The sequence below is a fragment of the Pseudomonas sp. GW460-12-10-14-TSB1 genome (genome assembly GCF_017349775.1).
In the GTDB taxonomy this organism is placed as follows: domain Bacteria; phylum Pseudomonadota; class Gammaproteobacteria; order Pseudomonadales; family Pseudomonadaceae; genus Aquipseudomonas; species Aquipseudomonas piscium.
Genome location: NZ_JACNAC010000006.1, coordinates 115344 through 171563 on the forward strand (window position 1 = coordinate 115344; position 56220 = coordinate 171563).

A 56220-nucleotide genomic window follows, 5' to 3' on the forward strand; every position below is an offset into this window, starting at 1 on the left:
TGTCGATCAGCGTGTACTTCTCTTCGTTACGCTCGAAGGGAATGTAGATACTGTCGCGGGTGGTACCCGGCTGGTCGTAGACGATGACCCGATCTTCGCCGAGCATGCGGTTGACCAGGGTGGACTTGCCCACGTTCGGCCGGCCGATGATGGCGATCTTGATCCCGTCTTTTTCGCTCGGGCCCGGAATGCGCTTGGCTTCCTCGCCTTCGACAACGACTTCTTCCTCACCCTCTTCCGGCTCGTCTGCGTCGTCTTTCGGGAACTCGCGCAAGGCGATTTCCAGCATCTGCGTGATACCGCGGCCGTGAGCACCGGCGATCGGGATCGCGTCGCCCATGCCCAGCGGGGCGAACTCGGCACGCGCCATGTCAGGGTCGATATTGTCGACCTTGTTGGCAATCACGTAAGAGGTCTTGTTCCGTTTGCGCAGGTGCTCGCCGATCATCTGGTCGGCCGCGGTGAAACCGGCCTTGGCATCTACCAGGAACAGGACGACATCGGCTTCTTCGATGGCCAGCAGCGACTGCTCGGCCATCTTTTCGTCCATGCCATGCTCGTCACCGGAGATACCGCCGGTGTCGATCAGAATGTAGGTACGCCCTTGCCACTTGGCCTCACCGTATTGGCGATCACGGGTCAGACCGGACAGGTCGCCGACAATGGCGTCGCGAGTCCGAGTCAGGCGGTTGAACAAGGTGGACTTGCCGACGTTCGGTCGGCCCACCAGGGCGATTACGGGAACCATGCGGCTCTCCACTGCGTTAATTCAGAAAATACAAAAGCCGCTGCGAGGCAGCGGCTGGTGCTCGGGGCAGCACATCGCGTGCTGCGAACCTTGCCGGGGCAAGGCCGCTTGGGGATCAACCCCAAGCATAGTCAAACCATTACTTGATGGTCAGGGCTTCCAGTTTGCCGCTGTTGCCATACACATAAATCATGTTGCCCACCACCAGTGGACGCGCACGCAGACCATCGCTGTCGATACGCTCACGGCCAACGAAGCGACCGTCCACCTGGCTCAGCAGGTGCAGGTAACCTTCCAGGTCACCGACCGCCACGTAGCTGGAGAAGACTTCCGGGGCCGACAGTTGGCGGCGAGCCAGCGAGTCGTTGCTCCACAGTGCAGTGGTGGAACGCTCGTCGACGCTTTCGACCGTGCCGGAAGACAGGCTCACATAGACGCTGCCGAAACCTTGAGCGACACCCGCATAGCTGGAAGCATCGCGCTGCCAGAGCGGACGACCGCTTTCCAGGTCCAGCGCCGCTACGCGACCCTGGTAGCTGGCGACATACAGGGTGCCGCCGGACAACAGCAGGCCGCCGTCGATGTCGACTACACGATCCAGCTCGGAACGACCTTGCGGAATGGCCACGCGCTGTTCCCACACCGGCACGCCGTTGCGGATATCCAGGGCCACCACTTTACCGGTCGACAGACCGGCGACCGCCAGGCGGTTGGTGGTGATTGGCGCACTGGTGCCACGCAGGGTCAGTACTGCTGGGGTGCTGTCATAGACCCACATCTGGTTGCCGGTAGCGGCGTCGAGGCCGATCACACGGTCATCCTGGGTCTGGACCACAACCACATCCCCATTGGTGGACGGCGGAGCCAGTACTTCACTGGTCACCCGCGCGCGCCACTTCTCTTCGCCGCTCGAAGCGTCCAGGGCAACCACTTCGCCCTTGAGGGTACCGATCATGACCAGGCCGTAACCCACGCCAACGGCACCGGACACAGGCAACTCCAGGTCCTGTTTCCATTTGACGTCGCCGTTCATGCGATCCAGCGCTTCTACCACGCCAGTAACGTCGGCGGCATAGATGGTGCTGCCGTCGATCGCCGGAACCAGCATGTTGTAGGTTTCGCCCTGGCCGTCACCGACCGAACGGCTCCACTGTTTCTGCAGGACCACTTCTTCTTTGAAGTCGACCAGTTCGGCAGGTGGCAATTCTTTCTTGCTGTTGCTGCTGCAACCCGCGGCCAGAACGGCCAGAGCCAGCAATGCTGCATGTTTCCAACGGATCACGTCACGCATCCCCTTTGGCCAGGTCGTCCAGCTTGATTTGTAGGCCGCCGACTGCCGCTTCATCGGACAGCGCGGCCTTGGCTTTTTCGTACGCAGCATGGGCTTCGTCGGTACGACCCAATTGGACCAGCAGGTCGCCCTTGAGCTCTTCGCGAGTGGCCAGGAATGCCTTGTCGGCATCGCCTTCGAGCAGCTTCAGTGCTTCTTCGGCCTTGTTCTGCGCCGCCAGGACCTGGGCCAGACGCTGACGGGCGATCTCGCCCAGCGTCGGGTTGGCCGGCTTGTCGGCGATGGCTTTGAGCTCGGTAGCCGCGTCGTCCAGCTTGCCGGTGTCGACCGCCACCTTGGCGACGAACAGGCTGCCGTATTGCGCGTAGGCGGTACCGCCGAACTCGCTGTTGAGCTTGCCGGCCAGGTCTGCGACACGGGCTGCATCCGGCTTGCCGTCAGGCGTCAGCGTGGTCTCCAGCAATTGCTGATAGAGCATCGAGGCGCCTTGCGACTGATTGTTTTGATACTTGTGCCAGGCCTGCCAGCCGAACACGATGACCAGCGCCAACAGGCCACCGGTGACCAGGGGCTTGCCGTTGCGCTGCCACCAGTCCTTCAAATCCGCCAGCTGTTCATCTTCGGTACTCGACACCCCAATACTCCTTATTCGCTAAATCGGCTGTTTGACAGCTTCAACCCTGCACGACGCAGGTGGCCAGGTGTGCAGCGAGCGCATCCCAGGCAATGCTTTGTTGTTCGCCCTGGCCACGCAGGGGTTTGAAACCTACCACTTGCTGGGCCAGTTCGTCGTCACCGAGGATCAATGCGTACAACGCACCGCTCTTGTCGGCCTTCTTGAACTGGCTCTTGAAGCTACCGGCGCCGGCGTTGATCTGCAGGCGCAGGTTCGGCAATTGATCACGAACACGCTCACTCAGCGCCAGTGCGGCCAGTTCGGCAGCTTCCCCGAAGGCGCAGAGGTAAACGTCGACCTGACGCGAGATCTCTTCCGGGATCTGCTCCAGGGTTTCCAGCAGCAGCACCAGACGCTCGATCCCCATGGCGAAACCGACGCCCGGGGTCGGCTTACCGCCCATCTGCTCGACCAGGCCGTCGTAACGGCCGCCGGCACAGACGGTGCCCTGGGCGCCGAGCTTGTCGGTGACCCATTCGAAAACGGTCTTGCTGTAGTAATCCAGCCCGCGCACCAGCTTCGGGTTGATCACATAAGGGATACCGGCGGCATCCAGGCGAGCCTTGAGACCCTCGAAGTGCACGCGGGACTCTTCGTCCAGGTAGTCGGCCAGCTTGGGCGCGTCCACCAGCACGGCTTGAGTGTCCGGGTTCTTGGTGTCGAGCACGCGCAGCGGGTTGGTTTTCAGACGGCGCTGGCTGTCTTCGTCCAGGCTGTCCATGCGCGCCGAGAGGAAGGTCACCAGCGCATCGCGATAACGTGCACGGGCTTCGGCGGTCCCCAGGCTGTTCAGTTCGAGCTTGACCGCGTCACGGATACCCAGCTCGCCCCACAGGCGCCAGGTCAGCACGATCAGCTCGGCGTCGATGTCCGGACCGTCGAGGTTGAAGACCTCGCAACCGATCTGGTGGAACTGGCGATAACGGCCTTTCTGCGGACGCTCGTGGCGGAACATCGGGCCGATGTACCAGAGTTTCTGCACCTGGCCACCGCCGGTGATGCCATGCTCGAGTACCGCGCGCACGCAGGCCGCGGTGCCTTCCGGACGCAGGGTCAGGGAATCGCCGTTGCGGTCGTCGAAGGTGTACATCTCTTTTTCGACGATGTCAGTCACTTCACCGATGGAGCGTTTGAACAGCTCGGTGAACTCGACGATCGGCATACGGATCTGCTTGTAACCGTAGTTATCCAGCAAACGTGCAACGGTGCCCTCGAAATAGCGCCACAGGGGCGTCTGCTCGGGCAGGATGTCGTTCATGCCACGAATGGCTTGCAGAGACTTGCTCACAAAAAATCCTTAATTCGTTCGATTAGCCGCGCGCGATCAGCGCTGCGTCGGCTTCGACCTTTTCGGCCGCTTTCTCGCGGATCAGCTTTTCCAGTTGATCCACAAGATTGTCATTCGTCAGTTTCTGCGACGGCTTGCCGTCGATGTAAATCAGGTTCGGCGTCCCGCCGGTCAGGCCGATATGCGCCTCTTTGGCTTCGCCCGGACCGTTGACCACACAACCGATGACCGCCACGTCCAGCGGTACCAGCAGATCCTCAAGACGCCCTTCCAGTTCGTTCATGGTCTTGACCACATCGAAGTTCTGCCGCGAGCAGCTCGGGCAGGCGATGAAGTTGATGCCACGGGAACGCAGATGCAGGGACTTGAGAATGTCGTAGCCGACTTTCACTTCTTCGACCGGGTCGGCCGCCAACGAGATGCGAATAGTATCGCCAATCCCTTCGGCCAGCAGCATACCGAGGCCCACGGCGGATTTCACCGTGCCTGAACGCAAACCGCCCGCTTCGGTGATCCCCAGGTGCAGCGGCTGGATGATTTCCTTGGCCAGCAGGCGATAGGCTTCGACGGCCATGAACACGTCGGAGGCTTTCACGCTGACCTTGAAGTCCTTGAAGTTCAGGCGCTCGAGGTGCTCGACATGGCGCAGGGCAGACTCCACCAGCGCCGCCGGGGTTGGCTCGCCGTATTTCTTCTGCAGGTCCTTTTCCAGGGAGCCGGCGTTGACGCCGATACGGATCGGGATCCCGCGATCACGGGCCGCGTCCACCACGGCACGCACGCGGTCTTCACGACCGATGTTGCCGGGGTTGATCCGCAGGCAATCGACGCCCAGTTCGGCCACGCGCAAGGCGATCTTGTAGTCGAAGTGGATGTCGGCAACCAGTGGCACCTTGACCTGCTGCTTGATGCGGCCGAAGGCTTCGGCCGCGTCCATATCCGGTACGGAAACCCGCACGATATCGACGCCGGCGGCTTCCAGACGGTTGATCTGGGCCACAGTGGCCGCCACATCGTTGGTGTCGCTGTTGGTCATGCTCTGCACGGCAATGGGGGCATCGCCACCCACGGGTACCGAGCCGACCCAGATCTTACGGGACTCGCGACGTTTGATTGGAGATTCGCCGTGCATGACTTATTGACCTAACTTCAGGCGAGCAGTCTCGCCACTGGTGAACGGAGCTACATCGACCGCTTGTCCGTTGTAGCTGACCTGCGCACCACGGGCATAACCCAGGCGCACGGCAAATGGCGGTTTGCCGGAAACATCGGCAGTCTCGCCCTTGCGCTTCAGGCCACTCAACAGCACTTTGCCGCTGCCGTCGGTGATCTGGGTCCAGCAATCGGCTGTGAACTGGATCTGTACCTGACCAGCGCCGGCTACAGGCGCGGCGGCAGGTGCAGTTGGAGCTGCCGGGGCAGCCGGAATAGTCGCTGCCGCGACCACAGGCGCTACAGGGGCAGGCGCGGCCGGAGCGCTCGGCGCGGGTGCTGCCGGTGCCACGACCACTGGAGCAGGAGCAACCGGAGCAGCAGGTGCGGCAGCCGGAACGCTTGGCGCAGGGGTCGCGACATCCGCTGGGGTCTGGCCTGGAGCCGGGGTTTCAGGCAGGGCCAGGGCGGTTTCGCCTTCGGCCTGACCTTCCACGACCGCCTGGTCTTCCGGCTCGTCGATCGGATGAATCTGCGTGGTACCGTCGGCACCTTCGACTTCGACGTGCTCCTGATTGAGACCGACCAGCTCCTTGGTACGCACCGAGGTCTGATCCTGCCACCAGATAAAGCCACCGCCGATCACCGCGATCAGCAGCAACAGGCTGACGATACGCAAAATGGTGTGGGAAACCCGTACCGGCTCTTCGATACGGCCCAGGCTGTGCACATTGCTGCCCTGGGAATCGGTGCCCGTGTATTGGTCGAAGGCCTGGACCAGAACGGCCTGGTCCATCCCCAGCAACTTGGCATAGGCACGGATGTAGCCGCGGGCGAAGGTATGCCCCGGTAGCTTGTCGAAAGCGCCGGCTTCCAGGTTGCTCAACGAGCTGGCGGTCAGATTGAGCTTGAGGGCCACTTCAGCCAGCGACCAACCATTGCTTTCGCGGGCCTGACGCAGGGTCTCACCGGGGTTTACGCGAGTCGCTGCTAGAACTTCGGGATGCGCCGCTTTCATCATTGCTCCGACAGGTATTGCTGATATTCCGGCGTACCGGGATAGAGTCGTTTTAATTGCAGGCCGTAACTGGCGGCCTTGTCGCGATCTTCGAACACCGTTGCCAGCCGAACGCCGAGCAATAGACTACGTGCATTTTGCTCGCTGAGCAGGCTAAAACGATCGTAATAGTCGCGTGCGGGCACATAATGCCTGTCTTCGAAGGACAACTCAGCCATTTCCAGCAATGCACGAGGCTGCTGGCGGTTCAGACGCAGGGCTTTTTCCAGGTGCTGCCGGGCCAGATCACGCTCACCCAGCATCGCGGCGGTCATGCCAAGGTTCTCGAACACTCGGGATCGCTCGGGATACAGGGTATCAGCAGCCGCCTGTTCAAAGCGCTGATAAGCATCTTTGTAACGTTTTTCTTCAAAGAGAAAACTGCCGTAATTGTTCAGGATACGGGCATCGGAGGGACGCGAAGCCAGGGCCTTGCGGTAATGCTGGTCAGCCAGCTCGGGTTCCATTTCGGCCTGGAACACCAGCGCCAGGGCGGCATTGGCGTCAGCATCGGACTCGTCCAGTTCCAGGGCCTTTTTCAGTGGCACTTTCGCCCGTTCGGTCATGCCTTGCTGCAGATACCCCAGGCCCAGCTGCACATAGGCCTCACGCGCCTCGTCCCGCCCCTTGCTTGTCTTCATCGGGTTGAAATCCCCCGAAAGAACACAGCCAGCCGACAGGCTGGCAAAAAGCAGAAGCAGCGCGACGCGCAAGGTCATGGAGATCCTCTCTCAGGTACGATTCGCAGCGCTTTGCGGCATATCGGCGTCGGCGCTCAACTCGCGCACGGCGATATAACGTTCGCTGCGACGGGTGCGATCCAGCACCTGCCCGACCAGTTGTCCACAGGCCGCATCGATGTCTTCGCCGCGTGTGGTGCGCACGGTGACGTTGAAGCCTGCGTGATGCAGTTGATCCTGGAACCGGCGAATGGCGTTATTGCTAGGCCGCTCGTAACCGGAATGCGGGAACGGGTTGAACGGGATCAGGTTGATCTTGCAAGGAATGTCCTTGAGCAACGCGATCATTTCGACAGCGTGTTCAACCTTATCATTGACGTCCTTGAGCAGCGTGTACTCAATCGTCAGCACACGTTTCTCGCCCAGCGACGACATGTAGCGCTGGCAGGATTCGAGCAGCATCTTCAGCGGATACTTCTTGTTGATCGGTACCAGCTGGTTGCGCAGCGCATCGTTCGGTGCGTGCAGGGACAACGCCAGGGAGACGTCGATGTGCTTGGCCAGCTCATCGATCATCGGTACCACGCCGGAGGTCGACAGGGTCACGCGGCGCTTGGAGATGCCGTACCCCAGGTCGTCCATCATCAGGTGCATGGCCGAGATGACGTTGTCGAAGTTCAGCAGCGGCTCACCCATGCCCATCATCACCACGTTGGTGATGGCACGGTCGACGGTCGCCGGGACGCTGCCAAAGGATTTGTTGGCAATCCACACCTGGCCGATGACTTCGGCGGCGGTGAGGTTGCTATTGAAGCCTTGCTTGCCGGTGGAACAGAAACTGCAGTCCAGGGCACAGCCTGCCTGGGACGAAACGCACAAGGTGCCGCGCTTGCCCTGGGGAATGTAAACGGTCTCGACGCAGCTGCCGGACGCCACGCGCACCACCCATTTACGGGTGCCGTCGCTGGAGATGTCCTCGCTGACCACTTCCGGACCACGAATTTCGGCAACGGCCTTGAGCTTTTCGCGCAAGGCCTTGCCGACGTTCGTCATGGCGTCGAAATCATCGACGCCAAAGTGGTGAATCCATTTCATTACCTGACCGGCACGGAAACGCTTCTCCCCGATTGAGTCGAAGAATTTTTCCATTTCCGGTTGAGTCAGACCCAACAGGTTAGTTTTGCCAGTCGATGTAGTCATGGTTTCACCTTCACTCACGGGCCTTTGGCTTAGCGAGTGGTCACTTCGGTGGAAGCGAAGAAGTAAGCGATTTCGCGTGCAGCAGCGGCTTCGGAGTCCGAACCGTGAACGGCGTTGGCGTCGATGGATTCAGCGAAGTCAGCGCGGATGGTGCCGGCAGCAGCTTCTTTAGGGTTGGTAGCGCCCATCAGCTCACGGTTCAGAGCGATAGCGTTTTCGCCTTCCAGAACCTGAACGACAACCGGACCGGAAGTCATGAAGGCAACCAGCTCGCCGAAGAAGCCACGAGCGCTGTGCTCAGCGTAGAAGCCTTCAGCTTCGGCTTTCGACAGTTGCTTCATTTTCGAAGCTACAACGCGCAGGCCAGCTTTTTCGAAACGGGTAACGATCTCGCCGATGACGTTTTTTGCAACAGCGTCAGGCTTGATGATGGAGAAAGTACGTTGAACAGCCATGGTGTAACTCCAGAAACGGTGATTAAAGCGAAAAATTAAACCCGCGAATTATACGCGGGTTTATAGGGATTGCCTAACTGCGTACGGGACAGACTCAGTCTGCTTCTTCGATCCAGGCGGCCTGAATTGCTTCAAGAACCTTCTCGCCACCGCGAGCCGGATCGTCGCTGAATTCCGGCAGTGCCAGAACCCATTGGTGCAGATCGACAAAGTTTACGTACCGCGGATCCACATCCGGCTTGGACTCAGCCAGCTGGATCGCGATTTCCAGCACATCAACCCATTTCAGACTCATGATGATTCCTTGAATCAGTGCGGCGCTTCGGCCGCATGGTTGAGCGAGTATTTCGGAATTTCGACGGTCAGGTCTTCCTCGCCGACGATCGCCTGACAGGATAGACGCGATTGCGCCTCCAGGCCCCAGGCCTTGTCCAGCAGGTCTTCTTCCAGCTCGTCGGCTTCGTTCAGCGAGTCGAAACCCTCGCGAACGATGCAGTGGCAGGTGGTGCAGGCGCAGACGCCGCCGCAGGCGCTCTCGATCTCGATGTGGTTGTCATGGGCCACTTCGAGAATCGAGGTACCCGGTGCAGCCTCTACAACCAGGCCATCCGGGCAAAACACGGCGTGTGGCAGAAAAATGATCTGCGGCATCAGTTATTCCTCGATTTCATTCAGATTGCGCCCCGCCAGAGCGGCTTTCACCGTCGAGTCCAGGCGGCGGGCAGCAAAAGCATCGGTCACTTGCGACAGACGCTTGGTCTGCTGCTCGATGGCGTAACCATCGGTGCCACGCATCAATTCACTCAATTCCTGCATTTGCAGCTCGATGACCATGCGCTCTTCGGCATCCAGCAGACGCTCGCCGTCCGCCTCCAGAGCGCCCTGCACCGCCTCGATCAGGCGCTGGGCATCGACCTGCTGCTCGCGCAGCACGCGAGCGACCTTGTCGTCGCTGGCGTACTGGAAGGAATCCTTGAGCATCCTGGCGATTTCGCCGTCGGTCAGGCCGTAGGATGGCTTGACCTGAATGCTGGCTTCGACGCCCGAGCCCAGCTCGCGAGCGGACACGCTCAGCAGGCCATCGGCATCGACCTGGAAGGTCACGCGGATCTTCGCCGCACCGGCGACCATGGCCGGAATGCCGCGCAGCTCGAAACGCGCCAGGGAACGGCAGTCGCTGATCAGCTCGCGCTCGCCCTGCAGCACATGAATCATCATGGCCGACTGGCCATCTTTGTAAGTGGTGAAGTCCTGGGCACGGGCGACCGGGATGGTGGTGTTACGCGGAATCACCTTCTCCATCAGCCCGCCCATGGTTTCCAGCCCCAGGGACAGTGGAATCACATCAAGCAGCAGCAGCTCGCCACCATCGCGCTTGTTGCCGGCCAGGGTATCGGCCTGGATCGCAGCACCAATGGCCACCACCTGGTCCGGGTCGATCTCGGTCAGCGGCTGGCGACCGAACATTTCGGCGACAGCTTCGCGAACCCGTGGAACACGGGTCGAACCGCCGACCATGACCACCGCCTGGACATCTTCCAGCTCGACATTGGAATCACGCACGGCGCGACGGCAAGCCTTGAGACTGCGCGACACCATCGGCTCGATCAGGGCATCGAAGGCTGCGCGGGTCAGCGGTGCCGACCAGGCGCCATAGGTCACTTCGACCGATGGGGCATTGGTGAGCGCTTCCTTGGCGGCACAGGCGATTTGCAGCAGATTGCGCTGCTTACCCGGATCGAGATCGGCGGACAGGCCGGCGCTCTCGATGATCCAGCCAGCGATCGCATGATCGAAATCGTCGCCGCCCAGGGCACTGTCGCCACCGGTGGCCAGCACTTCGAAGACGCCGCCGGTCAGGCGCAGAATGGAAATATCGAAGGTCCCGCCACCCAGGTCATAAATGGCCACCACGCCTTCGGCGTCCTGGTCCAGACCATAGGCCACGGCCGCCGCGGTCGGTTCGTTGAGCAGACGCAACACGTTGAGACCGGCCAGCTTGGCCGCATCCTTGGTCGCTTGACGCTGCGCATCGTCGAAATAGGCCGGAACAGTGATCACCGCGCCCACCAACTCACCACCCAGGGTCGACTCGGCGCGCTGGCGCAGGACCTTGAGGATGTCGGCGGAGACTTCCACCGGGCTTTTCGGGCCCTGGATGGTGTCGATGAACGGCATGTGCGACTCGCCGTCGACAAAGCGGTACGGCAGCTGCTCGCCCAATTGCTTGACGTCGGACAGACCACGACCCATCAAGCGCTTGACCGACAACACAGTGTTCAGGGGGTCGGCAGACGCCGCCAGCCTGGCGGACTCGCCCACCTCGACATGGTCGGCGTGATAGCGCACGGCAGACGGCAGGATGACCTGCCCGTTGGCGTCGGCCAGCGGCTCGGAAAGACCACTGCGCAAAGCAGCGACCAGCGAATTGGTAGTGCCCAAGTCGATCCCCACAGCCAGGCGACGCTGGTGCGGTTGAGGACTTTGGCCGGGTTCGGCGATCTGCAGTAGGGCCATGTTTATCTGGACTTATCTGAATATCAGGCGTGCGACCGGAGCGGCACTGGGTTAATCGTCGAGGCGCTCTTCTAACTGGCGCACTTCGTAGGTGAGCTTGTCGAGGAACTGCATGCGCCGCATCAGGCGTTCGGCCTGTTCGCGTTGCGCAGCATCATCCCAACAGGCCGCGAAGCTTTCGTTCAATTCATCCTGGGCCACTTTCAGCCGGCGCTTGAAGGCTGCAATACCGGCGAGGTCGGCCTCGTCCTGCAGATCCTCGAGTTCTTCTCGCCACTGCATCTGCTGCAGAAGGAACTCCGGATCGTGCACCGTGACCTCCAGCGGCAGCTCATGGCCGCCCATGGCGAGCAGGTATCGCGCGCGCTTGGGAGGGCTCTTGAGGGTCTGGTAGGCCTCGTTGAGGCTGGCGGAATGCTCTAGCGCCAGCCGCTGCTCACGCTCGGAAGCGTCAGCGAAGCGGTCCGGATGAACGGCACGCGCCAACTCACGGTAGCGCGTAGCCAGCTGCTCGAGATCCAGGCGGAAGCTCGGTTGCAGCTCAAATAAAGCGAAATGACAAGGAGTACCCACGAGCAGCCTCAGATGTTGAAGCTTTCGCCGCAGCCACATTCACCGCGCACGTTGGGGTTGTTGAACTTGAAGCCCTCGTTCAACCCTTCCTTGACGAAGTCCAGTTCGGTGCCGTCCAGGTAGGTCAAGCTTTTCGGATCAATGATCACTTTCTCGCCATGACTCTCGAACACCTGATCGTCTTCACCGATCTCGTCGACGAACTCCAGGACATAGGCAAGGCCGGAACAGCCCGTGGTGCGAACACCCAGACGAATCCCATCACCTTTGCCGCGCCCGTTGAGGGAGCGTCGCACGTGTTGAGCAGCCGCTTCTGTCATGCTGATAGCCATCGTGACTCCTTACTTTTCGCTCAATCTGTGAAAGCTGATCCGCTAAATCAGATCAGGCCTTTCTTCTGCTTGTAGTCGCGAACGGCGGCCTTGATGGCGTCTTCGGCGAGTACCGAGCAGTGGATTTTCACTGGCGGCAGGGCCAGCTCTTCAGCCAGCTGAGTGTTCTTGATGGTCTCTGCTTCATCCAGAGTCTTGCCCTTCATCCACTCGGTAGCCAGGGAGCTGGAGGCGATAGCCGAACCGCAACCGTAGGTCTTGAACTTGGCGTCTTCGATGATGCCCTGCTCGTTGACCTTGATCTGCAGGCGCATCACGTCGCCGCACGCCGGAGCGCCGACCATGCCGGTGCCGACATCAGGGTCTTCCGCGTTCATCTTGCCGACGTTGCGCGGGTTCTCGTAGTGGTCGATGACCTTTTCGCTGTAAGCCATGATTCTTAATCCTCACTCATCAGGGCCGCTCTTGAGACCCTGTAGTTACGCCTGCGTCAGTCGCCGCGTCGCTACAGGAGCTGTACCTGGCGGCTTCTATATTTAGTGTGCCGCCCACTCGATCTTCGAGATATCGACGCCGTCTTTAAACATGTCCCACAGCGGCGACAGAGCGCGCAGCTTGGTCACGGCCTCGCAGACTTTCTGCGCGGCATAATCGATTTCTTCTTCGGTGGTGAAGCGGCCGAAGGTGAAGCGGATCGAGCTGTGTGCCAGTTCGTCGTTGCGGCCCAGGGCGCGCAGTACGTACGAAGGCTCCAGCGAAGCCGAGGTGCAGGCCGAGCCGGAGGAAACCGCCAGGTCCTTGAGCGCCATGATCAGCGACTCGCCTTCGACGTAGTTGAAGCTCAGGTTCAGGTTGTGCGGTACGCGGGCGGTCATGCTGCCGTTGATGTACAGCTCTTCCAGATGCTCGACCTGCTTGTAGAAGCGGTCGCTCAACGCCTTGATGCGCAGGTTTTCGGCAGCCATGTCTTCCTTGGCTACACGGAAGGCTTCGCCCATGCCGACGATCTGGTGGGTAGCCAGGGTACCGGAACGCATGCCGCGCTCGTGACCGCCGCCGTGCATGGTCGCCTCGAGGCGAACCCGCGGCTTGCGGCTGACGTACAGCGCGCCGATACCCTTGGGACCGTAGGTCTTGTGGGCGGAGAAGGACATCAGGTCGACTTTCAGCGCCTGCAGGTCGATGTCGACCTTGCCGGTGGACTGAGCGGCGTCGACGTGGAACAGAATGCCTTTGGAACGAGTCAGCTCGCCGATGGCGGCGATGTCGTTGATGGTGCCGATTTCGTTGTTCACGTGCATGATCGACACCAGAATGGTGTCGTCGCGCAGGGCGGCTTCGACCATGGCCGGAGTGATCAGACCGTCTTCGCCAGGCTCGATGTAGGTGACTTCGAAGCCTTCACGCTCGAGTTGGCGCATGGTGTCCAGGACAGCCTTGTGCTCGATCTTCGAGGTGATCAGGTGTTTGCCCTTGGTGTGGTAGAAATGCGCGACACCCTTGATTGCCAGGTTGTCGGACTCGGTGGCACCGGAGGTCCAGACAATTTCACGCGGGTCGGCGTTGACCAGGTCAGCCACTTGGCGACGGGCATTTTCCACCGACTCTTCGGCTTTCCAGCCGAACACGTGAGAGCGGGACGCCGGGTTACCGAAGTTTCCGTCGACCAGCAGGCATTCACTCATCTTTTGCGCGACACGCGGATCAACCGGGGTGGTCGCTGAGTAATCAAGGTAAATCGGCAATTTCATGGACTCTCTCCTAAATCAGGCTGGCTGGCGTGCCGCTAGCTCTTTGGCTGTCATTCGACGGCGGACGCTTCAATCTTGTCCAGGTGCTGCGCCTTGCCATTACAGCGGCGCTGATCCTGACGCTGGGCTACTTCTTGCACCTCACGGCGAGTCACAAGGTCAGCCAAGCTGATACCGCTCAGAAATTCGTGAATCTGCAGGCTCAGATCGCACCACAAGTGGTGGGTCAAGCAGGTGTCGCCGGAATGGCAATCGCCCTGGCCCTGGCATTTGGTTGCATCGACCGACTCGTTCACCGCATCGATCACCTGGGCCACCTGAATGCCTTGCATGTCACGCGACAGCTGGTAGCCACCGCCTGGACCACGCACGCTGGACACCAGATTGCTGCGGCGCAGCTTGGCGAAGAGCTGTTCGAGATAGGACAGGGAGATGCCTTGGCGCTCAGAGATATCGGCCAGGGACACCGGCCCATTTTGCGCGTGCAACGCCAGGTCAAGCATGGCTGTTACCGCGTATCGGCCTTTTGTAGTCAGTCGCATGGACAAGTACCACGGAGTGTTTCGGGATGGGAGCGAGTATGCAATTCCCGAGTAATTAAGTCAACTATAAGACCTACTACTTTAGTCAGGTTTACCCGCAAAAGAGCGCGCGAATCATAGCAAAGTCTGCAGGGTAATGGCACGCCCTGGATTGGACGGGTGACTAATGGGTCGCCAGCATCCTTTCGGACGCTGCACGAGCAAGCTCATTTCCACAAAACGAGCTTGCTCGCGATCAACGCCACGGCGCCTGGACGGCTCAGCCGACCTGGCTGTCGCCCTTGTCCTTGACGCCTGCGAAGTCCTCGTCGCGTAGCGCCGGCAGATCCTTGGCGCAGTAGTTGCTGCCCAGATCCTTCAAGGCCCCACACATATCCTCCAGGCGTCCATCGACGGCCTGCAGGTGATCGAGCAACTGGCCAATAGCCCGCGCCACCGGGTCCGGCATGTCCTCGCTGACGCCGTAGGCATCGAAACCGAGCTTCTCGGCCATGGCCTTGCGCTTGGCTTCCTGCTCGTCATCGGACTTGACGATGATGCGCCCGGGAATGCCCACCACAGTAGCGCCCGCCGGTACTGCCTTGGTCACCACCGCATTGGAGCCGACCTTGGCGCCCGCCCCCACAGTGAACGGACCCAGCACCTTGGCGCCCGCCCCCACCACCACACCGTCTTCCAGGGTCGGGTGACGCTTGCCCTTGTTCCAGCTGGTGCCGCCCAGGGTCACGCCCTGATAGAGGGTAACGTCGTCACCGATCTCGGCGGTTTCGCCAATGACGATGCCCATGCCGTGATCGATAAAGAAGCGGCGACCCACCTTGGCCCCCGGGTGAATCTCGATCCCGGTCAACCAGCGCCCGAAGTTCGACACCAGGCGCGCCAGCCACTTCCAGCCCATGCCCCACAACGCGCCGGACAGGCGATGAATCCAGATGGCGTGCATGCCCGGGTAGCAGGTCAGGACCTCGAACGCGTTACGCGCCGCCGGGTCACGATGGAAAACACTCTGGATATCTTCACGCAAACGCTCAAACATCATCATTCTTCCGCTTAAGGAGCTCACCACGGGCCGCTTTCTGGGTCTCCGTGAGGATGCCACGCAAAATATTCATTTCCGCCCGACTTACCGAGCTGCGTCCGTACAACCGGCGCAGGCGCGCCATCAAGTGCCGTGGCTTCTCCGGATCGAGGAAGTCGATGGCCACCAGCGTCTGCTCCAGATGCTCGTAGAACCGCTCCAGCTCGTCCATGGTCGCCAGCTCATCGCTGCGCGGCGACGCCACCTCATCCTTCTCGACCTTGCTCGGCTGACCTTCGGCCGCCAGCCAGGACATACGCACTTCATAGGCCAGCACCTGCACCGCCGTCGCCAGGTTCAGCGAGCTGAACTCCGGGTCCGAAGGGATATGCACGTGAAAATGACATCGCTGCAGCTCGTCATTGGTCAGGCCGGAATCTTCACGGCCGAAGACCAAGGCAATTTCGGCGCCCTGCCCTGCCTCTTGCACCACCTTGACCCCGGACTCACGGGGGTCGAGCAATGGCCAGGGAATACGCCGGTCACGGGCGCTGGTACCAAACACCAGGGTGCAGCCGGCTAGGGCATCTTCCAGGGTGGCGACGACCTGAGCGCTTTCAAGAATGTCGGTAGCGCCGGACGCGCGCGCATCGGCCTCATGGGATGGGAAAATCCGCGGCTCGACCAACACCAGCCGCGACAGCCCCATGTTCTTCATGGCACGCGCAGCCCCGCCGATGTTTCCGGGATGACTGGTATTGACCAGGACGACACGAATGTTCTGCAGCAAGGGAGGCGCTCTCGGACACGGGAAAGGGGAGCAAATCTTACAGAACAGCCAGCGCTCCCGCCTCAAAAATAACTGCTTCTGGCTGGCAGTTTATAGAAGCAGGCCAACGCCAGACGGACTGCCACTCGTCAAAATGTCCGCGCATTTACAGGCTTGAACGGCAGATCTAGGCCAGCGGAGCGAATGTCGACCTTCATCTGCAAAAGTTTTCTGCTAGAATGCTCGGCTTTCTTTAACAACCTTAGGTGACCTATCCATGCAGCCAATGCTGAATATCGCGCTGCGCGCCGCCCGCAGCGCCAGTGAACTGATTTTCCGCTCCATCGAGCGCCTGGATACCATCAAGGTCGACGAAAAAGACGCCAAAGACTACGTATCCGAAGTTGATCGCGCTGCCGAGCAGAAGATCATCGACGCATTGCGCAAGGCCTACCCGACTCACGGCATTCTCGGTGAAGAAACCGGTCTGCACGCTGGCAGCGGCGAAGGCGAAGACTACCTGTGGATCATCGACCCACTGGACGGCACCACCAACTTCCTGCGCGGCATTCCTCACTTCGCTGTCAGCATCGCCTGCAAATACCGTGGTCGCCTGGAACACGCTGTGGTTCTGGACCCGGTGCGCCAGGAAGAATTCACCGCCAGCCGTGGTCGCGGCGCCCAACTGAACGGTCGTCGCCTGCGCGTCAGCGGCCGTACCAGCCTGGACGGCGCCCTGCTGGGTACCGGCTTCCCGTTCCGTGACGACCAGATGGACAACCTCGACAACTACTTGGGCATGTTCCGCGCCCTGGTCGGCCAGACCGCCGGCATCCGCCGCGCTGGCGCCGCCAGCCTGGATCTGGCCTACGTGGCCGCCGGTCGTTTCGACGCCTTCTGGGAGTCGGGCCTGTCCGAGTGGGACATGGCTGCAGGCGCCCTGCTGATCCAAGAAGCCGGCGGCCTGGTGAGCGACTTCACCGGCGGTCACGACTTCCTGGAAAAGGGCCACGTGGTTGCCGGCAACACCAAATGCTTCAAGGCGGTCCTCACCGCCATCCAGCCGCACCTGCCGGCCTCGCTGAAGCGCTAAGCGTCAGCGACAAAAAAGCACCCTGCGGGGTGCTTTTTTTATGCCTGGGATTTGTCGGCGAACCACTCTCCTTGTAGGAGCGAGGCTTGCCCGCGATCTGGGCACCGCGGTGTATCAGCCTCATTCGGGACTGAAGCTATCGCGGGCAAGCCTCGCTCCTACAGAAGAAGACCCAATCCACAGACAATGAAAAAGCACCCCGAAGGGTGCTTTTTCATGATTGACGCTCAAATGTTTACTGCGCTGGTACGTTCTGCCCCAGGATCAACTGACCTTCCTTGTTGACCGGAATCTGGCTGCCCGGATCACGATCCATGCGTACCTGGCCTTGTTTGCCGTTCAGCTCGTACTTCACGTCATAACCCACGACCTTTTCGCTGATGTCGTTGACCGTGTTGCAGCGAGTCTGAGTGGTGGTGTAGGTATCACGCTCCTGCATGCCTTCCTGCACCTTGTTACCCGCGTAACCACCGCCGACCGCACCGGCGACCGTAGCGATCTTCTTGCCTGTACCGCCGCCAATCTGGTTACCCAGAAGGCCACCGGCCAGTGCACCGACCACCGTACCGGCAATCTGATGTTGATCCTTCACCGGAGCCTGACGGGTCACGGTGACGTCCTTGCATACTTCACGCGGTGTTTTGATCTGTTGTTTGACCGGCTGAACTGCCAGCACCTGCGCATACTCAGGGCCACTATTGACCAGCTTGTAGGTGGCAACAGCCCCCCCAGCAGTCACAGCGACGGCACCTAATACCGCACCAACCAGCATCGACTTGTTCACGTGAACCTCCTGACCATCACAAGCGGGACAAGCCCGCGCTTCTCCCTGCCTTGGAGCATAAAAAAAGGCGCGAGTTCAATACTCGCGCCTTTTCGACTGCCTTGCCGGGAAGCGAAAACCGTTATGGACGGTCGTCGACTTCCTTCTCGGTATTGGCCGGAGGAATCAAGTCCTCGCTGCTCAGGTTCAGCCAGATCAGCACCACGTTGGCGATGTAGATCGACGAGTAGGTACCCGCCAGAACACCGACGAACAGCGCGATGGAGAAGCCCCACAGGTTGTCGCCACCGAAGAACAGCAGTGCCGCGATCGCCAGCAGAGTGGAGATCGAGGTCGCCATGGTGCGCAGCAGGGTCTGGGTGGTCGAGATGTTGATGTTCTCGATCAGGCTGGCCTTGCGCAGCACACGGAAGTTCTCACGCACCCGGTCGAACACCACGATGGTGTCGTTGAGCGAGTAACCGATGATCGCCAGTACCGCCGCCAGCACCGTCAGGTCGAAGGTGATCTGGAAGAACGACAGGATACCCACGGTCACCACCACGTCGTGGATCAGCGAGACGATGGCGCCGACCGCGAACTTCCACTGAAAGCGGAAGGCCAGGTAGATCAGGATGCCACCCAGCGCCATCAGCATGCCGAGGCCGCCCTGGTCGCGCAACTCTTCACCCACCTGCGGGCCGACGAACTCGACGCGCTTGACCTGCGCCGGGTTGTCGCCGCCAGTCTTCTGCAATGCTTCTGCTACCTGATGGCCCAGTTGCGGGTCTTCACCCGGCATCCGCACCAGCAGGTCGGTGGTGGCACCGAAGCTTTGCACGATCGCTTCGTGATAACCGGATTCGCTCAGTTGAGCACGAACCTTCATCACATCCGCCGGACGCTCGTAGGTCAGCTCGATGAGCGTACCGCCGGTAAAGTCCAGGCCGTAGTTCAACCCCTTGTGGAACCAGCTGAACAGCGCCAGAACGGTCAGGAGCAAGGTGACGCCGAACGCAACGTTGCGGACGCCCATGAAGTTGATAGTACGTAACATGGCAGCCCCTTAAATCCACAACTTCTTGAAGTCACGACCGCCGAAGATCAGGTTGACCATCGCGCGGGTCAGCCAGATGGCCGTGAACATCGAGGTAAAGATCCCGAGGGACATGGTCACCGCAAAGCCTTTGACCGGGCCGGTGCCCATGGCAAAGAGAATCCCGCCGACCAGCAACGTGGTCAGGTTGGAGTCGAGAATCGCGGTGAATGCCCGGCCGAAGCCTTCGTTGATTGCCCGCTGCACGGTCATGCCGGCGGCGATCTCTTCACGTATCCGCGAGAAGATCAGTACGTTGGCGTCCACCGCCATACCCATGGTCAACACGATACCGGCGATACCCGGCAGGGTCAGCGTAGCCCCCAGCAAGGACATCAGGGCCAGCAGCAGCACCATGTTCAGCGCCAGCGCCACAGTGGCGATGATGCCGAAGAAACGGTAGATGGCGATGATGAACAGCGACACGAACAGCATGCCCCACAGCGACGCATCGATACCCTTGGTGATGTTGTCGGCCCCCAGGCTCGGACCGATTGTGCGCTCTTCGGCGAAGTACATAGGCGCGGCCAGACCACCAGCACGCAGCAGCAGGGCCAGCTCGGAGGACTCGCCCTGACCGTTCAGGCCGGTGATGCGGAACTGGCTGCCCAGCGGCGACTGAATGGTCGCCAGGCTGATGATCTTCTTCTCTTCCTTGAAGCTCTGCACCGCGACGTCTTTCTCGACACCGTCGACCACTTGCTTGGTGTAAGTGGTGGTCGGCTTCTGCTCGATGAAGATCACCGCCATGCTGCGACCGACGTTGCTGCGGGTCGAACGGCTCATCAGCTCGCCGCCGTGGCCATCGAGCTTGATATTCACCTGTGGACGACCGTGTTCGTCGAAGCCCGCCTGGGCGTCGGTCACCTGGTCACCGGTGATGATCAGGCCACGCTCGATCAGCGCAGGAGGACGATTGCCTTCACGGAACTCGAAAGATTCGGAAGTGGCTTTCGAAGCGCCCGGCTCGGCGGCCAGACGGAATTCAAGGTTGGCCGTCTTGCCCAGGATACGCTTGGCTTCAGCGGTGTCCTGCACGCCCGGCAGCTCAACCACGATACGGTTGGCGCCCTGACGCTGAACCAGAGGCTCGGCAACACCCAGCTCGTTGACGCGGTTACGTACCGTGGTCAAGTTCTGCTTGATGGAGTATTCACGGATTTCCGCCAGCTTGGCCGGGGTCATCGCCAGACGCAGCACCGCCTGACCATTGAGGTCGGCCGGAACAATGTCGAAATCGTTGAAGTTCTTGCGGATCAGCGTACGCGCCTGTTCACGGGTCGCTTCGTCACTGAAGCCCAGCTGAATGGCACCGTTGAGCTGCGGCAGGCTGCGATAGCGCAGGCGCTCTTTACGCAGCAGGCTCTTCACATCGCCTTCGTAGACTTTCAGGCGTGCGTCGAGGGCTTTTTCCATGTCCACTTCCAGCAGGAAGTGCACACCGCCGGACAAGTCCAGGCCCAGCTTCATCGGGTGCGCGCCGAGGTTGCGCAGCCATTGCGGGGTGGTTTGTGCCAGGTTCAATGCAACGACGTAGTCGTCACCCAGGGCCTTGCGCACGACGTCCTTGGCTGGAAGCTGGTCTTCCTGCTTGGTCAGACGCAACAGGCCGCCCTTGCCCTTGGCCGCGATGGTCGCTGCCTTGACGTTGATCCCGGCGTCGGTGAGCGCTTTGCTCGCACGATCCAGATCCGCCTGAGTGACCTGCAACGCGGTACTCGCGCCGCTGACCTGAATGGCCGGATCATCAGGGTATAGATTGGGAGCGGAATAAATAAAACCGATCGCTAGCACCGCCAGGATCAGTACGTATTTCCACAGAGGGTATTTGTTCAGCATCACGCCGCCCGTTTATGAAGCGGGGCGCCTTGCGCGCCCCGTCGATTGGTAAAAGATGAAACTTAGATCGCCTTCAGCGTGCCTTTTGGCAGCGTGGCAGCGATAGCGCCTTTCTGGAACTTCATCTCGATAGTGTCGGAAACTTCCAGCACTACGAAGTCATCGGTCACTTTGGTGATCTTGCCGGCGATACCGCCAGTAGTCACAACTTCGTCACCTTTCTGCAGGCTGCCCAGCAGGTTCTTCTGTTCTTTGGCGCGCTTGGCCTGTGGACGCCAGATCATCAGGTAGAAGATGACCAGGAAACCGACCAGGAAAATCCACTCAAAGCCAGTGCCAGCAGGGCCAGCAGCAGGTGCAGCAGCATCAGCCATTGCAGTCGAGATAAAAAAGCTCATGTAACACTCCGGATAATTACAAAAGTGGGTCTAAACGTCTTTAGAACTTATTCTAAAGGCGGCACGGGCAACCCGCGTTTGGCATAGAAGGAATCGACAAAGGCGGCCAATGTACCCTGTTGAATAGCCTCGCGCAAACCAGCCATAAGACGTTGGTAATGACGCAAATTATGGATGGTATTGAGCATGCTCCCCAGCATTTCGCCGCACTTGTCCAGATGATGCAGATAAGCACGGGAGAAGTTCTGGCAGGTATAGCAATCGCAGGTCGGATCCAGCGGCGAATCATCATGGCGATGGAACGCGTTGCGGATCTTCAGCACGCCAGTGTCAATGAACAGGTGCCCATTGCGGGCATTACGGGTTGGCATCACGCAATCGAACATGTCCACACCGCGGCGCACACCCTCAACCAGATCTTCCGGCTTGCCAACACCCATAAGGTAACGAGGTTTGTCTGCTGGCATCTGGCCTGGCAGGTAGTCCAGCACCTTGATCATCTCGTGCTTGGGCTCGCCCACCGACAGGCCGCCAATGGCCAGGCCGTCAAAGCCGATCTTGTCCAGGCCTTCCAGGGAGCGCATGCGCAGGTCCTGGTGCATGCCGCCCTGGACGATGCCGAACAGCGCCGCCGTGTTGTCGCCATGGGCGTTCTTCGAGCGCTGGGCCCAGCGTAGCGACAGCTCCATGGACACCCGCGCGACGTCTTCGTCGGCCGGGTACGGGGTGCATTCGTCGAAGATCATCACGATGTCCGAGCCCAGGTCGCGCTGGACTTGCATCGACTCTTCCGGGCCCATGAAAACCTTGGCGCCGTCGACCGGCGAGGCGAAGGTCACGCCCTCCTCCTTGATCTTGCGCATGGCACCCAGGCTGAACACCTGGAAACCGCCGGAGTCGGTGAGGATCGGGCCTTTCCACTGCATGAAGTCATGCAGGTCGCCGTGCTTCTTGATCACTTCGGTGCCCGGGCGCAGCCACAGGTGGAAGGTGTTGCCCAGGATGATTTCGGCGCCGGTGGCGACGATGTCCCGAGGCAGCATGCCCTTGACCGTGCCGTAGGTGCCCACCGGCATGAAGGCCGGGGTTTCCACGGTGCCACGGGGGAAGGTCAGACGACCGCGACGAGCCTTGCCGTCGGTGGCGAGCAGCTCGAAAGACATACGACAGGTGCGACTCATGCTGTTTCCTCAGGGCCGCGTGGCGCGGGATTGCGGGTGATGAACATCGCATCACCGTAGCTGAAAAAGCGGTATCCATGCTCGACGGCGGCCTTGTAGGCGGCCATGGCTTCGGGATAACCGGCGAACGCCGAAACCAGCATCAACAGCGTGGATTCGGGCAAATGGAAGTTGGTGACCAGGGCATCGACCACATGGAACGGCCGGCCCGGGTAGATAAAGATGTCGGTGTCGCCGCTGAACGGCTTGAGCACGCCATCGCGCGCCGCACTTTCCAGGGAACGCACGCTGGTGGTCCCCACCGCCACCACCCGACCGCCACGCGCACGGCAGGCCGCCACCGCATCCACCACGTCCTGGCTGACTTCCAGCCATTCGTTGTGCATATGGTGATCTTCGATGCGCTCCACCCGTACCGGCTGGAAGGTCCCGGCGCCCACATGCAGGGTCACGAACGCGGTCTCGACGCCCTTGGCGGCAATCGCCTCCAGCAGCGGCTGGTCGAAATGCAGCCCCGCGGTCGGCGCGGCCACGGCGCCCAGGCGCTCGGAATACACGGTCTGATAACGCTCGCGGTCCGAGTCTTCGTCCGGGCGGTCTATATAAGGAGGCAACGGCATATGGCCGACGCGCTCCAGCAGCGGCAGCACTTCCTCAGCGAACCCCAGCTCGAACAGGGTGTCGTGGCGGGCCAGCATCTCGGCCTCGCCGCCGCCTTCGATCAGGATCTTCGAACCCGGCTTCGGCGACTTGCTGGAGCGCACATGGGCCAGCACGCGGTGGCTGTCGAGCACCCGTTCCACCAGGATTTCCAGCTTGCCGCCGGAGGCTTTCTGGCCAAACAGGCGCGCCGGAATCACCCGGGTATTGTTGAACACCATCAAGTCGCCCGGGCGCAAATGCTCAAGCAAATCAGTGAATTGACGGTGGGCCAGGGCGCCGGTGACCCCGTCCAGGGTCAACAGGCGACTCGCGCGACGCTCGGCCAGGGGATGGCGGGCGATCAGCGAATCAGGGAGCTCGAAGGTAAAGTCAGCAACACGCATGATGGGGTTCGTCTAGCAGGGCCGGAAAGTTTAGCGGAAATAGCCAAAATTGACCATGAAACCTGATTGACCAACGGTAGGCACGTCTCTATACTTCGCCGCCATTGAGCCCTGATGGCGGAATTGGTAGACGCGGCGGATTCAAAATCCGTTTTCGAGAGAAGTGGGAGTTCGAGTCTCCCTCGGGGCACCAAACTTAAAAAAGACCTTGAAATTCAAGGTCTTTTTTTTCGCCTGCAGAAAAGTGCCGCGCCCCTGCGCGCCGGGATTCTGCAGGAGCGAAGCTTGCTCGCGATGAACGATGACGCGGATTGATTGGCACTACGCAGCCTCTGTTTCGCGGGTAAGCCTCGCTCCTACGAACGACTAAAAGCATCGATGCAGACCGGCTCAAAAGCTTCCTTGATACGCATCAAGAAGCCCAGTCTTGTGCGCCATAGACTGTCTGAAAGACATTGGAGCGATCAGACAGGCCCGATATGAGCGAAGAATCCACCGCGCGTCCCCTTCCCAACCCCCTTCCGGAAAAAGCCACGCCAGCAGCCAAACCGACGGTCACGGCCAGCAGCAAAAGCGCCCCACGCAAACCGGCCACTCCACGCCCGCGCCGACCACGTGCAACCACTAAACCTACCGCTGCCAAAGCCGCCGAAGCCGAAATCAGCGCCATCAGCCAGCAACCGGTCGCCCTGCAGGTGGCCAGTGCGCCCCATGGCAGCAATGAAGACAGCTCCACCGCCAAGCTGCCGGCCAGCTACCCGTACCGCAGCCGCATGCGTCGCGCCGAGTATGAAAAGGCCAAGCAGGAGCTGCAGATCGAACTGCTCAAGGTGCAAAGCTGGGTCAAGGAAACCGGGCAGCGCGTCGTGGTGCTGTTCGAGGGGCGCGACGCTGCAGGCAAGGGCGGCACCATCAAGCGTTTCATGGAACACCTGAACCCGCGGGGAGCACGGATCGTCGCCCTGGAAAAACCCAGCGAGCAGGAACAGGGCCAGTGGTATTTCCAGCGTTATATCCAGCATCTGCCCACCGCCGGGGAAATGGTGTTCTTCGACCGCTCCTGGTACAACCGCGCCGGTGTCGAGCGGGTCATGGACTTCTGCTCGCCCCTGCAATACCTGGAGTTCATGCGCCAGACGCCCGAGCTGGAGCGCATGCTGTGCAACAGCGGCATCCTCCTGTTCAAGTACTGGTTCTCGGTCAATCGCGACGAGCAGCTGCGCCGCTTCATTTCGCGCCGCGACGACCCGCTCAAGCACTGGAAACTCTCGCCCATCGACATCAAGTCGCTGGACAAATGGGACGAATACACCGCCGCCAAACAGGCGATGTTTTTCCACACCGACACCGCCGATGCGCCCTGGACAGTGATCAAGTCGGACGACAAGAAGCGCGCGCGGATCAACTGCATCCGTCACTTCCTGCATTCCCTCGACTATCCGGGCAAGAACCTGCGCGTGGCCCATCAACCCGACCCGGTGCTGGTCGGCCGGGCGTCGCGGGTCATGGAGGAAGACGAGCGGGTGTACAACGAAGCGGCCGCGGAGCCGGTGCGCAATCCACAGGCGACACTCGCGTAAACAGCCAGCCTTGAAGAGGGCCCCGCTCCAGGATCGATGAAAGGTCCTGAAGCGGGCCCGACCAGCTAGATACCCTGCACCGGCAACAGCACACACACCTCCAGCCCGCCACCATCACGGTTGCGCAGGCGCAGTTCGCCGCCGTGCTCCAGCACGATCGCCCGCGCCGCGGAAAGCCCCAGGCCGACGCCACCGGTGTTGCGGTTGCGCGAGCTTTCCATGCGAAAGAACGGCTCGAACACCTGCTCATGCCATTCGACGGGAATCCCCGGCCCGCGATCCAGCACACAGACCTTCACCTGCTCGGCATCCGCCACCACTTCAATCGCCGGTTCGCTGGCGTATTTGATGGCGTTTTCCAGCAGGTTGCTCATGACCCGCTTGAGCCCCAGCGGGCGGCCGAAATACACCAGGCGCGGCGGACCGCTGAACGCGATGTCGATGGACTGGTCGCGGTAATCGTCGACCAGGGTTTGCAGCAGTTCCGCCAGATCGAAGGAGGTCGCCTCCTCCAGCCGCGCATCGTCGCGGAAGAACTCCAGCGCCGAGTTGATCATCGCCTGCATCTCATCGACGTCATGGAACAGCCGGCGCTGTTGCTCGGGGTCCTCGATGAACTCGCCGCGCAGGCGCATGCGGGTCAGCGGGGTACGCAGATCGTGGGAGATCGCCGCGAGCATCTGCGTGCGGTCCTTGATGAAGTGCTGTAACTGGGCCTGCATGGCGTTGAACGCGAGGATCGCCTGGCGGATCTCATGGGGGCCGACCGGCTCGATGGGTGGCGCGCGAAAGTCCACGCCAAACCGCCGCGCACCCAGGGCGAACTGCTGCAGGGGCCTGGCCAGGCGGCGAGTGGCGATCAAGGCGACCAGGACGGTGGACAACAGCACCAGACCGATCACGATCAGGTTGCGCGGCCCCTCATCCAGCCCCCAACTGCGCGAGACCGAGGAGAACATCAGCCAGGAGCCATCGCTCATCTGGATCAGCAACGCATAAGGTCCGCCCGGCCCCGGCCAGTCACTGGGCTGGTAGGCTTCCATGTGACCCACTCCCGGCTTGAGCAACTGCTTCAGTTTCGTCGAACCCTCGCGGTATTCCGGCTCATCGACTACCGGTACTTCGATATCCCGTCGCGTCGGGTGCCAGGTCACACTCAGGGCCTGGTCGCTGACCGACTCGGCCAGGCGAGCGCGCTGCACCGGCTCCGAGGCGTCGATCAGATTGCTGATGGAGGCGATCTTTTCCACCAGGCCGGACTCGCTCAACGGCGGCTTGGCCCAGACCCCGGCCAACTGCACGAACAGCGCATTGAAGGCCAGGGCGGTGAGCATCGCCATCAGGGTGGTCAGGGCGATCCAGCGGGCGATGGTGTCGCGCGGGCCGCCCGGCCTGTGTCTGGCCCTCATTGGCGGGTCACGCTGGGAGTGAACAGATAGCCGCCATTGCGCACCGTGCGAATCATTGCCGGACGCTTGGTGTCGAATTCCAGCTTGCGGCGCAGGCGGCTGACCTGCACGTCGATGCTGCGATCGAAGGCGTCATGGGCCTGCCCGCGCGCCAGGTCGAGCAACTGCTCTCGGCTGAGGATGCGTTGCGGATGCTCGACGAACACCAGCAGCAGGTCGAACTCCCCCGCCGACAGCGGAATCATCACCTGATCCGGCGAGCGCAGCTCGCGGCGAGTCAGGTCCAGTTGCCAGTCGGCGAACCTGATCAGCGGGCGCGGCACCTCCCCGACCACCGGCCGACTCTCTCCGGCGCGACGCAGCACCGCTCGCACCCGAGCCAGTAGTTCGCGGGCATCGAAGGGTTTGCTCAGGTAATCGTCGGCGCCCATTTCCAACCCCACCACGCGGTCGCTCAACTCACCCATGGCGGTCAACATGATCACCGGCACGGCGTGCTGCTGACGCAGGCGCTGACACAGGGTCAGGCCGTTTTCCCCCGGCAGCATCAGGTCGAGAATGATCAGGTCCGGCACCTGCCGCTCCAGCGCCGCCCACAGCGAAGCGCCCTCGGTGGCGACTTCCACCGAGTAGCCGTGTTGCACAAAAAATTTCTTCAGCAGCGCGAGGACCTCAAGGTCGTCGTCCACGATCAACAGACTGCTCACCAGTGCGTATCACTCAAGCTCGGAAAGAACTCTCATTCAAAACCATTGGACGCGGCCCGTCATATATTTCAACGCGGTAACAAACCGACAACCACGCAATAAAGCAGACATCTTTAAGCAAAACCCCCATGCCAGCATCGGCCTCCCTGTTCCCAAGGTCGTCCGCCCATGCGCTCCTTCCTGTGCTCCACCCGCCTGTGTCGTCATACCGCCCTGCTGCTGTCCCTGTCCTACCTGGCGGGCTGTACCAGCACGGGGTCTGCCACTCAACCCGACTGCGCGAAGGTCGACTATCCGATCTATGACCCCGCCGAGCCGGTCAACCGTGGCGTATTCGCCTTCAACAAGGCCGTCGACGACTACGCCCTGGCACCGGTCGCCCGCGGTTATCGCCACCTGCCGGACTTCATGCAACAGGGTGTGCACAACTTCGCGAGCAACTTCGGCGAGCCCAAGGTCTTCATCAACGACCTGCTGCAGGGCAACCCGCAGCGCTCGGTCAACACCCTGGGGCGCTTTGCGGTCAACACCACGGTCGGCGTACTCGGCCTATTCAACGTCTCGGACCCGATCGGCATCCCGCGCCATACCGCCGACTTCGGCCAGACCTTCGGCGTATGGGGCATCGGCAACGGCCCCATCGTCGAACTGCCGCTGCTGGGCACCGACAACAGCCGCGACTCGGTGGGCAAGATCCTCAACTTCGTGGTCTCCCCCTTCGGCGACAACAGCGACACCGTGCAGACCCTGGGCACCGTCGCCATGGTCGGTGGCGTAGTGGACGGCCGCGCCGCCCTGCTGCCGCTCACCGACAGCCTGAAAACCATGCCCGACTACTACAGCGCCCTGCGCGACGTGAACGCCGAACACCGCGCCGCCTTCGTGCAGGAAGGCAAGCAAGGCGCTACTGACCCTGCCAAACATCGTTGTGAAGGAGCGACCCATGATGACTTCTGAAACCGACGCCCTGGTCCTGCTGCAACGCGTGGCCAAACACGGCGACGCCTCCCTGCAATGCCGCGAAGTCAGCCTGCGCCTCTCGGCCGACCAGCAACACCTGATCCTCAGCCGCTACAGCGAACACTACAGCCCCGAAGGCCTGGAATGGGTCGAGCGCCAGCACTTCATCAGCGTGACCGAGTTGATACGGTGGGTGATCAAGCAGGGGGAACCGCAGGTGTTGGTGCGAGGAGCGGACAGCGGTCTTGGTGCGGCTGACACCATCCAAGATGCCCTCCAGGGAGAAGCTTGAAGATTCCCGATCCTGATTTTTCAGCTCTGACTTACTTAATAGAGGCTCAAGAACTCAGGCGCTTCAGGATCGGTCGTAGCCGGCCAGCTCAGCGAGCCTGCTGGTCGGGGGCTCTATTTTTGTTGCGCACGTACAGCACCGCCCCACCGGTGGGCGAGCCGCCACGGGTATCCAGGTCGAACCATTTGCTCTGGCTACGGATCAGGCCGCTGAGTTTGGTGTGGCCATACAGCCGAGAGTCGAATGCGGGACGCACCTTGCTGATAGTGGTGCCCAACATGGCCAAGGGTGCCCAGCCGTCCTCTTCGGCGATGTCATCGAGGATCTTGGCGATGAACTCCACCGGTACTTTTGCCGAACTGCTGGAAGATGAAGCGGCTGGTTGTTTGCCCGTCTCCTCGATGGGGCCGGGGGTGACCTGGGTCTTATCGCCCTGGGCGGCGGATTCAGTGACGTCCTGGGCCCGGAGAATTTCGGTATAGATAAACTTGTCGCAAGCCTTGACGAAGGGCTCTGGCGTTTTCGCTTCGCCGAAGCCATATACCATCAGGCCCTCCTCGCGCAGGCGCCCGGCCAGGCGGGTGAAGTCACTGTCGCTGGACACCAGGCAGAAGCCGTCGAAACGCCGGGTATAAAGCAGGTCCATGGCATCGATGATCAACGAGCTATCGGTTGCGTTCTTACCCTTGGTGTAGGCGAACTGCTGGATGGGCTGGATCGAATGCTCCAGCATCAGCTTCTTCCACCCGCCCAATTGCGGCCCGGTCCAGTCACCATACATGCGCTTCACGCTGGCGATGCCGTACTTGGCGATTTCCTCGAACAATGCCTCGACAATTGACGCCTGGGCGTTGTCAGCATCGATAAGCACGGCGAGGTGTTTTTGCTGGTTCGAGTGCGTGGACTTGATGGCCATGGTTCATCCTTGTGGGCTAGCGACTGGAGTAGAACGTCTTCCTTAACGAGCAAAGCCTGGGATGCAACGACCTGGAAGGGCCGTTAGCAATGGACTGGGGATAAAAGCTACTATTTTGCCATCGCATCGTCCACCGCCAGCTAGCCGGGCATTCCCTTACACTCGCCCACTGCCCATTTAAAGAGCCCTGAAGATGACCAAAGGCGTTTGCATCATCGAGTGCGTCTGTGAAGACGATCCCGGATCAGAGGGAAAGGTCCTCAAAGAAATATTCAACCTGATGCAGGTCAAATCCAAATTGATCCGTGTGAAGTCGATTAAGCAGCTTCTCAAGGCCCTGACTCAGACTGAAATGACCCACGTGCATATAGCGACCCATGGCGCAGTGACGAAAAAAAAGCGCTTCGCAGGATGGTGGACACATGATGGAGAGGGCTCGCATGCAAAGCTGCGAGAGAGTTCCATATCGCTGAAAGGCACCACTATCGTCAGCACCGCCTGCCAGTCAGGCTCACAACCTTTTGCCAGGCTCCTCACCAAGGAGCTTGGCTGCAAAAACTATATAGCCCCAACAGGCTCACCCAGCTTTTATAACGCAGCCTTGTTTGCACACATCTACTATCACAAACTTTTCAAGACCAAGAAGTCCGTACAAAAGGCATTTGATTCTTATGCTGGCCGCTACAGAAACCCACATGGATTCACTTTGTTCAAAAGCTCCAGCAAGTCGCCCAAAAAGAAGAAGCACTGAAGCCCCGAGCAAGGATAAGTACTCCTCTTTCGTCTCGTACTGACAAAACTTCTACATCCTCCGCTATATGATCCCGACTCAATTTTTTCCGAAACCTTAACGCATGCAATCAGCTCCTCCAGCGACACTCACGTCTCCCCCTGTGCTGGCCGGCCCCCTGCTGCGCCGCCTGGAACCCACGCGGCTGGTGCTGTGGCTGGTGGGTTCCCGTGCGCTGGAGCTGACGTTGCGTTTGCAGGCAGGCAGCGACGCGGAAATCCGCGACTACCCGCTCACCGCCGAGCAGTGCCAGGTGATCCCGATAGGCCGGCATGCCTTTATCCACCTGATCGACCTGCCGCTGGACAATCCCCTGCCCTGCGATGTGCCCATCGACTACGACGTGCTGATCAATCATGCCGATGGTTCAAGTTCAGGCATAGCCAAGTGGGCGCCGCATCTGCTCTATGGGCAAAAGCAGCAGCCGGATTTCGTCCTGCACAGCCGCATTCAGCAATTGGTCCACGGCTCCTGCCGTAAGCCTCATCACTCGGCGGACGAGGGTTTGCTCTGTATCGATCGCTTACTGGAGGAAACACCCGATCCGCAGCAACGCCCTGCCCTGTTGCTGATGACCGGCGACCAGGTCTACGCCGACGACGTGGCCGGGCCGATGCTGCGGGCGATTCATGCATTGATCGAGCGCCTGGGCTTGTTCGGCGAGCATCTGGAAGGCGCGGTGGTAAGCGACAGTGCCGCGCTCTATCGGCACCGCGCCAGCTATTACCAACGCTCCGAATTGCTGCCGGCGCTGAAAAGCAACGAGACCCTGCGCGAGCGTTTCTTCGGTGGGGTGAAAAAGCCGATCTTCACCAGCGGCAGCGCCGACAACCATCTGGTGACCTTCGCCGAGGTCATGGCCATGTACCTGCTGGTCTGGTCGCCGGTGCCTTGGAGCCTGATCGATCCGCGACCGCCACAGCTCGCTGCCAAGGAGCAACAGCGCTACCAGCGCGAGCAGCTGCGGATCGAGGCGTTCGCCAAGGGCCTGGGTGGTGTGGCGCGAGTATTCGCCCACCTGCCGAGCCTGATGATCTTCGACGACCACGACATCACCGACGACTGGAACCTCAGCGCCCAGTGGGAAGAAACCGCCTACGGCCACCCGTTTTCCAAACGCATCATCGGCAATGCGCTGATCGCCTACATGCTGTGCCAGGGCTGGGGCAACAACCCGGACGCCTTCGCCACGCCGCTGCAACACACCCGCGCCCTGAGCGCCGAGGCCCAGGGCGATGCGCTCTACCTGGACAGCGCCACCCAAGACACTTTGATCGACGAGCTGCTGCGCTTCCAGCAATGGCAATACACCCTGCCCACCACCCCGGCACTGGTGGTGCTGGACACCCGCACCCGGCGCTGGCGCAGCGAGTTCAACCTGGCGCAGCCCTCGGGCCTGCTCGACTGGGAAGCCCTGAGCGAGCTGCAACATGAACTGCTGGATCACCCGTCGGCGATCATCGTTTCCCCGGCGCCGGTGTTCGGCGTCAAGCTGATCGAGACGGTGCAGAAGGTCTTCAGTTGGTGCGGTCACCCACTGCTGGTGGACGCGGAAAACTGGATGGCCCACCGCGGCGCGGCCCAGGTCATCCTGAATATCTTCCGCCACTCGCGTACCCCGGGTAACTACGTGATCCTCTCCGGCGACGTGCATTACTCCTTCGTTTACGAAGTGCTGATCCGCCACCGCAAGGGCGGCCCGAAGATCTGGCAGATCACCAGCAGCGGCATCAAGAACGAGTTTCCAGCGACCCTGCTGGAATGGTTCGACCGCCTCAATCGCTGGCTGTATTCACCGCGCTCCCCCTTGAACTGGTTCACCCGCCGCCGGCTGATGCGAGTGGTGCCCTACAGCCCCGAACATCGCGAAGCCGGCGAACGCCTGTGGAACTCGGCGGGCATTGGCCAGGTGTTCTTCAACGACCACGGCCAGCCCCGGGAGATCTACCAGCACAACGCCAATGGCGCGCCGAAAACCCGGATGCTGGCGCCAGATAAGGACTGAAGGGCGAGAGCGACTTAGCAAAAACCGAGTCGCTCAGACGCCTCTCGGTTAAGCAGGCTGATCCCTGTCTGCCATACAGTCCGTACTCACAGAAGCCTCATCGAACCAACTATCCCAAACTTCTCCAGCCGGGACGATGATCCGAGTACGGCCCATAGCGATGATCTCCACTTGCGTAACATCATCAGGAAACGCCATAGCCTCAGTCAGCTGAATTGTCTGACCGCTGCTGTTTCTAAAGACTGATCCTTGCGCCATCGAGCTATCTCCTGGCGTTTTTAAATAGAGCCGCCAGCCTAGCGCGCATCACCGACAGGTCAACGATCAGGCAAAATTTTCCCCTATGCTTGAGCGGGCCAAGAGATCTCGGCGCTTCTAGAGCTTACTGATTACTTCTTCAAAGGCCCCTTCATCCCCATGTTCGAACACCTCGACCTGCACGCCCTGCTTGCGACCTATGGCTACTGGGTGATTGTCCTCGGCTGCCTGCTGGAGGGCGAAACCGTGCTGATCCTGGGTGGCATGGCGGCGCATCAGCAGGTGCTAGACCTGTGGGCAGTGATTGCCGTGGCGACGGTCAGCGGGATGTTCGGCGACCAGTTGCTGTTCTGGAGCGGGCGGCATTTCGGCGGGCGTTTGTTGCCGCGCCTGAAGGGCCAGCAGGCCGCCATCGAGCGGGTGACCGGGTTGATCCGGCGTTATCCCTCGACGTCGGTGCTGGCGGTGCGTTTCATGTATGGCATGCGCTGGGTCGGCCCGGTGGTGATCGGCGCCAGCGGCCTGTCGCCACTGCGCTTCACCTTGCTGAACATGCTCGGCGCTGTGCTCTGGGCCACGCTGTTCGTCTGCGGCGGCTACTGGGCCGGCGATGCGCTAGAACATCTGTTCGGCGACTTGAAGCCCTATCGCCTGCCGATTGTCCTCGGTGTCGTGGTGCTGGTGGTGGCGGTCGCACTGCTGCGCCAGCGCCGGGCCAGGGCCAGGAACGTCGCGCCGCTGAACGACTGATCCAGCCCTCCTCCCAACATCCAGAATTTTCATACTGACCCCCGCACTTTATTTCGTTTGCGACGCGGCCTCGCTCTTGGCTTAGATAGCCGCCATGTTCCAGGTAGCCAGAGCCCTTAGCCCATGAGCAGCGAAAGCATCAGCCAGTCGATTTCCATCGTTCACCCCATCCGCCTGAGCCACGGCAGGAATGCCGAGGTGTGGGACGAGAACGGCAAGCGCTACATCGATTTCGTCGGCGGTATTGGCGTGCTCAACCTGGGGCATTGCCATCCGCGGGTGGTGGCGGCGATTCAGCAGCAGGCTACTCGGCTGACCCACTACGCGTTCAACGCGGCGCCCCACGGGCCCTATGTCGAGTTCATGGAGCGGCTGGCGCGTTTCATGCCCTTGAGTTACCCGGTCAGCGGCATGCTCACCAACAGCGGCGCGGAGGCGGCGGAGAACGCCTTGAAGATCGTCCGTGGCGCCACCGGGCGCACCGCGGTGATCGCCTTCGACGGTGGCTTCCATGGCCGAACCCTGGCCACCCTCAACCTCAATGGCAAGGTCGCGCCCTACAAGCAGAAGATCGGCGTGCTGCCCGTGCCGGTGTATCACCTGCCCTACCCGAGCGCGGACAACGGCGTGACCTGCGAGGAGGCGCTGAAGGCCGTGGACCGGCTGTTCAGCGTGGAAATCGACGTTGCCGAAGTGGCCTGCTTCATCGTCGAACCGGTGCAGGGCGAGGCCGGTTTCCTGGCCCTGGACGTCGAGTTCGCCCGCGCCCTGCGGCGCTTCTGCGATCAGCAAGGCATCCTGCTGATCGCCGATGAAATCCAGTCCGGGTTCGGTCGCACCGGCCAGCGCTTCGCCTTCACCCGGCTGGGGATCGAGCCGGACCTGGTGCTGCTGGGCAAAAGCATTGGCGGCGGTGTGCCGCTGGGCGCGGTGGTCGGGCGCAAGGCGCTGCTGGACAACCTGCCCAAGGGCGGCCTGGGCGGCACCTATTCCGGCAACCCCATCGCCTGCGCGGCGGCCCTGGCGACCCTGGACGAGATGAGCGACCTCAACCTGCAAACCTGGGGCGAGCGCCAGGAACAGGCCATCGTCAGCCGCTACCAGCGCTGGCAGGCCGAGCGCCTGACGCCCTATCTCGGGCGCCTGACCGGGGTCGGTGCCATGCGTGGCATCGAACTGGTCAAGGCCGACGGCTCGCCGGCCCCGGAGCAACTGAGCGCACTGCTCAGCGCCGCGCGGGATGCCGGCCTGCTGTTGATGCCCAGCGGCAAGTCGCGGCACATCGTCCGCCTGCTGGCGCCGCTGACCATTGAACCGCAGGTGCTGGAAGAAGGGCTGGATATTCTGGAGGACTGCCTGGCGCGGTTGGCATAACACCAGATGTTTGCGCAAAAGCCGCTCTCCATGGACACTGGCGCGCCTCATGCCATCGACAAGGAAGCGCGACATGCAGTGTCCCAGCTACAGAGAGCGGCCCACGGCCGCCAGCCCAGCGAACTTCGACCGCGGCGAGCAAGACTCATGAAGCAGTACATCCCCTTTCTACTGCTATACCTGCTGCTGATGCCGCTGTACTACTGGATGAAGCCTTACCCGCTGAGGAAATGGACAGGCTTGGCCATGGGCCTCGCCGGGCTGCTGTGGATACTGTTCTTGCCCCCCATGTTGGGCGATATCGATACCGGGCTGGCCGCCGTGGCGCTGGTGACCATGGGCAGCTCGCTATTTTTCAGCCGACGCCGCTACCAGGACCACGCCTGAGACGCTGCGTTACAAGCCGAATACCCGTCGCGCATTGCCATGCAGGAACTTGTCGCGCACCGGCTCCGGCAGCTCCAGGGCCTGGACCTGCCGCATGCATTTGTCGAACGGCAACTGCGGGAAGTTGCTGCCGAACAGCACTTTGTCCTGCCCGTAGGTGCGCATGAAATGCAGCAACTGCGGCGGGTAATAGGCCGGCAGGTAGGCCGAGGTGTCGATGTAGATATTGTCGTGCTTCCAGGCCAGGCCGATCATCTCGTCGGTCCAGGGGTGGCCGATGTGCCCGGCGACGATTCGCAGTTCCGGGAAATCCAGCGCCACTTCATCCAGATAAGGCACCGGCCGCCCGGTATCCGAAGGCATCAGCGGGCCGGTGTGGCCGACCTGGGTGCAGAAGGGAATGCCCAGCTCCACGCACTTGGCGTACAGCGGGTAGTACAGGCGATGGTTGGGCGGCAGTTTCCACAGCCAGGGCACGATGCGCAGGGCCTTGCAGCCCAGCTCGCCTACTGCCCGTTCCAGCTCGGCCAGCGCCGCCATCGGCCGGCTCAGGTCCACCGTGGCCACGCCAACGAAACGCTCGGGATAAGCCCGGGTGTAGGCGGCGATTTCATCGTTGCTGAACACCCAGCGCTCCGGCCGGCACCAGGCTGCCAGCATCAATTTCTCCACCCCGGCCTGGTCCATCAGCTCGACGGTCTGCTCGATGCTCAGCGGCTGGTCCAGCAAGTGCGCCGAACCTGACTTCTCGAACAGCCGCGCCACTTCCGGCAGCAACTGCCGCGCCCGGCCGTTGGCCGGTTGTGCCCATGCGTCGATGGCTCCCTTCATTGACCTATCCCCTCTGCTGGCAGTGATTCAGGCGACGAGGGCCCAGGCTACGTCCGCGCCATGACAGCGACAATGTTCGCAGCGCTCGGCGGCATTGACCGATCCGCCCAGGCTCGGCGCCCGCCCTTCACCTGGTTCCGCATCCCTCCTTTCCCCTTCCCTGCCCCTCGGACCGACCAGCGGTTCCAAGCGCGCATTTTGCTGGCATCGTCGCTGATCAGGCCGAAAAACAAACTTCTGGAAACATAACTAGCTGAAACGTATCAGCTACAGCAAAAGAGGCAATTATGCATAAATGCAAATTTACCCTTGACCCGAAAAATCGGCTCGCTTAAGGTGAAATTACTGTATGCACATACAGTATTTTTAATAAGCGAATCCATTCACGGACGAGGTATTACCTATGAAAAGCAACACTGAAAAATTCGGCAAGACACCCCATCAACCCAGCCTCTGGACCCGGGCCGATGCGCTGAAAGTCCACGCGGACGATCCCACCACGACCCAGCCACTGGTCAGCGCGAATTTCCCGGTATTGAGCAACGAGGTGTTCATCTGGGACACCATGCCGCTGCGCGACATGGACGGAAACATAACCTCCGTCGATGGCTGGTCGGTGATCTTCACCCTGACTGCGGATCGTCATCCGAACGACCCGCAGTACATCGACGAAAACGGCAACTACGACATCACCCGCGACTGGAACGACCGCCACGGCCGGGCAAAGATGTACTACTGGTTTTCCCGTACCGGCAAGGACTGGAAGCTGGGTGGCCGGGTGATGGCTGAAGGGGTTTCGCCGACGGTTCGCGAATGGGCCGGCACGCCGATCCTGTTGAACGAACAGGGTGAAGTGGACCTGTATTACACCGCCGTCACTCCAGGCGCGACCATCGTCAAGGTGCGGGGCCGGGTGGTGACGACCGAGCATGGCGTCAGCATGGTCGGCTTCGAGAAGATCAAGCCGCTGTTCGAGGCCGACGGCAAGATGTACCAGACCGAAGCGCAGAACCCCTTCTGGGGCTTCCGCGATCCATGGCCGTTCCGCGACCCCAACGACGGCAAGCTGTACATGCTGTTCGAAGGCAACGTGGCCGGCGAACGCGGCTCGCACAAGGTCGGAAAAGCGGAAATCGGCGATGTGCCGCCAGGTTATGAAGACGTCGGCAACTCCCGTTTCCAGACCGCCTGCGTCGGTATCGCCGTGGCCCGCGACGAAGACGGCGACGACTGGGAAATGCTGCCGCCGCTGCTGACCGCGGTCGGCGTCAACGACCAGACCGAACGCCCGCACTTCGTGTTCCAGGACGGCAAGTACTACCTGTTCACCATCAGCCACACCTTCACCTATGCCGACGGTGTGACCGGGCCGGACGGGGTGTACGGTTTTGTCGCCGATTCGCTGTTCGGTCCCTACGTGCCGTTGAACGGTTCCGGCCTGGTGCTAGGCAACCCGTCTTCCCAGCCGTTCCAGACCTACTCGCACTGTGTGATGCCCAACGGCCTGGTGACCTCCTTCATCGACAGCGTACCGACCGACGAACGCGGCACGCAGACTCGTATCGGCGGTACCGAAGCACCGACGGTGGAGATCAAGATCAAAGGGCAGCAGACGTTTGTGGTGGCCGAGTACGACTACGGTTACATCCCGCCGATGCTCGATGTAACGCTCAAGTAATAGCGACACAGGGCGCTCAGGCAGCGGGCTCGAGTTCGATGAAGAACCCGTTGTGGATATGATCGAGATATCCCGCCTGGCTCACTGCGACTTTGCTCAGGAGCTTCATTGAACAATGCGTAGTACCAACCCTTCGCAACTGGCTACACGGATGTAGCCAGTTCTGCTCCTGCTTGCGGAAATCGCAGCAGCATCCCTCCTCTCTCCGGCCAGCAGTGGCCTTCCCGGGGTCAGCTCCCGGTCTTGACCTTGCTCCACACCCGGGTACGCACCCGTTCCATTTTCAGCGGCAGCGGTTCCAGCGGGAACAGCGTGGCCATCACCTCCGCGGACGGATAGACCCCAGGGTTGTCGCGGATCTTCTGGGCCACCAGCGCCGTGGCATCGCGGTTGGCGTTGGGGTAGCCCAGGTAGTCGGAAGACTGGGCAATCACTTGCGGGCGCAGCAGGTAGTCGATGAACTTCAGGCCGTCCTGGGGATGCGGCGCATCCTTGAGCAGCACCAGGTTTTCCACCCAGACCGGCCCGCCTTCGCGGGGAATGCTGTAGACCAGACGGCGGCCGTTGTTGGCCTTCTGCGAGGCGACCTGGGCATCGAACACCCCGCCGCTCCAACCCAGCACCACACAGATATTGCCGTTGGCCAGGTCAGTGATGAATTTCGACGAATCGAAGTAGCGGATATGCGGCCGGACCTTGAGCAGCAAGGCCTCGACCTTCTTGTAATCCTCGGGGTTCTGGCTGTTGTGGGGCAGGCCCAGGTAATGCAAGGCGATGGGGATGATTTCGCTCGGAGAGTCGAGCATGGCCACCCCACACTGGCTGAGCTTGGCCAGGTTCTCTTCCTTGAAGATCAGGTCCAAGGAATCCACCGGCGCCTGGTCGCCGAGCAGCGCCTTGACCTTGTCGGCGTCGTAGCCGATGCCCGTGGTGCCCCACAGGTAGGGCGCGGCGAAGCGGTTGCCGGGGTCGTTGCTCTGCACCTTGGCCAGCATCTCGGGGTCCAGGTGCGACCAGTTGCCGAGCTGACTGCGGTCCAGTTCCTGGAGTACCCCGGCCTTGATCAGGTTCGGCAGCAGGTCGCTGCTGGCCACTACCACGTCATAGCCGCTGCGCCCGGCCATCAGCTTGCTTTGCATCACGTCGCTGTTGTCGAAGGTGTCCTGCAGCACGCTGATGCCGGTTTCCTTGTGGAACTGCACGGGCGTGTCCGGGGCGATGTAGTCGTACCAGTTGTAGAAATGCACGCTCGGTTCGGCGGCCTGGGCCGTAGCGAAACCGAACAGTGCGGCCAGGGCCAGGGGTAAACAGCGGATAGCTTTCATCTGAGGACTCCGAGCGTTGGCACCCGTCCAAGGGACGTGCGCCTCGCCTGCTGATTATGGATTGTTATGGCAGGGCCGAAAGCGGCGGAAAAACAGCGATGGGGTTTAAGGAATCAACAGCTCGCGACGGCCATCGGCATGCTCGACGTATTCGCCGGACAGTTGCAGGCGCCGGTCGTGCAGGTAGTCGTAATCGCGACGAGCGGCCTTGAGTTGCCCGAGGTCGAGTTCCACCACCTGCCGGCACTCGTCGCGACCGGCCTCGAACAGCAGCCGGCCGAAGGGATCGACCAGCGCGCTGCCGCCGGCGAACACCAGGCCGTCGGTGCCGTTGCCGACCCGGTTCACCATCACCGCAAAGGCCTGGTTCTCCTGGGCACGGGCCATGATCGCGGTGCGGTGCACCGGGCCGTAGGGGTCCATGTTGCCGTTGCTCACCAGGATCAGCTCGGCGCCCAGTTGGCCGAGGGCGCGGGCGCTTTCCGGCAGTTCGATGTCGTAGCAGATCAGCAGGCCGACCCGCACGCCCCGCCACAGCACGGTGTTGTAACGGTCGCCGGGCTGGAACAGGCCGCGCTCGTCGGGCCACAGATGGGTTTTGCGATAGCTTGTCGCCACCCCTTCGGGGGTCACCAGCAGCGAGGTGTTGTAGTAATGGCCGGCGGCTTTTTCGGCGATGCCGACCACCACCGCGACACCCTTGGCGCGCACCGCCCGCAACACGGCCTGGATACTCGGCCCGTCCAATGGCTCCGCGACCTCGGCCAGTTGCTGCGGGTTGGCGAAACCGCTGATCTGGGTTTCCGGGAATACCAGCAGATCGATGTCGCCGTCACAGTCGGCAATGCCCCGCAGGACCCGCTCGAGGTTATAGGCCGTGTCGCCGTCACGGCCGGCCAGTTGCATCAGTTCAATCTTCATCGCGGATCCTTTGAAGTATCGGCAGGTCTCCGAACGCCGCATGCGCGGCACCCGCCAGGGCTGGTGGCGAGTATGGAGGGCCCGCAGCCGCAGGGTAATTACTTCAATGGAGTACCCCGCCAGGGTTAGTTGGCGGGGCGAGTCAGCGCAAGACTGAAGGGCTCAGGCGTTACCCAATGGCTGGCGGGAAGCCGTCGGGGCTTTCAGCGCGCGCCAGGTCCAGAGCGCGCTGCACAGGTCCGGCAAGGCCAGCAGCAATAGCACGGGCGAGATCAACCCGGCGGCGACGAAGGCGGCAAAAAACACCGGTACCGACAGGCGGATCGCCACGGTCATGGCCATGAACTCGCGCCGCTCGGTGTAGCCGGCCCAGACGTAATAGCCCCCCAGGTACAACGCCAGCTGGCCCATCACCCGGATCCACACCTCGTCGGTCAGGGCGAAACCGAACAACGGCAGCAGCAGGTTGGGCGCCAGCACCAGCGCGGCGCCCAGCAACAACATATACAGACCGAACAGAAACACGCTCTTGCCCGGATGGCTCATGGTTTTACTCCTTGGGGGTGCGAGGTGAGGCGATAGGCCTCGGCATCGAAATAACGGGTCTGCTGGCGGAACTGCCAGCTGAACCCCGGCCACAGGACGACGTTGCGCCCGCTGTGAGGGTCGACGTACCAACTCTGGCAACTGCCGACGCTCCACACCGCGCCACGCAGCCTGTGGCGCAGGCCCTGGTTGAAGCGCGCCTGGGCCTGCGGGTCGACATCGACGCTGGTCACGCCCAGGCGTTGCAGGGTGTCCAGGGCGCCGAGGATGTAGGCGATCTGCGACTCGATCATGTAGACGATGGAGTTGTGCCCCAGGCCGGTGTTGGGCCCCATCAGCAGAAACAGATTGGGAAAGCCGCTGACCGTGGTGCCCTTGTAGGCTTCGCTGCCCTGCTGCCAGGTATCGATGATGTCCACCCCGCCGCGCCCGAGGATCATCCCCGCCGGGAATGGCGTGCGCGCCTTGAAGCCGGTGCCGAAGATCAGCGCATCCAGGGCATGGCGCTGGCCGTCGACAGTGATCAGCGCATCCTCGGTGACTTCGCGGATACCGCTGGTGACCAGCCGAGTATTGGCCTGGGCCAGGGCCGGAAAGTAATCGTTGGACAGCAGGATGCGCTTGCAGCCGATGGCATAGTTCGGGGTCAGGCGCCGGCGCAGTTCCGGGTCCTTGACCTGGCGCCGCAGCAGGTTGAGCGCCAGCCATTTGTGCAGGGCCATCAGCCGCGGGTTGAACACGAAGCCGAACACCCGGGTTTCATGGGTGGTGTAGATCAGCCCGCGCCACAGCCGCTGCACCGCGGGAAAGCGCCGCAGCAGGCCCTGGGCGGTAGTGGAAAAGGCCCGGTCCGGCTTGGGGATGATCCACGGCGGCGTGCGCTGGAACACCGCCAGGCTGGCCACCTGCGGCTGGATCTGCGGCACGAACTGGATCGCCGAAGCGCCGGTGCCGATCACCCCGACCCGCTTGCCGGCCAGGGCGTAGTCGTGGTCCCAATGCTGGGAGTGAAAGACCCGGCCCTTGAAGCGCTCAAGCCCCGGTAGCCGGGGATAATCCGGGGTCGACAAGGCCCCGGTGCCGGCCACCACCACCTGGGCAAAACGCACGCCGCCACGGGCATCGGTCACCTGCCACAGGGCGCGCTCTTCCAGCCAGCGCAGGCCAGTGACCGCGGTGTTGAAGCAGCAATGTTGCAGCACCTGATACTTGTCGGCGCAGTGCCTGAGGTAATCGCGGATCTCCGGCTGCGGCGAAAAGCGTCGCGACCAGTCGGGGTTGGGCTCGAAGGAAAACGAATAGAGGTGGGAAGGAATATCGCAGGCGCACCCAGGGTACTGATTGACCCACCAGGTGCCGCCGACGCCGGCTTCCTGTTCGAGGATCAGGAAGTCCTGCTCGCCGCGCTGGCGCAGGTTGATCGCCATGCCGATGCCGGAGAAGCCGGCGCCGATGATCAATACCCGATAGACCCGTGCCGGATCGGCCTGCTCCTGAAGTAACGCACTCATGCTCCTGACTCCTGGCGGCACAAACGCCGGGCGTGACCGTCCGCAGCGCATGCACTGTTTATTTTAAACCTCTGTGGATCGAGGGCCGGCCGCTCGCCGGCCCGGGCGGCTAAATCGACTCGGCGTGCAGCTTGCTGGTCCGGTGCGCCAGGTTCTCCAGCGCCTGCGGGTCGAGTTCGGCGGCGATCACCAGGGCCTGGCGGCGCAGGGTCTGCAGGGGCGTGCGGCGGCCGAACACACCGGTGAAGTGCATGAACATGCGCATCCCGAAGCCCAGCCCATCGCCCCTCTGCCGCGGCACCAGGTGCAGGTGGGCATGGGGGATGTGCTGGTTGGTAGCCTTGCCGTCGTTGACGATCAGGTGCGTGCCTTCCACCCCGAAGCCGGCGCGACGCTGGGCGGCCAGCAAGGTATCGAACACCTGGTACAGGTGCTGGCGGATGACCGTGGGCAGTTGCTCGAGTTTTTCCACATGGGCCAGCGGGATCAGCAGCACATGGCCCTGCCCCAGCGGGTGTACGTCCATGAAGGCCATGCAGTGGGTGTCGCGATAAACCAGGGCGCTGGGCAATTCGCCGGCTGCGATCTGGCAGAAAATACAGGTCATCCGTGAGTCCTCGGTGGGTGGCGCTCCTTCGGGCGCTGTAAATGTAGCTCACGCCGCTCGCCGAGGTTCGGCGGAAGTTGTTACCGGACGTCGCGCGAACATCCGCGCCAGCAGCCAGCGGTCGCGCAGGTAGGGCTTGTTGTCCAGCAGCGCCGCCAGCCGCGGCAGGTTGACGAAGGGCACGCCGGGGTAGATGTGATGCTCGACGTGGTAGTTGATATTGGCCCACAACAGGCCGATCAGCCGGTCGCTGACGGTCACGGTGTTTTTCGCCAGGTCCAGGCGCTCCGGGTCGCCGACCTCCAGGGTGGCCATGGGGAAGTGCTCGTAGCCTCGGGAAATCGGGTTGATCACCAGCGCCAGCAACAGCAGCGGCACGATGAAGATCAGCACGAACTGCAGCATCAGCCCCTGGCCGTAGCACCAGGCGCCGATCGCCGCCATCGACAGCAGATTGAACGCCAGCTCGCGCAACACCCGGTTGCGCACCGCCTTGCCGTAGCGCACCAGGGAGAAGTAGATGAAGCGCGGCACGAACACGGCGATGCGCAGGAACATCCACTTCACCCCGCCGGTGTAGTTCCAGTCGTCGGGGTCCTTGTCCGGATCGCCCAGGTAGCGGTGATGGTACTTGTGGCATTCGGTGAAGGAGGAAAACGGGAACAGGATGAACCAGGCCATGAAGCGCCCGACCCACAGGTTCAGCGCCGCCGAACGAAAGCCGCTGGCATGCCCGCAATCGTGTTGCAGCACGGTGAAGGCATGCAGCTGGTTACCCAGCACCAGCACCGCCAGCGCCTGGCCCCAGGGGTTGTCGCCAAGCAGGATGTACAACGCCGCCGCACACCAGACCAGCACGTGCAGCAGCGACCAGAGCAGGAACTTCAGCGGCTGCGGCTGCATCAGCGCCTGCAACTGGGCCTGGCGCTCGGGATCGACTCGCAGTTCGGCGCGCTTGACCAGCCGCAATTGGTCTTCGGCGGCATGGTAGGTTGAATGACTCATGAATTGACCTTCCTCTGTCTGTATCGCTAATCGACTTGCAGGCGCACGTCGTCCGTCAATGGATAGCCCACGCACAACAGTGCCTGGCCCCGGTTCAGTTCGTCCGCCGACAGCCCATGGTCTTCACGCATGCGTACCTGCCCCCTCAGCCGGGTGCAGACGCAGGCGGTGCAGAAACCGCTGCGGCAGGAAAACGGTGGCTGCACGCCGCTGGCCAGGGCCGCGTCGAGCAGGGTCTGGCCCGGGGCAACGGTGAAATTGAACGCCTGGCCCTGCATCAGCAGCTCTACGCGTTTTTCCGTGTCGCCGCCGACCACTGGCGCCTTGGCCGGGGTGAAACGCTCCTGGTGCACACGCTCCGGGGCAATGCCCAGGGCCTCCAGGGCGGCGGTCACCTCGTCCATCATGCCGCTGGGGCCGCAGCTGTAGTATTCGCGGGCCTGCGGGCCGGGCAACGCGCCGAGAATGTCCATCACCCGCTCCCGGGTCAGGCGCCCTTCATGGACCCCCGGGGTGTCCGGCCGCGACAGCACATGCACCAGTTGCAAACGCTCGCCGAAGGTCTGCCGCAGCTGGTCGAGCTTGTCGCGGAAGATCACCGACTGCTGATTGCGGTTGCCATAGATCAGCGACACCTGCGAGTCCGGCTCGAAGTGCAGCGCCGACTTGAGGATCGAGAAGATCGGCGTGATCCCGCTGCCCGCCGCCAGCAGCACCAGATGCCGCCCCCTGCCCGGCTGCGGGGCGAAGGTGAAGCGGCCGTGGGTGCCGAGGGTCTGCACCGCGTCGCCGGCACTCAGCTCCTGCACCAGGCGGTTGGAAATCTTGCCGCCGGCCACCCGTTTGACGGTGATCGACAGGGTCTTGTCCAGCCCCGGCGTGCTGCTGATGGAATAGGCGCGGCAGCCCTTGGCGCCGTCGACGTCGACCTCCAGGGTCAGGTACTGCCCGGCGCTGTAGCGGACTTTGCGCAGCAGCGGCTGCTTGAGGTGAATGGTCACCGCGTCGTCGGTTTCCCGTTCGATGGCGGCGACTTTCAAGGTCAGGGGACGGTTCATGGCTGGCCCAGGGCGCTGTGCGCAGGTGTGGATTCGTGGGCATCGTGCGGTGTGGCGAGGCGCCGTCGATGGGCGTGCTCATGGGCCGAGATGGGCGCCGGCCGCACCCGGTATTGCAGCAGGCGGACTTTCTCGTCGTGGTCCAGCGGCTGCCACCAGTCCAGCTTGTCCGCCAGCGCATCGAAGCGGCGCAGCATCAGCAGCACGAACAGGCCGAACACGCTGAGGTCGCGAAACACCATGGAACCCGCGGCAGCCAGTTCCGGCTTGAGCCGCTCGAACAGCGCCGGGCTCTCCGACCAGTGGCCGATGGACCAGTGATGGTGGCAGGCGTGGTAGCCCTCGTTGAGGATGTTCACCGGCGTTTCCAGCAGGGTCACGGTGTTGTACATCCAGTCCTTGGGGTCTTCCTGACCGCCGTAGAAGGCGTGCTGGCTCCAGTGGATGACGCCCATCAGGAAGTTGCTCGCGCACCAAGGCACCAGCATGTAGAACACGGCGATCGGCAGGCTGTAGAACGCCAGCGCGACGAACAGCCCGACATGCACCAGGTTGCCCATGACCATGGCCCGGGCCTGGCTGCGCTTGTGCTTGCTCTTGAAGTACAGCCAGGGCGAAACCATGAACTGCTGGTACATCACCTCACGCACCATATACACGGCGAAATCCCAGGCGCTGGCATGGTCGTAGCGCGCCGTGGCGTAGACATCCAGCGGCCCGGCGTTCTCCCGGTGATGCTGTTGCAAATGCGCCGCCGCGTGGGGGATCAGGCCCATGGGAATGGCAAAGAACATGTACAGGAAGGAGTTGCCGACCCAGCGGTCCAGCAGGCTCGAACGCTTGAAGATGCCGCCGGGCACATGGCCTTCCTGATGCATGGCGCTGAAGGAGCGGACGAAGCCGCGGATGTTCGGGCCGTAGACGAAGGCATAGAACAGCAGTACCAGCAGCCAGGAGATTTCCTTGAGCCACAGCTGGGCGATGAACACCGGCCCGGCGGTCAGGCCCAGGCTGATGGCGGCGGCCAGGATCGGCTCATCCCGCGGGTCCTTGAGCAAGCGGTCGGCCAGTGGCTGCAACAAGCGGTGATAGCTCGCCACCAGCCAGCCGCCCAGGGCCTTCATTCCCGGTAGCCACGACAGCATCCGGCGCCCGGCCTGCAAGGTGCAGGACAGAGCCAGGATCACAACGATGGCCGCGGTGTTGAACACCAGCAGCAGACTGAACAGCGGAACAGCCAGGCAGTGAAACCCGCGACCGACATTGGCCGGGCGCGGCGGATAGAGAAAATCGCTACTCATGCTTCTACTCCATTAGGCATGTTGCCGAGGCCGGAGCGACGCCAGGGGCGCCACAGCTCCGGCTGCGGTAGCAGGCGAATCAGGCGCTGTAGGACTCGCGCAGGAACTGCGCCAGCAACGGCGTGGCGGCGCTGCGGGAGATCGGGTGGAAGCAGATCGCCCGGGAGGCCGCCAGCAGATAGGCCACTTCGTCGGAGGCAATGAAGGCCATGCCGCCCAACAGCTCGACGCTGAGGTTGGTCGAGCGCTCGATCGCCGCCTGCACCAAAAAGCGCGTGCACAGCGCCTTGTGGTAGGTGTTCATTGGCGCATCCTGTTGCGCCTGCAATTCGCCGGCGGTGCCGAGCAGCGCTTGATGGGCGCCTTCCAGCTCGATGCATAGCAGGGCCAGTTGCGCGGGGTCGGCGAAGGCTTTTCGCAGCAGCCGGTCGACCAGGGCCGAGGCCACGCCCAGGTAGCTGCCGCCGACCATCAGCTGGAACCAGCTCAGGCCGTTGAGCGAGGTTTCCATGGCGGTCGCGGCCACTTCTTCGCTGTCGGCACCGTCGGCCAGCAGCATGCGCTCGCTGGGCACGAACACGCCGTTGAACACCAGTTCATTGCTGTCGGTGGCGCGCAGCACCGTGGCGTTCCAGAAGGGTTCGCGGGTGACCGTGCTGCCATCGGCAAAGACCACGGCAAAACCCTGGCTGACGCTGCCATCGTCCTGTTCACAGGCGACACCGACCACGATCACATCCATGTGGTGGCTCATGGTGCAGGGCTTCTTGCTGCCGTCGAGGACGAAACCGCCCTCCACCGGTCGCGCCTTGACGCTGCGGTTGAAGATCTCCGAGCCCGGCTTGCCCTCGGCGAAGGCCGAGGCGATCAGCAGCTGGTTCTGGGTGATGCCCCACAGCAGTTCTTCCGCCGCCGGGATCAACCCGCCCAGTTGCACGATGGTGGCGATGGTGTGGTGGTGCATGGTCATCATCACCGCCAGGGACGGGCACAGCGAACCTATGGCCCGCAGGATCTCCACGGTTTCCTCCGGCGAGGCGCCGAGGCCGCCGTAGGTCTCGGGGATGATCAGGCCGGCGGCGCGATAGTCGCGAAACAGCCCGCAGAGCACGGCCGGGTCGGCCTGTTCCAGGGCCATCAGGCCACGCTCCCGGAGGGCGGCGAGCAGGCCCGGCAGGTACTTCTCGGTGGCGTTGCGGGCGTTGTGCATCGACATGGTGTGGACTCCTTTCTCGTTGTCAGGGTTAACCGGCTTTTTCGATCAACTGCTCCACCGCGGGGGCGAAACCGAAGGCTCGGGCCAGGTCGAAGATCGCTTCGGCATCCTCCAGCGGAGGACGCTTGCCGATGCTGTAGTCGCGCTGCAGGCCGGCCATGGTCAGGACCATGGTTTCGGCCAGGCAGCTGAAGGTCACGCCCGTGGGCAGACCGGTGAGGTTCTGTTGGCCGAAGCGTTGGCTGCGGTCGGGCAGATGGATCAGGCCGCCTTCGATCACCGTGACGTCCGGGCGCAGCGCCAGGGTGACGTGACCGATGTCCGGCGGCTGCGCGCAGTCGCAGATGATCGCGTTCTGATGCAGGACCAGCGGATCGATAAAGGCCGAGCCGTTGGAGGTGGCCGAGAGCACGGCTTCCAGGCGCGGCAGCCAGCTCCCCAGGTCTGCGGTGATCACCAGCGGCGGCTGCACCTGCGGCTTGCCCTGGGCCAGGGCATCGACGCTGTCGAACAGTTCGCGCAATTGCTCCTCGTCGCCGAGGTCGCGATCCAGCAGTTGCTCGACGCTGGCCAGGCTCGGCAGGAGCAGCACCAGGGTCTTGGCGATGCCGCTGCTGTGGCCGCCCTGGATCTGCAGCAAGGCGTCGCGATACAGCTCGCCGGCCACCAGCCGCAGCTCGTCCATGGCGCCCCGATTGGCCCCATTGCCGAGCAATACCAGGTGCTCGCAGAAGCGCCCCAGGCGCAGGCTGGCCAGGCGGCCCACCGAACCGTAGGCACCGATCACCCCGGTCAGGCGCTTGGCCAGCGGCGCGCCCCGATTGGCGCAGGTGCTCAGCAGCGCGTCGACGCCGACCATGGCCGTCAGGCTGTTGCCGGTGGTGGTATGGAACCGCTCGTTGATGACATCCACCCCGGCACTGGAAATCACCGAGGTGTAGGCTCCCAGGCCGACGAAATCCACCTCCAGCTCGGCGACGCTGTCCAGGTAGTTGCCCAGCAGCTTGCGCCGCTTGCCCAGGCTCAGGCGCATCAGGTCGCGCGGTTGCAGCAGGCTGCCGACCAGCCAGCCTTCGACGTAGTCGCCGGCATCGTTGTAGACCCGCCGGGCGTGATAGGACACACCGGCATCGAGGTCCGGCTTGGCCCATTCGGAGAAGTCGTCGAGCCAGCCCTGCATGAAGGTTTTTTCCGCCGCCGACAGCCCCAGGCCGTCCACCACGCTGTCGCCGTTGACGCTCTCGGCGGTGGTCGGGTGCAGCAGGAAGGCGAAGCGCCCCAGGCAGCGCCCGCTGCTGCGCGGTTTGCCGGGCACCACCCAGGGGCTCGGCACACCCCGTGGCCCGGCATAGCCGTGGGCTTCGAGGATCAAGCGATGCTGCTGGTTGTGCACCACCAGTTCCGCCACCGCCTTGAGGCCTTCGAGCAGCAGGTCGATATCGGCGCGCTCGATGCACAGTGGCGGCTGGATACGCAGCACGTTGCCTTCGGTGAGGGTCGGCAGGCAGTACACGCCATGCCGGCTTTTCAGGTAGCCGCAGACGATCGGCACCAGGGCGCCGAAGGCACTGGCCAGGGACAGGGTGTACAAGCGCTCACCGCTCCAGCGGCGGAACTTCAGGCCGAGCATCAGGCCGCGGCCGTCGAGGCTGTGGAACACCTCGGGATAGTCGCGCACCAGACGCGACAGCCCGGCGTGCAGGTAGGCGCCCTGCTGCGCCGCATGCTTGAGCTGGGCGCCGTCGTTGGCCGTGAGCTGGTCGAGCACGGCCAGGCCGATGGCGGCACTGAAGCCATTCACGGCGAAGGTGGAACTGTGGTGCCGGTCGAAATCGCGGCTCCAGCACTGCTCGCCGTAGATGCATGCGCCGATGGCTGCAACGCCGCCGCCCAGGGCCTTGGCCAGCAACACCACGTCCGGTTCCAGGCCGTGGGCGGTGGCGGCGAACAGCTCACCGGTGCGGCCCAGGCCGGTCTGGATTTCATCGAGGACAAACAGGGTGCCGTATTGCCGGCAGAGGTTCTGCGCCACCAGCAGGTAGCCTGGCGGCGGGGTGATCATGCCCGCCTCACCCTGCACCGCCTCGACAAAAAAGGCCGCGGCGCGGCGGGTCTTCAGCAACGCCTCGAGGGCCTCCAGGTCGCCATAGGGCACATGGCTGAACCCCTCGGCGCGGATCTGGAACGGCTCGCGGTAAGTGGCCTTGCCGGTGACCCCGACCGCGCCCTGGGTCTTGCCGTGAAAGCCGGTCAGGGTGCCGATCACCAGTTCGCGCTGGGTCGCGGCGCGGCACAGCTTGATCGCCGCTTCGACCGTCTCCGCGCCGCTGGTGGTGAAGGTCACCTTCGAGTGGTTGCCCGGCGCCAGCTCGATCAGGCGCCGCGCCAGTTCTTCGGCGCCGGGGTTGATCAGCGGCTGGACCAGCGAGGCCTGGCCGCTGGCGAGGAAGGTGTGGATCGCCTCGGTAATAGGCGCCGCGCCATAACCGAAGGGCACCGCGCCGAACTGGCCGACGAAATCGATCAGGGTCTGGCCGCTGGCGGTTTCGATACGGGTGCCCTGGGCGCGAACCACGGTCTCGTTGAGGCCAACGAATTCCAGCAGTTCCTGGCGGGTGATATTGAGCAGCGAATCAGCCATGGCTCACCTCCGCCACAGCCCGGCGCGCGCCCTGGTTGATGACGCCATACAGGTGCTGGCTGACCTTGCGCACGGTGTCGTGCTGGTAGGCCAGTTCGGGGTCCAGGGAGATGCCGAAACGGTCTTCGAACTCGGCGGACAGGCCGACGATCAGCACCGAGTCGACGCCCATCTCATGGAACGAACGCTCGACGTCCAGCGACCCGGAATCGACCTCCAGCAGGCTGGCCAGGGTTTCGGTCACGGCAAAGGTTATTTCGTCTATGTGCACAGTCGCCTCCCAGCGTATTTCGCTTCCTTTGCATGGCCGTTGGCCCGCGCCACCCTGTGGTAAAACCACGGGATCAACGCTTGGGCAGGCGTCATGATGCAAACGCGTTTTGAGTGTGGATGACCCGCCGCAGCAGGCCATTTGCTACACCCCGATGCTCGGCGTCATGCCGGCTCAGCTCAATACTCCGTAAGGAGTAGCGCCGGACCGGAGGACGCGGTCGAAGCCGAAAATGAGCGGGCACGCGGCGCCTCGAAATGCCGTGCCCAGCATCGCCAACGCCTGAGCGACGACCGCCCACCCCGTTGTAGGAGCGAGCTTGCTCGCGAAAAAATTTCAATGACGGCACGGTGTCCAATGGAGCCGCCGCTGCGCGGCCATCGCGAGCAAGCTCGCTCCTACAGGGGGGAGGCGCAGGCGACGCCGAAGCGCTGAACCTTGTCAGTACTGTGGAAGGGTTACCGGATGAAAGACAGGCAGGCAGCACTCACTCGTCGCAGAACAACGCCGCGATCTGCGCCCGACTCGACGCCTGGAGTTTGGAGAAGATGTTCTGCAGGTGGGTTTTCACGGTCTTGTCGCTGATGCCGAGTATCTGGCCAATCTCCCAGTTGGTCTTGCCTCGGGCCACCCAGCGCGAAATCTCCGCTTCGCGGCTGGACAGGATGGACAACAGTTGATGGTTCGGCCCCGGGTTGTGGCGCAACAGCTTGCTGCCCAGCGCCCGGTTCAGGGCGATGTGCAGGTACGGGGCGAAGACCATCATGCGCATTTTGCTTTCATGGGCCACGGTGGCCGAGATGTTGTGAAAGAAGTAGCCGGTGAAGGTGTTGCGGTGCAATCCGGGCAACAGGGTCCAGCCCAGATTGCGTATGCCGTGTTCGCGAAAGATCTTCGCCCACACCAGTTCCTGCGAGTTGCCCAGGCGCTCCAGGGTGGTGAACTTGGGGCGCCCGCAATGCTCGATGGGGTCGATGCCCAGCGGCGGAATCATGCCGTCGCGGCCGACGATGGCCTTGATCAGGTCATCGGAGACGCTGTCCGGATGAATCAGGTGGGAAAAGAACACCCGGTGCGCGCGGACCCGGCCGCTGGCGAACACGAAGTTCTCGCACGGCAGGATCTGCGGCAGCGCCAGCTGGGTCTGCTGCGTCAGCTCGGCGATGCTGCGCGCCGAGGTGATGGAGTTGAGCACGCTGGTCAGTTGCAGCCGTTGCTGGCTGTCGGTGGGCGGCAACGACAGCACCGACCGCGGGCGGCTGGCCAGTTCCAGCCGCGGTTCGCAGAAGGCCGGCTGGGCGAACAGCAACGCCGCGGGTTTGGGCGCGTGCACCGGGCCGATCGATAGACTGGTCATGCTTCCACGACCTGGCTGTCGAGGGTGATGTCACGCAATACCCGGCCGTTGCTCTCCACCGCGACCACCGACTTGTCCAGCGGGTGGGCTTCGGTCGGCGCCGTGCCCTCGAGTGCCGCCAGCCAGGGAGCGAACTGCTTGCGGCACTCCTGGCGCTTGATCTTGCCGCTGGAGGTACGCGGCAACGACCCGCCGAACACCAGCAACAGCACCGGCCGCGCCAGTTGGTGCTGTTGCCACAGCCGCGCCTTCAAGTCGCTGAACAGCTGCGGCAGGTCGAGGCTGCGCAAGGCACGCCGCTCGATTTCCTGGGCGATCACCACCTGCTCGCAGTCACCGTTCTCGATGCTGAAGGCCGCGGTGCCGTCCGGGCGAAAACTGTCATGGGTGCGCAGCACGGTGTTCTCGATATCGCCGGGGTGATGGTTGACGCCATTGACGATGATCAGGTCCTTGAGCCGCCCGGTGACGAACAGCTCGCCGTCGAGCAGGAACCCCAGGTCGCCGGTACGAAAGTAGCGCGACCAACCAAGCGTCGGCGGGGCCGGGCGAAAGGCCGCGGCGGTGCTCTCCGGGCGTTGCCAGTAACCGCTGGCAACGCTGTCGCCAAGGATGCAGATCTCCCCGACCCGCCCGTCCTCCAGCGGCTGTTCGGTGTGCGGGTCGCAGATGAACGGACCCTGCCCCGGAATGCCGCGGCCGCTGCTGACCAGGGTGCGCAGGCGCAACTCGGCCTCGCTGCCCTGGCCGTCGTGCAAGCTCGCCACATTGTCCTCCAGCAAGCCGGCATGGAACTGGCGGATCACCGGCTCGCGCTTGCTGCCGCCGGCGCTGACCATCAGCGTGCCCTCGGCCAGCCCGTAGCAGGGAAAGGCCGAGGTGCTGGCAAAACCGGCGCGGGCGAAACGCTCGTGGAAGGCGGCAATGGTCTGCGCCCGCACATGCTCGGCGCCGTTGAAGGCCACCTCCCAGCTGCTCAGGTCGAGGCCGGCCAGCTCTTCGTCCTTGATCTTGCGCAGGCACAATTCATAGGCGAAGTTCGGCCCACCGCTGACGGTACCGCGGTAAGTACTGATGGCCTGCAACCAGCGCAGCGGCCGTTGCAGGAAGTGGATCGGCGCCAGCAGGGTCGAGCCGAAGCCGACGAACAAGGATTGCAGGATGCCGCCGATCAGCCCCATGTCGTGATACGGCGGCAGCCAGCTGACCAGGTGGCTGTCCTTGTGGGTCAGGAAACCGCGGCTGATGCTGCGCGAATTGTGAATCAGGTTGCCGTGGGTCACCGCCACTCCTTTGGGAATCCCGGTGGAGCCGGAGGTGTATTGCAGAAAGGCGATATCGTCCCGGGTCACAGGAACCGTCCGCCATTCGCTGGCCAGGGCCAGGTCCAGAGTCGCCATGTCCAGCACCCGCGGACTCTCGGCCTGCCCCAGCCGGGCCTGGATGGTCGGGACATCCTCGCCGCTGGCCAGCGCCGCCGTCGGCTGGCAATCGTCGATGATGCCGTCCAGCCGGTCCAGGGTCTTGGTCGCCCCCGGCGGATAGGCCGGCACCGCCACCAGCCCGGCATACAGACAGCCCATGAAGGCGATCACATAGTCCAGGCCAGGCTTGAGCAGGATCAGCACCCTGTCCCCCGCTAGGCAATGCCCCTGCAACCGGGCCGCCGCCGCTCTCGCCGCGCGGTCCAGTTCAGAGAAGGTGATCAGGGTTTCTTCGTCTCGCCCGTTGTGCAGAAAACGATAGGCCAATCGGTCCGGGATCGTATGGGCGTGAAGCTGCAGACATTCCGAAAAATTCGCATACGGAACGTCTCTATCGTGGTCGTTCGTAGTCATTATTTTGTGTCCAGGCAGCCGTACTTAGCCATCTCCCGCAAGGCCCGAAATCTGCGGCCTTGCGCATCCATTACGCTTGATCATCCTCTGGGAGCGCGCAGTCGAAGTTAATACTCCGAACGGCGTATACCCGCAATTTCCGCCCCCGGCGCATATTCGCCTCACAGCTCGATGCGTGCATGGCTTTTTGCCATACACCCTTGCAGTCATCAGCCCTTTTCAAAGATGTGAAGCCGACTATCCGGGCCTGCGCAAGCTGGGCTTGTGTAACTGGCCATGTCATGAAATCCAGGCCGGAACGGGAGCGTTCCGGTATCGCCACCAGCGTGCGCAGCACCGGGAGAACAGGATGTCTTTTAGCGAATACGCCACCTTCGATGCGGTCGGCCTGGCCGACCTGGTCAGAACCAAGCAGGTACGCCCCTCCGAACTGCTGGAGGAAGCCATACGCCGCATCGAAGCCTTCAACCCGGCGGTCAACGCCGTGGTCTACAAAGCCTACGACAAGGCTCGGGCGCAGGCCGCCGAACAGGACAAGGCCGTGCCGACGGGGGCGCTGCACGGTGTGCCGTTCCTGCTCAAGGACATCCTCGGCGACTGCCAGGACCTGCCCTCGACCCTGGCCTCGCGCATGCTGCAAGCGCGGGTCATGCCCCAGGACTGCGAGCTGGTGAAGCGTTTTCGCCAGGCCGGACTGGTGTTCGTCGGCAAGACCAACGCTCCGGAGTTCGGCATTCTGCCCACCACCGAAGGCGCCTTCTACGGCCCGGCGCGCAACCCGTGGAACCTGGAATATTCCACCGGCGGCTCCAGTGGTGGCGCGGCCGCCGCGGTGGCCACCGGCATGGTCCCGGCGGCCCATGGCAACGACGGCGGCGGCTCGATCCGCATTCCCGCTTCCTGCTGCGGCCTGGTTGGCCTCAAGCCGACCCGGGCGCGCAACTCCCTGGCCCCGGACTTCGGCGAGCTGCTCAGCGGCCTGCTGGACGAACATGTGCTGACCCGCAGTGTGCGCGACAGCGCCGCCCTGCTCGACGCCACCCACGGCGTGGTGCCGGGCGACCCGTACCGCGCGCCCCCCATGCAGGGGCGTTTTCTCGACCAGCTCGGCCGCGAGCCGGGGCGCCTGCGCATCGCCTTTTCCAGCACCGACCCGGCCGGGCGGCCGCTGCACCCCGACTGCATCGCGGCGGTGGAAAGCACCGCGCGCCTGCTCGAATCCCTCGGCCACCATGTGGAAGAAGCCGCACCGCAGCTGGACCTGCAAAGTTTTGCCGAAGCCTTCAGCGCCCTGTGGTTCTCCGGCATTGCCTTCGCCGTGGAGCTGATGAGCCTGCAACTGGGACGCGGCCCGTTGCCCGGCGAACTGGAAAATCTGACCCGCGCCGTGCATCAACGCGGCCTTGGCGTGAGTGCGGTGGAGTACCAGATGTCCGAGCTGGTGTTGCAGCAGGTCGGCCGGGAAATGGCGCGCTTCCATCAGACCTACGATTGCTGGCTGACCCCGACCCTGGCCCGACCACCGCTGCGCAACGGGGTGGTGGATATCCATTCCAGCGACCTGGAAAACACCTACGGCCCGCTGATCGACTACAGCCCCTTCACCGCCATCCACAACGCCTCGGGGCAACCGGCGATATCCCTGCCGCTGCACTGGAACGCCGAGGGCCTGCCAATCGGCCTGATGCTTAGCGCCGCCTTTGGCGAGGAAAGCCTGTTGTTCCGCCTGGCCGGCCAGCTGGAACAGGCCCGGCCGTGGAAGGACCGGCGGCCGCAGCTGTTCATGCGGCACAGCCCCCACGAAGCGGTTATCGGTTAAGGAGAGCAGCACCCATGCGCACGCTGGACACCTCGACCGCCCCGCCTTATTGCCCTGCCGGCTCAGGCCAGGAGCAGCCTCTGCCGGGGGCCATCCCCTGGCCCACCGATGGCCTGAACCGCGAGCAACTGGCGCGTCATGGCAAGGAGCTGATTCGCCAGACCCTGCCTTTCACCGTGGAAAACCGCCGCCTGAGCTGGTGGCATTTCTACTCGACGCTGCTGGTGATCGGGCTGTTCGGCGCGGCCGTGGCCATGCCGCTGTGGTGGCCGCTGCGCCTGGCGTGCAGCGTGCTGCTGGGCTTGTCCCTGGTGCGCATGTTCGTGCTCTACCACGACTACATGCACGGTGCGATCCTCAAGGGCTCGCGTTTCGCCGAGGTGTTTTTCAAGACCTTCGGCCTGCTGCTGATGGCACCGCCGACGCTGTGGAAGCAGTCCCACGACTACCATCACGGCCACAGCTGCCAGTACGTCGGCGCGGAGCAGAACCGCCTGCCGTTGCTGTCCACCCACACGGACCTGGGCACCTTTCCCCTGCTGTCCACCGAGGAATATGCCCGAGCCGGGCGCCTCAAGCGCTTGCGTTATCGCATCGCCCGGCACCCGCTGATGATCCTCCTGGCCTCATTCAGCATCTTCATTTTCAGCATCTGCATGGTGTCGCTGATCACCCAGCCGCGGCATCGGCTCTGGTCGTTGCTGGCGCTGGCGCTGAACCTGGCGAGCGCCATCGCCCTGGCGTTGCTGGCGCCGGACATCCTGCTGTACGGGGTGCTGATCCCCAGCCTATCCGGCTCGGCGCTGGGCGCCTACATGTTCTACTGCCAGCACAACTTCCCCGGCGTGCGTTACCCCGAGCGCGGCGACTGGGACTACGCCGCCACCGCGGTGTTCTCCTCCAGCTACATGCGCACCGGACCGCTGATGGCCTGGTTCACCGCCAATATCGGCTACCACCATGTGCATCACGCCAACTCGGGCATCCCCTTCTACCGCCTGCCGGAAGCCATGGCGGCGATCCCCGCGTTGCAGTCACCTATCACCACCTCGCTGCACCCGCGGGATATCTACCACTGCCTGCGACTCAAGCTGTGGGACCCGGCGCGCCAGCGCATGGTCTCGTTCGCCGAGTTTCGCCAGCAGGCGCAATACTGAAGGAAATGAGGTGCGAGGCCCCGTCGGGCGTTGCCCTGCGAGCACTCGCCAAGGAAGATCGGCGCCGGAATTTTCCCGTCGATCGTGGGTCAGTAGAGCCACGCCTTTTCGCACCGGTCCGTTGGTCCGTGACAATGGGGCCTCGGTCCCATAAATTAGGCGCCCTGAAAAGGCCCGGTGCTTTTCTAGCCTCATTTCCAGTTAAACGAAGTAGTGAAATATCAATGTCCGATTCCAATACAGAA

56 protein-coding genes and 1 tRNA gene (2 of these 57 running past the window's edge) are annotated in these 56220 nt (G+C 62.5%); 14 read left to right on the top strand and 43 right to left on the bottom strand.

What is annotated here, in order from left to right; all coding sequences use genetic code 11:
• From der to trmJ, 19 genes are all read right to left on the bottom strand, one after another.
• Positions 1-748: the 5' portion of a ribosome biogenesis GTPase Der gene (der, locus tag J4D52_RS06175; protein ID WP_102676057.1), read on the bottom strand. The gene continues 725 nt to the left of window position 1, outside the view; the window shows 748 of its 1473 coding nt (coding positions 1-748); the start codon lies at positions 746-748; the stop codon falls past the left edge of the window.
• Between the two features lie 139 nt (positions 749-887).
• Positions 888-2039, bottom strand: coding sequence for an outer membrane protein assembly factor BamB (bamB, locus tag J4D52_RS06180; protein WP_009050636.1), 1152 nt, complete (start codon positions 2037-2039; stop codon positions 888-890).
• Complete coding sequence (locus J4D52_RS06185) at positions 2032-2673, bottom strand: tetratricopeptide repeat protein (RefSeq protein WP_025806099.1); 642 nt, start codon at positions 2671-2673, stop codon at positions 2032-2034. Before J4D52_RS06185 ends, bamB begins: the two co-directional genes overlap by 8 nt.
• Before the next feature lie 40 nt (positions 2674-2713).
• Positions 2714-4003: a histidine--tRNA ligase gene (hisS, locus tag J4D52_RS06190; protein ID WP_009050637.1), complete on the bottom strand. Its 1290-nt coding sequence runs from the start codon at positions 4001-4003 to the stop codon at positions 2714-2716.
• 22 nt (positions 4004-4025) lie between these two features.
• Complete coding sequence (ispG, locus tag J4D52_RS06195; protein WP_007929536.1) at positions 4026-5135, bottom strand: flavodoxin-dependent (E)-4-hydroxy-3-methylbut-2-enyl-diphosphate synthase; 1110 nt, start codon at positions 5133-5135, stop codon at positions 4026-4028.
• Positions 5136-5138: 3 nt separating this feature from the next.
• Positions 5139-6173, bottom strand: a complete 1035-nt coding sequence (locus J4D52_RS06200; protein WP_102676056.1) for a RodZ family helix-turn-helix domain-containing protein — start codon at positions 6171-6173, stop codon at positions 5139-5141.
• Entirely contained in the window at positions 6173-6931 is a 759-nt protein-coding gene (gene pilW / locus J4D52_RS06205) for a type IV pilus biogenesis/stability protein PilW (RefSeq protein ID WP_025806101.1), read from the bottom strand. Before pilW ends, J4D52_RS06200 begins: the two co-directional genes overlap by 1 nt.
• A gap of 12 nt (positions 6932-6943) precedes the next feature.
• Positions 6944-8092: a 23S rRNA (adenine(2503)-C(2))-methyltransferase RlmN gene (gene rlmN, locus J4D52_RS06210; RefSeq protein WP_007929531.1), complete on the bottom strand. Its 1149-nt coding sequence runs from the start codon at positions 8090-8092 to the stop codon at positions 6944-6946.
• A gap of 29 nt (positions 8093-8121) precedes the next feature.
• Positions 8122-8547 (bottom strand): nucleoside-diphosphate kinase, encoded by a 426-nt coding sequence (ndk, locus tag J4D52_RS06215; RefSeq protein ID WP_007929529.1) that lies wholly within the window; start codon positions 8545-8547, stop codon positions 8122-8124.
• A 94-nt stretch (positions 8548-8641) separates the two neighbouring features.
• Positions 8642-8842 carry a Fe-S cluster assembly protein IscX gene (gene iscX, locus J4D52_RS06220; RefSeq protein WP_007929528.1) on the bottom strand — a complete coding sequence of 67 codons (201 nt, stop codon included), beginning with the start codon at positions 8840-8842 and terminating at the stop codon, positions 8642-8644.
• A gap of 14 nt (positions 8843-8856) precedes the next feature.
• The gene (fdx, locus tag J4D52_RS06225; RefSeq protein ID WP_009045439.1) at positions 8857-9198 is read right to left on the bottom strand and encodes an ISC system 2Fe-2S type ferredoxin; all 342 of its coding nucleotides are present in this window, start codon (positions 9196-9198) and stop codon (positions 8857-8859) included.
• A 3-nt stretch (positions 9199-9201) separates the two neighbouring features.
• On the bottom strand, positions 9202-11064 hold the full coding sequence (hscA, locus tag J4D52_RS06230; RefSeq protein ID WP_102676055.1) for a Fe-S protein assembly chaperone HscA: 1863 nt from the start codon (positions 11062-11064) through the stop codon (positions 9202-9204).
• Between the two features lie 51 nt (positions 11065-11115).
• Positions 11116-11637, bottom strand: coding sequence for a co-chaperone HscB (hscB, locus tag J4D52_RS06235; protein ID WP_053280745.1), 522 nt, complete (start codon positions 11635-11637; stop codon positions 11116-11118).
• An 8-nt stretch (positions 11638-11645) separates the two neighbouring features.
• Positions 11646-11969 carry an iron-sulfur cluster assembly protein IscA gene (gene iscA, locus J4D52_RS06240; RefSeq protein ID WP_007929524.1) on the bottom strand — a complete coding sequence of 108 codons (324 nt, stop codon included), beginning with the start codon at positions 11967-11969 and terminating at the stop codon, positions 11646-11648.
• A gap of 47 nt (positions 11970-12016) precedes the next feature.
• Positions 12017-12403 (bottom strand): Fe-S cluster assembly scaffold IscU, encoded by a 387-nt coding sequence (iscU, locus tag J4D52_RS06245; RefSeq protein WP_007929523.1) that lies wholly within the window; start codon positions 12401-12403, stop codon positions 12017-12019.
• 102 nt (positions 12404-12505) lie between these two features.
• A complete protein-coding gene (locus J4D52_RS06250; protein WP_097304938.1) occupies positions 12506-13720 on the bottom strand; it encodes an IscS subfamily cysteine desulfurase in 1215 nt (404 codons plus the stop codon).
• A 50-nt stretch (positions 13721-13770) separates the two neighbouring features.
• Positions 13771-14262: a Fe-S cluster assembly transcriptional regulator IscR gene (iscR, locus tag J4D52_RS06255; protein ID WP_025806107.1), complete on the bottom strand. Its 492-nt coding sequence runs from the start codon at positions 14260-14262 to the stop codon at positions 13771-13773.
• A 259-nt stretch (positions 14263-14521) separates the two neighbouring features.
• The gene (gene cysE / locus J4D52_RS06260) at positions 14522-15298 is read right to left on the bottom strand and encodes a serine O-acetyltransferase (RefSeq protein WP_025806108.1); all 777 of its coding nucleotides are present in this window, start codon (positions 15296-15298) and stop codon (positions 14522-14524) included.
• The gene (gene trmJ / locus J4D52_RS06265) at positions 15291-16070 is read right to left on the bottom strand and encodes a tRNA (cytosine(32)/uridine(32)-2'-O)-methyltransferase TrmJ (protein WP_053280748.1); all 780 of its coding nucleotides are present in this window, start codon (positions 16068-16070) and stop codon (positions 15291-15293) included. The genes cysE and trmJ overlap by 8 nt, the downstream gene beginning before the upstream one ends.
• A gap of 256 nt (positions 16071-16326) precedes the next feature.
• On the opposite strand from trmJ, the gene suhB reads away from it, so the two are divergent.
• On the top strand, positions 16327-17142 hold the full coding sequence (suhB, locus tag J4D52_RS06270) for an inositol-phosphate phosphatase (protein WP_007929514.1): 816 nt from the start codon (positions 16327-16329) through the stop codon (positions 17140-17142).
• Positions 17143-17377: 235 nt separating this feature from the next.
• Here suhB and J4D52_RS06275 read toward each other — a convergent pair whose 3' ends face one another.
• The 6 genes from J4D52_RS06275 to queA form a co-directional block, all read right to left on the bottom strand.
• Positions 17378-17926 carry a glycine zipper 2TM domain-containing protein gene (locus tag J4D52_RS06275; protein ID WP_023967173.1) on the bottom strand — a complete coding sequence of 183 codons (549 nt, stop codon included), beginning with the start codon at positions 17924-17926 and terminating at the stop codon, positions 17378-17380.
• A 121-nt stretch (positions 17927-18047) separates the two neighbouring features.
• Positions 18048-18962: a protein translocase subunit SecF gene (gene secF, locus J4D52_RS06280; RefSeq protein WP_007929512.1), complete on the bottom strand. Its 915-nt coding sequence runs from the start codon at positions 18960-18962 to the stop codon at positions 18048-18050.
• Positions 18963-18971: 9 nt separating this feature from the next.
• Entirely contained in the window at positions 18972-20840 is a 1869-nt protein-coding gene (gene secD, locus J4D52_RS06285) for a protein translocase subunit SecD (protein ID WP_009050646.1), read from the bottom strand.
• 62 nt (positions 20841-20902) lie between these two features.
• Positions 20903-21238 (bottom strand): preprotein translocase subunit YajC, encoded by a 336-nt coding sequence (gene yajC / locus J4D52_RS06290; RefSeq protein ID WP_007929510.1) that lies wholly within the window; start codon positions 21236-21238, stop codon positions 20903-20905.
• 47 nt (positions 21239-21285) lie between these two features.
• Positions 21286-22401 carry a tRNA guanosine(34) transglycosylase Tgt gene (tgt, locus tag J4D52_RS06295; protein WP_162096445.1) on the bottom strand — a complete coding sequence of 372 codons (1116 nt, stop codon included), beginning with the start codon at positions 22399-22401 and terminating at the stop codon, positions 21286-21288.
• 14 nt (positions 22402-22415) lie between these two features.
• Positions 22416-23465, bottom strand: a complete 1050-nt coding sequence (gene queA, locus J4D52_RS06300; RefSeq protein WP_028683321.1) for a tRNA preQ1(34) S-adenosylmethionine ribosyltransferase-isomerase QueA — start codon at positions 23463-23465, stop codon at positions 22416-22418.
• A 108-nt stretch (positions 23466-23573) separates the two neighbouring features.
• Here queA and J4D52_RS06305 point away from each other — a divergent pair.
• Together J4D52_RS06305 and ppk2 are read left to right on the top strand one after the other, a co-directional pair.
• A tRNA-Leu gene (locus J4D52_RS06305) sits at positions 23574-23658 on the top strand.
• Positions 23659-23944: 286 nt separating this feature from the next.
• The gene (gene ppk2, locus J4D52_RS06310) at positions 23945-25045 is read left to right on the top strand and encodes a polyphosphate kinase 2 (protein WP_063432883.1); all 1101 of its coding nucleotides are present in this window, start codon (positions 23945-23947) and stop codon (positions 25043-25045) included.
• A 65-nt stretch (positions 25046-25110) separates the two neighbouring features.
• Here ppk2 and J4D52_RS06315 read toward each other — a convergent pair whose 3' ends face one another.
• The gene (locus J4D52_RS06315) at positions 25111-26454 is read right to left on the bottom strand and encodes a cell wall metabolism sensor histidine kinase WalK (RefSeq protein WP_102676054.1); all 1344 of its coding nucleotides are present in this window, start codon (positions 26452-26454) and stop codon (positions 25111-25113) included.
• Complete coding sequence (locus tag J4D52_RS06320; RefSeq protein WP_009050668.1) at positions 26451-27161, bottom strand: response regulator; 711 nt, start codon at positions 27159-27161, stop codon at positions 26451-26453. Before J4D52_RS06320 ends, J4D52_RS06315 begins: the two co-directional genes overlap by 4 nt.
• Before the next feature lie 168 nt (positions 27162-27329).
• Here J4D52_RS06320 and J4D52_RS06325 point away from each other — a divergent pair, with 168 nt between their 5' ends.
• Positions 27330-28118, top strand: coding sequence for a VacJ family lipoprotein (locus J4D52_RS06325; protein WP_025806126.1), 789 nt, complete (start codon positions 27330-27332; stop codon positions 28116-28118).
• On the top strand, positions 28105-28413 hold the full coding sequence (locus J4D52_RS06330; RefSeq protein ID WP_025806128.1) for a hypothetical protein: 309 nt from the start codon (positions 28105-28107) through the stop codon (positions 28411-28413). The genes J4D52_RS06325 and J4D52_RS06330 overlap by 14 nt, the downstream gene beginning before the upstream one ends.
• A gap of 88 nt (positions 28414-28501) precedes the next feature.
• Here the strand turns inward: J4D52_RS06330 and J4D52_RS06335 are convergent, their stop codons facing one another.
• Positions 28502-29329 carry an NYN domain-containing protein gene (locus J4D52_RS06335; RefSeq protein WP_102676053.1) on the bottom strand — a complete coding sequence of 276 codons (828 nt, stop codon included), beginning with the start codon at positions 29327-29329 and terminating at the stop codon, positions 28502-28504.
• Positions 29330-29522: 193 nt separating this feature from the next.
• On the opposite strand from J4D52_RS06335, the gene J4D52_RS06340 reads away from it, so the two are divergent.
• Together J4D52_RS06340 and J4D52_RS06345 are read left to right on the top strand one after the other, a co-directional pair.
• Positions 29523-30080: a hypothetical protein gene (locus J4D52_RS06340; protein ID WP_053280758.1), complete on the top strand. Its 558-nt coding sequence runs from the start codon at positions 29523-29525 to the stop codon at positions 30078-30080.
• 103 nt (positions 30081-30183) lie between these two features.
• Positions 30184-32124 (top strand): alkaline phosphatase D family protein, encoded by a 1941-nt coding sequence (locus J4D52_RS06345; protein WP_102676052.1) that lies wholly within the window; start codon positions 30184-30186, stop codon positions 32122-32124.
• Between the two features lie 48 nt (positions 32125-32172).
• Here the strand turns inward: J4D52_RS06345 and vapB are convergent, their stop codons facing one another.
• Positions 32173-32382 (bottom strand): type II toxin-antitoxin system VapB family antitoxin, encoded by a 210-nt coding sequence (gene vapB / locus J4D52_RS06350; RefSeq protein WP_025806134.1) that lies wholly within the window; start codon positions 32380-32382, stop codon positions 32173-32175.
• A gap of 159 nt (positions 32383-32541) precedes the next feature.
• Between vapB and J4D52_RS06355 the strand changes: the two genes are divergently transcribed.
• The 3 genes from J4D52_RS06355 to J4D52_RS06365 all read left to right on the top strand — a co-directional run bounded on the left by J4D52_RS06355 (position 32542) and on the right by J4D52_RS06365 (position 34893).
• Complete coding sequence (locus tag J4D52_RS06355) at positions 32542-33132, top strand: DedA family protein (RefSeq protein WP_102676051.1); 591 nt, start codon at positions 32542-32544, stop codon at positions 33130-33132.
• Between the two features lie 123 nt (positions 33133-33255).
• Positions 33256-34506, top strand: coding sequence for an aspartate aminotransferase family protein (locus J4D52_RS06360; RefSeq protein WP_102676050.1), 1251 nt, complete (start codon positions 33256-33258; stop codon positions 34504-34506).
• A 147-nt stretch (positions 34507-34653) separates the two neighbouring features.
• A complete protein-coding gene (locus J4D52_RS06365; RefSeq protein WP_023967206.1) occupies positions 34654-34893 on the top strand; it encodes a hypothetical protein in 240 nt (79 codons plus the stop codon).
• 9 nt (positions 34894-34902) lie between these two features.
• Here J4D52_RS06365 and J4D52_RS06370 read toward each other — a convergent pair whose 3' ends face one another.
• Entirely contained in the window at positions 34903-35724 is an 822-nt protein-coding gene (locus J4D52_RS06370) for an amidohydrolase family protein (RefSeq protein ID WP_102676049.1), read from the bottom strand.
• Positions 35725-36127: 403 nt separating this feature from the next.
• Between J4D52_RS06370 and J4D52_RS06375 the strand changes: the two genes are divergently transcribed.
• Complete coding sequence (locus J4D52_RS06375) at positions 36128-37402, top strand: glycoside hydrolase family 68 protein (RefSeq protein WP_102676048.1); 1275 nt, start codon at positions 36128-36130, stop codon at positions 37400-37402.
• A 230-nt stretch (positions 37403-37632) separates the two neighbouring features.
• Here J4D52_RS06375 and J4D52_RS06380 read toward each other — a convergent pair whose 3' ends face one another.
• From J4D52_RS06380 to J4D52_RS06440, 13 genes are all read right to left on the bottom strand, one after another.
• Positions 37633-38727, bottom strand: coding sequence for a polyamine ABC transporter substrate-binding protein (locus J4D52_RS06380; RefSeq protein ID WP_102676047.1), 1095 nt, complete (start codon positions 38725-38727; stop codon positions 37633-37635).
• A 105-nt stretch (positions 38728-38832) separates the two neighbouring features.
• The gene (locus tag J4D52_RS06385; protein WP_025806143.1) at positions 38833-39648 is read right to left on the bottom strand and encodes a carbon-nitrogen hydrolase family protein; all 816 of its coding nucleotides are present in this window, start codon (positions 39646-39648) and stop codon (positions 38833-38835) included.
• Positions 39649-39810: 162 nt separating this feature from the next.
• Positions 39811-40194, bottom strand: a complete 384-nt coding sequence (locus J4D52_RS06390) for a hypothetical protein (protein WP_025806144.1) — start codon at positions 40192-40194, stop codon at positions 39811-39813.
• Positions 40191-41705, bottom strand: a complete 1515-nt coding sequence (locus tag J4D52_RS06395) for an NAD(P)/FAD-dependent oxidoreductase (protein WP_063432898.1) — start codon at positions 41703-41705, stop codon at positions 40191-40193. Before J4D52_RS06395 ends, J4D52_RS06390 begins: the two co-directional genes overlap by 4 nt.
• A gap of 109 nt (positions 41706-41814) precedes the next feature.
• Complete coding sequence (locus tag J4D52_RS06400; protein ID WP_063432899.1) at positions 41815-42312, bottom strand: HIT family protein; 498 nt, start codon at positions 42310-42312, stop codon at positions 41815-41817.
• Positions 42313-42360: 48 nt separating this feature from the next.
• Positions 42361-43317 (bottom strand): fatty acid desaturase, encoded by a 957-nt coding sequence (locus J4D52_RS06405; RefSeq protein WP_063432900.1) that lies wholly within the window; start codon positions 43315-43317, stop codon positions 42361-42363.
• 26 nt (positions 43318-43343) lie between these two features.
• The gene (locus J4D52_RS06410; RefSeq protein ID WP_063432901.1) at positions 43344-44375 is read right to left on the bottom strand and encodes a ferredoxin--NADP reductase; all 1032 of its coding nucleotides are present in this window, start codon (positions 44373-44375) and stop codon (positions 43344-43346) included.
• Positions 44372-45676, bottom strand: a complete 1305-nt coding sequence (locus tag J4D52_RS06415; protein ID WP_102676046.1) for a fatty acid desaturase — start codon at positions 45674-45676, stop codon at positions 44372-44374. The genes J4D52_RS06410 and J4D52_RS06415 overlap by 4 nt, the downstream gene beginning before the upstream one ends.
• Positions 45677-45755: 79 nt before the next feature.
• Positions 45756-46892 (bottom strand): acyl-CoA dehydrogenase family protein, encoded by a 1137-nt coding sequence (locus J4D52_RS06420; protein ID WP_025806152.1) that lies wholly within the window; start codon positions 46890-46892, stop codon positions 45756-45758.
• Between the two features lie 28 nt (positions 46893-46920).
• Positions 46921-49533, bottom strand: coding sequence for an aminotransferase class III-fold pyridoxal phosphate-dependent enzyme (locus J4D52_RS06425; RefSeq protein ID WP_102676045.1), 2613 nt, complete (start codon positions 49531-49533; stop codon positions 46921-46923).
• Entirely contained in the window at positions 49526-49804 is a 279-nt protein-coding gene (locus J4D52_RS06430) for an acyl carrier protein (protein WP_025806154.1), read from the bottom strand. The genes J4D52_RS06425 and J4D52_RS06430 overlap by 8 nt, the downstream gene beginning before the upstream one ends.
• Before the next feature lie 487 nt (positions 49805-50291).
• Entirely contained in the window at positions 50292-51161 is an 870-nt protein-coding gene (locus J4D52_RS06435) for a LuxR C-terminal-related transcriptional regulator (RefSeq protein ID WP_025806155.1), read from the bottom strand.
• Positions 51158-52999, bottom strand: a complete 1842-nt coding sequence (locus tag J4D52_RS06440; protein ID WP_102676044.1) for a fatty acyl-AMP ligase — start codon at positions 52997-52999, stop codon at positions 51158-51160. Before J4D52_RS06440 ends, J4D52_RS06435 begins: the two co-directional genes overlap by 4 nt.
• A 349-nt stretch (positions 53000-53348) precedes the next feature.
• Here J4D52_RS06440 and J4D52_RS06445 point away from each other — a divergent pair, with 349 nt between their 5' ends.
• The 3 genes from J4D52_RS06445 to J4D52_RS06455 all read left to right on the top strand — a co-directional run.
• Positions 53349-54818 carry an amidase gene (locus J4D52_RS06445; RefSeq protein ID WP_102676043.1) on the top strand — a complete coding sequence of 490 codons (1470 nt, stop codon included), beginning with the start codon at positions 53349-53351 and terminating at the stop codon, positions 54816-54818.
• A gap of 14 nt (positions 54819-54832) precedes the next feature.
• A complete protein-coding gene (locus J4D52_RS06450; RefSeq protein ID WP_102676042.1) occupies positions 54833-55975 on the top strand; it encodes a fatty acid desaturase in 1143 nt (380 codons plus the stop codon).
• Between the two features lie 224 nt (positions 55976-56199).
• Positions 56200-56220, top strand: partial view of a hypothetical protein gene (locus J4D52_RS06455; protein WP_063432908.1) — the 5' end (the start) only. Its footprint extends 681 nt past the window's final position; only the first 21 of its 702 coding nucleotides appear in the window; the start codon lies at positions 56200-56202; its stop codon lies off the right edge, out of view.

What these genes read in the sequence shown, in the direction of transcription:
- J4D52_RS06405 (WP_063432900.1), bottom strand. Translation starts at nt 43,317, where the DNA reads ATGAGTCATTCAACCTACCATGCCGCCGAAGACCAATTGCGGCTGGTC.
- vapB (WP_025806134.1), bottom strand. Translation starts at nt 32,382, where the DNA reads ATGGCGCAAGGATCAGTCTTTAGAAACAGCAGCGGTCAGACAATTCAG.
- J4D52_RS06380 (WP_102676047.1), bottom strand. Translation starts at nt 38,727, where the DNA reads ATGAAAGCTATCCGCTGTTTACCCCTGGCCCTGGCCGCACTGTTCGGT.
- bamB (WP_009050636.1), bottom strand. Translation starts at nt 2,039, where the DNA reads ATGCGTGACGTGATCCGTTGGAAACATGCAGCATTGCTGGCTCTGGCC.
- J4D52_RS06425 (WP_102676045.1), bottom strand. Translation starts at nt 49,533, where the DNA reads ATGGCTGATTCGCTGCTCAATATCACCCGCCAGGAACTGCTGGAATTC.
- suhB (WP_007929514.1), top strand. Translation starts at nt 16,327, where the DNA reads ATGCAGCCAATGCTGAATATCGCGCTGCGCGCCGCCCGCAGCGCCAGT.
- J4D52_RS06395 (WP_063432898.1), bottom strand. Translation starts at nt 41,705, where the DNA reads ATGAGTGCGTTACTTCAGGAGCAGGCCGATCCGGCACGGGTCTATCGG.
- J4D52_RS06325 (WP_025806126.1), top strand. Translation starts at nt 27,330, where the DNA reads ATGCGCTCCTTCCTGTGCTCCACCCGCCTGTGTCGTCATACCGCCCTG.
- J4D52_RS06315 (WP_102676054.1), bottom strand. Translation starts at nt 26,454, where the DNA reads ATGAGGGCCAGACACAGGCCGGGCGGCCCGCGCGACACCATCGCCCGC.
- rlmN (WP_007929531.1), bottom strand. Translation starts at nt 8,092, where the DNA reads ATGACTACATCGACTGGCAAAACTAACCTGTTGGGTCTGACTCAACCG.
- J4D52_RS06445 (WP_102676043.1), top strand. Translation starts at nt 53,349, where the DNA reads ATGTCTTTTAGCGAATACGCCACCTTCGATGCGGTCGGCCTGGCCGAC.
- cysE (WP_025806108.1), bottom strand. Translation starts at nt 15,298, where the DNA reads ATGTTTGAGCGTTTGCGTGAAGATATCCAGAGTGTTTTCCATCGTGAC.
- tgt (WP_162096445.1), bottom strand. Translation starts at nt 22,401, where the DNA reads ATGTCTTTCGAGCTGCTCGCCACCGACGGCAAGGCTCGTCGCGGTCGT.
- secD (WP_009050646.1), bottom strand. Translation starts at nt 20,840, where the DNA reads ATGCTGAACAAATACCCTCTGTGGAAATACGTACTGATCCTGGCGGTG.
- J4D52_RS06410 (WP_063432901.1), bottom strand. Translation starts at nt 44,375, where the DNA reads ATGAACCGTCCCCTGACCTTGAAAGTCGCCGCCATCGAACGGGAAACC.
- J4D52_RS06450 (WP_102676042.1), top strand. Translation starts at nt 54,833, where the DNA reads ATGCGCACGCTGGACACCTCGACCGCCCCGCCTTATTGCCCTGCCGGC.
- J4D52_RS06440 (WP_102676044.1), bottom strand. Translation starts at nt 52,999, where the DNA reads ATGACTACGAACGACCACGATAGAGACGTTCCGTATGCGAATTTTTCG.
- J4D52_RS06345 (WP_102676052.1), top strand. Translation starts at nt 30,184, where the DNA reads ATGCAATCAGCTCCTCCAGCGACACTCACGTCTCCCCCTGTGCTGGCC.
- ndk (WP_007929529.1), bottom strand. Translation starts at nt 8,547, where the DNA reads ATGGCTGTTCAACGTACTTTCTCCATCATCAAGCCTGACGCTGTTGCA.
- J4D52_RS06415 (WP_102676046.1), bottom strand. Translation starts at nt 45,676, where the DNA reads ATGAGTAGCGATTTTCTCTATCCGCCGCGCCCGGCCAATGTCGGTCGC.
- J4D52_RS06370 (WP_102676049.1), bottom strand. Translation starts at nt 35,724, where the DNA reads ATGAAGGGAGCCATCGACGCATGGGCACAACCGGCCAACGGCCGGGCG.
- J4D52_RS06420 (WP_025806152.1), bottom strand. Translation starts at nt 46,892, where the DNA reads ATGTCGATGCACAACGCCCGCAACGCCACCGAGAAGTACCTGCCGGGC.
- J4D52_RS06385 (WP_025806143.1), bottom strand. Translation starts at nt 39,648, where the DNA reads ATGAAGATTGAACTGATGCAACTGGCCGGCCGTGACGGCGACACGGCC.
- fdx (WP_009045439.1), bottom strand. Translation starts at nt 9,198, where the DNA reads ATGCCGCAGATCATTTTTCTGCCACACGCCGTGTTTTGCCCGGATGGC.
- J4D52_RS06390 (WP_025806144.1), bottom strand. Translation starts at nt 40,194, where the DNA reads ATGAGCCATCCGGGCAAGAGCGTGTTTCTGTTCGGTCTGTATATGTTG.
- secF (WP_007929512.1), bottom strand. Translation starts at nt 18,962, where the DNA reads ATGTTACGTACTATCAACTTCATGGGCGTCCGCAACGTTGCGTTCGGC.
- J4D52_RS06365 (WP_023967206.1), top strand. Translation starts at nt 34,654, where the DNA reads ATGAAGCAGTACATCCCCTTTCTACTGCTATACCTGCTGCTGATGCCG.
- J4D52_RS06250 (WP_097304938.1), bottom strand. Translation starts at nt 13,720, where the DNA reads ATGAAATTGCCGATTTACCTTGATTACTCAGCGACCACCCCGGTTGAT.
- J4D52_RS06335 (WP_102676053.1), bottom strand. Translation starts at nt 29,329, where the DNA reads ATGGCCATCAAGTCCACGCACTCGAACCAGCAAAAACACCTCGCCGTG.
- iscR (WP_025806107.1), bottom strand. Translation starts at nt 14,262, where the DNA reads ATGCGACTGACTACAAAAGGCCGATACGCGGTAACAGCCATGCTTGAC.
- yajC (WP_007929510.1), bottom strand. Translation starts at nt 21,238, where the DNA reads ATGAGCTTTTTTATCTCGACTGCAATGGCTGATGCTGCTGCACCTGCT.
- J4D52_RS06400 (WP_063432899.1), bottom strand. Translation starts at nt 42,312, where the DNA reads ATGACCTGTATTTTCTGCCAGATCGCAGCCGGCGAATTGCCCAGCGCC.
- J4D52_RS06340 (WP_053280758.1), top strand. Translation starts at nt 29,523, where the DNA reads ATGACCAAAGGCGTTTGCATCATCGAGTGCGTCTGTGAAGACGATCCC.
- J4D52_RS06375 (WP_102676048.1), top strand. Translation starts at nt 36,128, where the DNA reads ATGAAAAGCAACACTGAAAAATTCGGCAAGACACCCCATCAACCCAGC.
- J4D52_RS06200 (WP_102676056.1), bottom strand. Translation starts at nt 6,173, where the DNA reads ATGAAAGCGGCGCATCCCGAAGTTCTAGCAGCGACTCGCGTAAACCCC.
- iscU (WP_007929523.1), bottom strand. Translation starts at nt 12,403, where the DNA reads ATGGCTTACAGCGAAAAGGTCATCGACCACTACGAGAACCCGCGCAAC.
- pilW (WP_025806101.1), bottom strand. Translation starts at nt 6,931, where the DNA reads ATGACCTTGCGCGTCGCGCTGCTTCTGCTTTTTGCCAGCCTGTCGGCT.
- iscX (WP_007929528.1), bottom strand. Translation starts at nt 8,842, where the DNA reads ATGAGTCTGAAATGGGTTGATGTGCTGGAAATCGCGATCCAGCTGGCT.
- queA (WP_028683321.1), bottom strand. Translation starts at nt 23,465, where the DNA reads ATGCGTGTTGCTGACTTTACCTTCGAGCTCCCTGATTCGCTGATCGCC.
- J4D52_RS06355 (WP_102676051.1), top strand. Translation starts at nt 32,542, where the DNA reads ATGTTCGAACACCTCGACCTGCACGCCCTGCTTGCGACCTATGGCTAC.
- J4D52_RS06330 (WP_025806128.1), top strand. Translation starts at nt 28,105, where the DNA reads ATGATGACTTCTGAAACCGACGCCCTGGTCCTGCTGCAACGCGTGGCC.
- hscA (WP_102676055.1), bottom strand. Translation starts at nt 11,064, where the DNA reads ATGGCCCTACTGCAGATCGCCGAACCCGGCCAAAGTCCTCAACCGCAC.
- J4D52_RS06360 (WP_102676050.1), top strand. Translation starts at nt 33,256, where the DNA reads ATGAGCAGCGAAAGCATCAGCCAGTCGATTTCCATCGTTCACCCCATC.
- ispG (WP_007929536.1), bottom strand. Translation starts at nt 5,135, where the DNA reads ATGCACGGCGAATCTCCAATCAAACGTCGCGAGTCCCGTAAGATCTGG.
- iscA (WP_007929524.1), bottom strand. Translation starts at nt 11,969, where the DNA reads ATGGCTATCAGCATGACAGAAGCGGCTGCTCAACACGTGCGACGCTCC.
- ppk2 (WP_063432883.1), top strand. Translation starts at nt 23,945, where the DNA reads ATGAGCGAAGAATCCACCGCGCGTCCCCTTCCCAACCCCCTTCCGGAA.
- J4D52_RS06435 (WP_025806155.1), bottom strand. Translation starts at nt 51,161, where the DNA reads ATGACCAGTCTATCGATCGGCCCGGTGCACGCGCCCAAACCCGCGGCG.